Genomic DNA, 53,171 nt, shown 5'->3' with positions numbered 1-53,171 from the left:
CCGCTGCCGCGCCCATTCGACCGCAGCCAGTGGAAGCTCGACAGCGCCGACTGGCCGCCGGCCGAGCGCGACGGCTACCGCCCGCCGACCGAGGTCGCGCTGCTGCTGCCGCTGTCCGGGCCGCAGGCGGCGGTGGCCGCGGCGGTGCGCGACGGCTATCTGGCCGGCTACTACGACGAGACCCGGCGCCGGCCGCAGCTGCGCTTCTACGACACCGCGAAGGCCGGCGGCGCCGGCGCGGCGCTGGCGCGTGCGGTCGCCGACGGCGCCGATCTCGTGGTCGGCCCGCTCGCCCGCGAGGAGGTGGATGCGGTGTTCGGCGGCCGCGAGCCGCCGCTGCCGGTGCTGGCGCTCAACCGCGGCGAGCACCTGCCGCCGGCCGGCGATGCCAGCTTCTCGCTGTCGCCCGAGGACGAAGGCGTGGCCGCCGCCGAATTCCTGCTCGAGCGCGGCGCGCGCCGGGTGCTGGTGGTCGCCGGTAGCGAGGACGTGCAGCAGCGCGCCGCGCGCGCGCTGCAGGAGCGGCTGCAGGCGCGCGGGGCGCAGGTACTGGGGCCGCTGGCCTACCGGCCGGGACTGGCGTTGGCGCCGCAGACCCCGGCGCCGGACGCGGTGTTCCTGGCCCTGAAGGCGGCACAGGCGCGCGAGCTGGCGCCGCGGCTGGCGCGGGCCGGGCTGGCCGGCATCCCGCGGGTCGCCACGTCGCAGGTCGCGCTGGGCACCGGCAAGCCGGCCGAGGACGCCGCGCTGGACGGCCTCGTGTTCCCGACCGAGACCTGGAGCGTGCGCCGCCTGCCCGGGCGTCCGACCCCGGAGGACGCCGCGGCGCGGGTGGCCAGCGCGCGCGGCCCGGCGGCGCGCCTGTTCGCCTTCGGCTACGACGCCTGGCTCTTGACCGCCTACCTCGAGCACCTGGCGCTGGACCCGAATGCACGGGTGCAGGGCCTGACCGGGCGGCTCGGCCTCGACGGCTTCGGCTACGTGGTGCGGCAGCCGAGCTGGAGCCGCTTCCAGGGCGGCCGCGCGCTGCCGCTGGACGAACGCACGCCATGACCGCGCGGGCGCGCGGCGCCGCGGTCGAAGCCGCCGCCCTCGCCTGGCTGCAGCAGCAGGGCCTGCGCCTGCTCGCACGCAATGCCCACAGCCGCGGCGGCGAGCTGGATCTGGTGATGGAGGACGCCGGCAGCCTGGTGTTCGTGGAGGTGCGCTACCGCGCCGGGCGCGGCTTCGGTGGCGGCGCGGCGTCGGTGGATGCCGGCAAGCGCCGGCGCCTGGTGCAGGCGGCCGCGGCCTGGCTCGGCGCGCACCCGGCGCTGGCCATGCGCCCATGCCGGTTCGACGTGGTGTTGGCCAGCGGCAACCCGCACGCCCCGCGGTTCGACTGGCAGCGCGCCGCGTTCGACGCCGACGAGGGGTGACCCGCCCCCCGCTCGCCGCCGCATCCGGCGCGCGCCTGCCACTCGGCGATCCGGAAACCCTTGCGCGCAGCGAAGCGCGTTTCGACCCGGATCGCACCTTCCATCCGAGCCAGCCACCCCGCCGCACTGCGCGCGACGGCGCCCGCACGCGCCCACTCCCCGCCGCCTATGACGAGCCGCGAACAACGGCCTGCATCCGCTGGCCGTTATTTTGCAGACACGCAAGGTCATCAACCGCTAGCGGGCGGCCTGCAACACGAGCCGCATGCGCAGCATTCCATGGCGCCGCAACAGGTCATGGTCAGGCCAGAACCATCGGCGCATCCAGTCGTGCAGCAATTGGAACCTTGGCGAATGCCGACGATCGGGAGCGGCGCATTTGTCGCCACCGGAACCGTCAAGGCCTGGCAAGCTCCGGTTTTGACGCTCGTCGCTTCTCGGTCGAACTCTGGCGTTGCCGTGGCGCTGACCCTGAAACCGCCGCCAGGGCCCGACAACTCCATGGAAGCAGGCTGGCCCTCGTACGCGACGAGCGACGGCTCGCCCAGGATCACCCATGCCCCCGAGATCTGCTCCATGACAACCATATCGATGCGCACCGTGCCCTTTCCTGCGGGGCCCTTCCCGCCGGGAGCAGCGGTTGCCTGGATGCGATAGGCGCCGCTGTTCTTCTTCGCATCTGCAATGACCACGACCGCCGGCGAACCGAAGGCCACCGTGAATTTGGGGGTTGCAACCCTCGCCCCACCCTTCTCGACGGCGATGTCGAGCCTGTAAACATTCGGGCTTTCGCGGTTGCCCGCATGGGCGGCAGCAATGCCGAGCAAGGCCAGCAGCCCACCTGCCACGACGGCCATCCCCCGTCCGCGGATGTTCATGACGCCCCCATTCAAGCCCGGTCGAACCTGCCGCTCAAGCGGTCTAGCGGATGCTATTTTTGGCGAGGTGTCTTTTCAACGACGTTGCTGGCGGATCATCTGCGCATTTGGTTTTCGCAAGCGCTCGCGGCCCGCCCCATGCTGGCCTTGGGCGTACAGGCCATGCGCAAGCGGTAACGGCGGGTGACGCGCCGCGAGCGGGCGCGCGCACCGTTCGCCCGCGACCGGCCGAGCAGCAACAGGGAATTCCCGAATCGCCCTATGCGAAATGCTGGTAACCCGGCGCCAGCGGGCCGAAGCCGTCCAGGCCGGTGCAACGCACTTCGCTGCCGGCGACGATCCGGCCGATCCGCGCCAGCGGCAGCCCCAGCCGCGCGCCCAGCGCCTGCACGGCCTCGCGCTGCGCGGCCGGGGCGGTGAAGCACAGCTCGTAATCGTCGCCGCCGGTGGCCTGCAGCACGCGGCGGCGGTCGCCGGCGAACGCGGCCTGCAGCGCGGGGCTGGCCGGCAGGGCGTCGGCCGCGATCTCGGCACCGACGCCGCTGGCGCGGCAGACATGCGCCAGATCCGCCAGCAGGCCGTCGCTGATGTCGATGCAGCTACTGGCCACCCCGCGCAGCGCCAGCCCCAGCGCCACCCGCGGCATGGGGCGGTCCAGCCGCGCGCGCAGCGCCGGCGCCATCGCATGTCCCGCCCGCCATTGCGCCAATGCAGCGGCGGCATCGCCCAGGGTGCCGCTGACCCACACCTCGTCGCCGACGCCCGCCCCATCCCGGCGCAGGGCCGCGCCCGCCGGCACGCAGCCATGCGCGGTGACCGTGATCGCCAGCGGGCCGCGGGTGGTGTCGCCGCCGACCAGCGTCATGCCGTAGTCCTGCGCCAGCGCCAGGAACCCGTCGCAGAACGCGTCCAGCCACGCCGCGTCGGCCTGCGGCAGGCTCAGCGCCAAGGTGCACCAGGCCGGCTGCGCGCCCATCGCGGCAAGATCGGACAGATTGACCGCCAGCGCCTTCCAGCCAAGGTCGGTAGGCGCGGTGTCGGCCGGGAAATGCACCCCGGCGTTGAGGGTGTCGGTGGTGACCGCCAGCAGCATGCCCGGCGGCGGCGCCAGCAGCGCGCAGTCATCGCCGATCCCCAGCACCACGTCGGCACGCGCCGCCACGCGCCGGCGGATGCGCGCGATCAGGTCGAATTCGCGTTCGGACATGCGGCGTGCGTCACGGCCCGCGCGGGACGGATCATTTCTTCGCTTCCACGCCGCGCAGGAGCGCGGCCGCCTGGTCCAGCACGCCGTTGACGTAAGTGTGGCCGTGCTCGGAGCCGAAGCGCTTGGTGGAATCGATGGCCTCGTTGATCACCACCCGGTACGGCACGTCCGGCCGGTGCAGCAACTCGTAGGCGGCGATCCGCAGGGCCGCGCGCTCGACCGGGTCGACCTCGGCGATACTGCGGTCCAGGTGCGGGGCCAGCGCCTGGTCGACCTGCGCCAGGTGGCGCAGCACGCCGCGCACCAGGTCCTCGAAATATTCGAGATCGGCCGCCTCGCGCGCCTGCTCGTGCGCGAACTGCGCCAGCAGCGCGCGTTCGTCCTGCGGGTTGGCCTGCCAGGCGTAGATCGCCTGCAGCGCGCGCCGGCGCGCGCGCGCGCGCAGCACCGGGTCGATGCCATCGGGTCGGCGGCGATGCGTGCTCATGCCAGCTCCTGCAGCTTGCGGCGCAGGTCGGCCATCTCGATCGCGACCAGCGCGGCCTCCTCGCCCTTGTTGCCGTGGCTGCCGCCGGCGCGGGCCGCGGCGTCCTCGAAGCGTTCCACCGCGAGCACGCCGTTGGCCACCGGTACCCCGGTGTCGAGCGCGACCCGCAGCAGCCCCTGGGCGGCGCCATCGGCGATCTGCTCGTAGTGGCGGGTGTCGCCGCGCACCACGCAGCCGAGCGCGACGATCGCCGCATAGCGGCCACGCAGGGCCAGCTCGCGCGCCGCCTGCGGCAGCTCCCACGCGCCCGGCACGCGCACCACGTCCACCTGCGCCTCCGGCACCCCGTTGGCGAGCAGGGCCGCGCGCGCGGACGCCACCAGCGCGTCCACGATGCGCGGGTTCCAGCGGCTGGCGAGGATGGCGAAGCGGGCGTGCGCGGCGGCGCGCAGGTCGCCTTCGAGATGCGGCATGGCGGTCGGATGCGGCGGAGGGCCTGCAGTTTAGCGCGCCGGCAGCGGCAGGTACTCCACCACCTCCAGGCCGTAGCCGGCCAGCCCGACCTGGCGGCGCGGGGTGCCCAGCACCCGCAGCCGGCGCAGGCCGAGGTCGGCCAGGATCTGCGACCCGGCACCGGTGCGCCGCCACTGCGCCAGCGCGCCGGCCTTCGTCGGCGGCGGCGCCGGCTGCTCGCGCAGGCGCGCCAGCAGCGCCTCGGGGTCGCTCGCCTCGCCGAGCAGCACCAGCACCCCGCGCCCTTCGCCGGCGATCATCGCCAGCACGTCGCCTACCAGCGGGCCGAAGTCGGCGCGCCGCCAGTGCAGCGCGTCCGCCAGCGGGTTCTGCGCCTGCACCCGCACCAGCACCGGGTCGGCCGCGTCCCAGGCGCCGCGCGCCAGCGCGAAGTGCAGGCCGCGGCTGAGGCGGTCGCGGTAGGTGTGCAGGGTGAACGGCCCGTGGTCGGTCGCGATCGGGCGGCTGTCGATCCGCTCCACCGTGTGCTCGGTTTCGAGGCGATGGCGGATCAGGTCCTCGATCGAGCCGATCTTCAGCCCGTGTTCGCGCGCGAACACCTCCAGCTCGGGCCGGCGCGCCATCGTCCCGTCGGGATTGAGGATCTCCACCAGCACCCCGGCCGGCTCGAAGCCCGCCAGCCGCGCGAGGTCGGAGGCCGCCTCGGTATGCCCGGCGCGGGTCAGCACCCCGCCCGGCTGCGCCATCAGCGGGAAGATGTGGCCGGGCTGGCGCAGGTCGGACGGCCGCGCGTCCGGACGCACCGCGGTGCGGATGGTGTGCGCGCGGTCGTAGGCGCTGATGCCGGTGGTGACGCCCTCGGCGGCCTCGATGCTGACCGTGAAGTTGGTGTGGTGCGGCGAGGTGTTGTCGCGCACCATGGGATGGAGGTCCAGCTGGGCGCAGCGCTCGCGGGTCAGGGCCAGGCACACCAGCCCGCGCGCGTGGGTCACCATGAAGTTGATGTCCGCGGGCCGGACCAACTCGGCGGCCATGATCAGGTCGCCCTCGTTCTCGCGGTCCTCGTCGTCGACCACCACCACCATGCGTCCGGCGCGCAGCTCGTCCAGCAGTTCCGGGATGCCCGCGAAGCTCATGCCCAGCCCTCCGTCTGCCGCAGGCGTTCCAGATAGCGCGCCAGCAGGTCCACCTCGAGGTTGACCGCCGCGCCGACGCGCAGGGCGTGGAAGGCGGTGTGCACCACCGTGTGCGGGACCAGCGCGACCTCGAAGCCGGCCTCGTCCACGGCGTTCACGGTCAGGCTGACGCCGTCCACGCACACCGAGCCCTTGTGCGCGATGTAGCGCAAGAGCCCGCGCGGCGCGGAGAAGCGCCAGCGCACCGCGCGCGCGTCCTCCCAGCAGGACTCCGCCTCGCCCAGCCCGTCCACGTGGCCGCTGACCAGGTGCCCGCCGAGGCGGTCGGACGGCCGCAGCGCGCGCTCCAGGTTCAGCGGCGCGCCGAGCGGCAGCCGCCCCAGCGTGGTCAGCGCCAGCGTCTCGTTGGAGGCATCCACCGCGAAGCTGCGCGCATCGAATTCGACCACGGTCAGGCAGCAGCCGTTGATTGCGATGCTCTCGCCCAGCCGCACGTCCTCGAAGGGCAGCGTGCCGGCCTCGACCACCAGGCGCGCATCGCCGCCGCGCACCTCGCGCGCGCGCAGCGCGCCGACGCCCTCGATCAATCCTGTGAACATGTCCACAAGTCTCCCGCATGGCACGGGAAACGCCCGCAAGGCGCGCGCAGACGCGCGGCGGAGGCCGCGCGGGTGCGTCTTCTTCCTTCCGGACTGTGACCGTCGGCCCCGGCCTGCGACCGGGTCTGCTGACCTTCCCGCCGGCCCGGCCGGGAAGCGCTCGCGGGCTCGCGCGGGCCGCCCCTCGCCGAGGGAACGCCGCGCCTACCGCCGGTGGGGACTTCCACCCCGCCCTGAAGACGTTTCGTGAATGATGTGGTGCCGGCGAACCGGCCCGGGAAGTCTAGCACTGCGCGGCGCGGACCCGGACATGGCGCAAACCTGCCGGCACGCCGGCGGGGGATCAGCGAACGCAAACGCCTCAGCGGTCATCCGCGGCGCGATGGCAATTTGCTAAATTGCAATCAACCCGGCATGGCGAGAACCCCTACGATGCGCTCCGTGACCATCCGAAATCTGCCTGAGGAGGTGCACCGCGCGATCCGTGCACGCGCCATGCGGCACGGGCGTAGCGTCGAAGCCGAGCTGCGCGAGATCCTGGAGGCGGCAGTGCGTCCGCGCAGGCGGGTCGAACTGGGCTCCCGACTCGCCGCGGCCGGTCGCAAGGCCGGGGTCAGCGAAGCCGAGGTTACCGCCCTTAGGAGCATGCGTGGCAACAGTCCGGCCCGGGCGGCACGCTTGGAATGATCCTGCTGGACACCAACGTCGTGTCGGAACCATTGCGGCCCGCACCCGACGCCGGCGTCATCGCCTGGCTGGACGCCCAGCCGCTGGAAACGCTGTACCTGTCAAGTATCACGGTGGCCGAACTGCGCGCTGGGGTGGCGCTGCTGCCGAAAGGCAGGCGTCGCGACAGGCTGCATGTGACCGTCGAGCGCGAGGTGCTGCCGCTCTTCACCGGGCGCGTGCTGCCGTTCGACCTGTCCTGCACCCAAGCGTATGCAGACGTGCTGCTCGCCGCCCGGCGTGCCGGCAGCCCGATCGCGACGGCCGATGCGCTCATCGCTGCTGTCACAAGCACCCATGGCCTGCTGGTGGCGACCCGTGATGCCACGCCGTTCCGGACCGCCGGGCTGACCGTGATTGATCCATGGAGCACCGAGCGCGGTTAGGCAGCAAAGACTGCCCTGATTGAACAGCATGCAGGCGGCATGCATCCGCGCAATGCCTCCACTCGCCCATCGTGTGCTTCTGGGGCCAGAGCGCGCAGACCGCTCAACCGGACTGCCCCTGACCATCGGCATGCGGCTGCAGGCGCAGGCGCAGGTCGTCGCCGAGCGCGAGCGATTCGACGATCCGCAGCTGGAAGCGCTGCGCCATGCGCTCGACCGAGAGGCCGGCGAACAGCGGGCGGGCGTCCTCGCCGAGCAGAACCGGGGCGACGTAGAGCAGCAGTTCGTCGACCAGGCCGGCACCGAGGAAGGCGCCGGCGAGGGTCGGGCCGGCCTCCACCTGCACCTCGTTGACGCCGCGCGCGGCCAGCAGGCGCAGCACGGCGTCGAGGTCGAGGCGGCCGCCGCGCAACGCCACCGCGGCGAATTCCACGTTGGCGGCCGCGACGCCGGGCGGCACGACGGCATCGGGCGCGTGCAGGTACAGGGTGGGCGCCGCGCCGTCGCGCACCCGTGCGCGCGCGAGCGAGCGCAGCTGCGCATCGAGCACCACCCGCAGCGGCGGCACCACTTCCTCGTCTCCGTCCAGCCGGACGGTGAACTGCGGGTCGTCGGCCAGCACGGTGCCGGCGCCGGTCAGCAGCGCGCCGCTGCGCGCGCGCCAGCGCTGCACGTCGCGGCGCGAGGCCGCGCCGCTGATCCACTGCGATTCGCCGCTGGCCAGCGCGGTGCGGCCGTCCAGGCTCATCGCCAGCTTCAGCCGCAGCCACGGGCGGCCGCGCTCGATGCGCGACAGGAAGCCGCGGTTGAGTTCGCGCGCCTGGGCCTGCATCAGTCCGGACTCGACTGCGATCCCGGCCGCGCGCAGGCGTTCGAACCCGGCGCCGTCCACCTGCGGGAACGGATCGCGGATGGCCGCCACCACCCGCGCCACCCCAGCCGCCACCAGTGCGTCCGCGCACGGCGGGGTGCTGCCGTGGTGGGCGCAGGGTTCGAGGGTGACGTAGGCAGTGGCCCCGCGCGCGGCCGCGCCGGCCGCGCGCAGGGCGAACACCTCCGCATGCGGCCCGCCCTTGCGCTGGTGCCAGCCCTCGCCGAGCACCGCGCCGTCGCGCGCGATCACGCAGCCGACCATCGGGTTCGGGCGGGTGGTGAAGGCGCCGCGCTCGGCCAGGCGCAGGGCGCGCGCCATCAGCGCATGGTCGGCGGCGGAGAAGCTCATCGCCGGCGCGGCCGCTCGGGGCCGCGCGCGGCCGCGGCGGGGGCATCCTCCAGCAGCGGCAGCTGGGCCTCGCCCGGCAACTCGCGCTCGAGGCGGTCGAGCTCCTCGCGGAAGTCGGCAACGTCCTCGAAGCGCCGGTACACCGAGGCGAAGCGCACGTAGCCGACGTGGTCGAGCTTGCGCAGCTGCTCCATCACCAGCTCGCCGACCCGGCGCGCGGGCAGCTCGCGCTCGCCGCTCATGCGCACCGCGTGCACCACCGCGTGCACGGCGCGCTCCACGTCCTCCTCCGCCACCGGCCGCTTCTGCAGGGCGCGGTCGAAGCCGGCGCGCAACTTGCGCGCGTCGAACGGCTCGCGGCGCTGGTCGCTCTTGATGATGGCCGGCAGCTTGAGGTCGATGGTCTCGACGGTGGAGAAACGCTCGCCGCAGGCCTCGCAGGCGCGCCGGCGGCGGACGCTGGCGCCGTCATCGCTGACCCGCGAGTCGACCACGCGGGTGTCGGCGTGCTGGCAGAACGGGCAGTGCATCGCGCCGGCCGGCCGCGCTCACTCCTGGTCGCTGTTGCCGCCGCCGCCACCCTCGCTGCCGCCGCCGCGCTTGCCGGGGCGGAACACGATCGGCACCGCCAGCACGCTGGTGACCGCCTGCCCGTCGACCCGCGCCGGCTCGTAAGTGGAATTGCGCAGGACGCGCTTGGCGGCGGTGGCGAACGCCGCGTCGCTCATGCACACCGCCTCCTCGGCGAGGCCCCTGCCGTCGGCGCCGACCAGCACCGCCACCACCACGGTGGCCGGCTTGCCCTCCAGCCCGCGCGGCGGCACCAGCTTGCTGCGGGTCAGCACCTTGGGCGGGGTGTGCGAAGTGGTGGCGGCCGGGGTCGCCGGCCAGGCCTCGCCGAACACCTCGCCCATGGTCTTGCCGGCGAACGGCTGGGCGTCGCCCGGCTTGCAGGTGACCGGCAGGTCGCGCGCGCCGGGCGCGCTGTAGTCGGTGTTGCTGCTCAGGCGCGGCTCGGCGGCGTGCGCGGCCAGCGGCAGCAGCAGGGCGAGGGCGGCAGTCAAGCGGATCGCGGGCATGGCGGGGGTCCTCAGCGGTAGACGGGGAACTGGCGGCACTGCAGTTCGACATTGGCGCGCACGCCGGCGATCACCTCCTCGTTGTCGGGGGCGTCGAGGACGTCGCAGATCCAGTGCGCGAGCGCCACGCACTCGGGCTCCTTGTAGCCGCGGGTGGTGACCGCGGGGGTGCCGATGCGCAGGCCGGAGGTGACGAACGGCTTGCGCGGGTCGTTCGGCACCGAGTTCTTGTTCACGGTGATGTGGGCGCGGCCGAGCGCCTCCTCGGCCTGCTTGCCGGAGACGTCCTTGCCGATCAGATCGACCAGCATCAGGTGGTTGCAGGTGCCGCCGGAGACGATCTTGTAGCCGCGCGCCTGGATGACCTGCGCCATCGCCTGCGCGTTCTTCACCACCTGCTGCTGGTAGTCGCGGAACTCCGGCTCCAGCGCCTCCTTGAACGCCACCGCCTTGGCCGCGATCACGTGCATCAACGGACCGCCCTGGATGCCGGGGAAGACGATCGACTGCAGCTTCTTCTCCAGTTCCTCCGCCTGCTCGCCCATGCCGGCGCGGCTGGCGACGATGATCCCGCCGCGCGGGCCGCGCAGGGTCTTGTGGGTGGTGGAGGTCACCACGTGGGCGTGCGGCAGCGGGCTGGGATACACGCCGGCGGCGATCAGGCCGGCCACGTGCGCCATGTCCACGAACAGGTACGCGCCCACCTTGTCGGCGATGGCGCGGAAGCGCGCCCAGTCCACCACCTGCGAGTAGGCGGAGAAACCGGCCACCACCATCTTCGGCCGGTGCTCCAGGGCGAGGCGCTCGACTTCGTCGTAGTCGATCAGGCCGGCATCGTTGACGCCGTACTGCACCGCGTTGAACAGCTTGCCGGAGGCGTTGACCTTGGCGCCGTGGGTCAGGTGGCCACCGTGCGCCAGCGACATGCCGAGGATCGTGTCGCCCGGCGAGAGCAGCGCGAAATACACCGCCTGGTTGGCCTGCGAGCCGGAATGCGGCTGCACGTTGGCGTAGTCGGCGCCGAACAGCTGCTTGCAGCGGTCGATCGCCAATTGCTCGGCGATGTCCACGTATTCGCAGCCGCCGTAGTAGCGCTTGCCGGGATAGCCTTCCGCGTACTTGTTGGTGAGCTGGCTGCCCTGCGCCTCCATCACCCGGGGGCTGGCGTAATTCTCCGAGGCGATCAGCTCGACGTGGTCCTCCTGGCGGCGGACCTCGCCGGCGATCGCGCGCGCGAGCTCGGGGTCGAAGGTGTCGATGCGCAAGTCGCGGGAATACATCGGATCTCCGGGGGCGGGCCGCGGCGCGGGCGGCCGCCGGCGGGAGCGCGATTGTAGCGCGGCCGCCGGCGGCGGCCGGGCTCAGGCCGCGTCCGCGGCGAGGCCGTCCAGCAGCGCCGCCAGCGCCGGGCTGCGGTAGTCCTCGCGCCGCCACGCCAGCCGTAGCTGGCGCTCCAGGGCGAGGAACGGGGTCGCCAGCACGCGCAGGCGGCCGCAGGCGACTGCATCGCGCACCGCCACCTCCGGCAGCCAGGCCAGGCCCAGGCCGGCGGCGACCGCCTGCTTGACCGCCTCGGTCTGGTCCAGCTCCAGCACCGCGGCGGGCGCCGGCAGGGCCGCCAGCGCCTGCTCGCCCAGCTGGCGGGTGGCCGAGCCGCGCTCGCGCAGGATCCAGCGCTGCCCGGCGAAGTCCTGCGCGCGCAGGCGCCGGCGCCGGGCGAGCGGATGGTCGGGCGCGGCGCAGACCACCAGCCGGTCGCGCCGCCACGGATGGCTGGCGAGCGTGGGCGCGGCCACCGGTCCTTCCACGCACGCCGCGTCCAGCCGATGCTCGGCCAGCGCGGCCAGGATCGCCTCGGTGTTGCCGACCTGCAGCCGCAGCTGCACCTGCGGGTGCGCGCGCACGAAGCCGCCGAGCAGCTCGCCGATCAGGTAGTTGCCGACCGTGTTGCTGGCGCCGACCCGCAGCTCGCCGCCGACCGCGGTCTCGTCGTGCGCGGCGCGCACCAGTTCGGCCTGGCGCTCGAGCAGCTCGCGCGCCAGCGGCAGCAGGCGCTGCCCGCGCGGGTTCAGGCGCAGCCGCCCGCGCACCCGCGCGAACAGCGGCCCGCCGAGCGCACGCTCCAGTTCCGCCAGGGCCATGCTCGCCGCCGGCTGGGTCAGGTGCAGGCGTTCCGCGGCGCGGCGCAGGCTGCCGCTGTCGGCGGCGTGCACGAACACGTCCAGTTGCCGGGGCGGCAGGTAACGCATCAGGGAAGCTTATCAGCCAAATCAACCATTCGTAGTTTTCATGAAGATCATGGCGTCCCAGACTGGCGCCCTCCCCACTTCCGGCGCCTGCCATGCCCACCCCCGACCTCCCCGCCCTGCCCGCCGCGACCGGCGCCGCCCGCGCCCGCCCCGAGGCGCTGTGGCCCGGCCTGCTGCTGAGCCTGCTGCTGGCGGCTGCCGCGTTCGCCCTCGGCCGCGCGCTGCCGCTGGTCGGCGGCGCGGTGCTGGGGATCGTGCTCGGGCTGGGGGTGCGCAATGCGCTGCCGCTGCCGGCGCGCACCGCGCCGGGGATCCGCTTCAGCAGCAAGGTCCTGCTGCAGGCGGCGGTGATCCTGCTCGGATTCGGGCTGGACCTGCACCAGGTGCTGCGGACCGGGCTGTCCTCGCTGGCGGTCACCCTGGTCACCCTGAGCGTGGCCTTCCTGACCGCGTGGGCGCTGGCACGGCTGCTGAAGGTGCACCACGTGCTGGGCACCCTGATCGGGGTCGGCACCGCGATCTGCGGCGGCTCGGCGATCGCCGCGGTGGCGCCGATCCTGCGCCCGGACGAGCACGACACCGCGCTGGCGATGTCCACCATCTTCCTGTTCAACCTGGTGGCGGTGCTGCTGTTCCCGCCGCTGGGGCACCTGCTGGGCCTGAGCCAGGCCGGCTTCGGGCTGTGGGCGGGCACCGCGATCAACGACACCTCCTCGGTGGTGGCCGCCGGCTACCACTACGGGCAGGCGGCCGGCGACATCGCCACCGTGGTCAAGCTGGCGCGCGCCACCCTGATCATCCCGATCTGCCTGGCCCTGGCCGGCTGGCAGCTGTGGCGCGCGCGCGGCCGCGACGGCGACCGCCCGGACCTGCGCGGGATCGTGCCGTGGTTCATCCTCGGCTTCCTTGTCGCTTCCGCGCTGCGCAGCGCCGGGCCGGTGCCCGCCGCGCTGCTGGGGCCGCTGCACCTGGCCGCGGAGTTCCTGATCGTGCTGGCCCTGACCGCGATCGGGCTGTCCGCCGACCTGCGGCGGATGGCCGCCACCGGCGCGCGGCCGCTGCTGCTGGGGCTGGGCACCTGGTTCGCGGTGGCCGCCAGCAGCCTGCTGGTGCAGGCGCTGCTGCACCAGTCCTGAAGCAAGGATCGGATTCACCGAAAGCACGAAGGCGCCCGCAGGCGCCTTCGCCGTGCCCGCCGCCGCGATCGCGGTCAGTGGTGCAGCAGGATGTCGGCGATGATGCCGGTGGTGATCGCCACCAGCAGCAGGTCGCCGTTGCTGGCACGCACCCAGTGGTAGCCCGGTGGCGGGCGCCGCACCGGATACAGGCTGTAATCGTTCACCACGTAGACCGGGCCGGCGTAGTAGCGGTTGTACGGCACGCCCATCACCCAGCGCGGGGCCGGCGCCGGGCGGTACACCACTCGCTCGACCACTGGCGGGTAGACCGGGCGGTACACGATTTCGCGCTCGCGCACGTACTTCACCTTCTTCGGCGGCGGCCCGCGGTGCCAGCCGCGGTCGTCGCGCCATTCGCGGTAGTCGCGGCGGCCGTCGCGGTCATGGTCGTGGTCGCGCGCGGCGACCGGCGCGGCCACCAGCGCGAACGCCAGCGGCAGCAGGGCCAGGGCAAGCAGGGGGCGCTTCATCCTCGTTCTCCTTCGCAGGTGGACCCGGGGTCGATCATGCCCATCCGGTCTGAACCGGCACTGGCTGCATCCCCTCGCGGACCGGCGGCGACAGCCGGGATTCACCGCCGGGCCCGCAGCCGGGGCGGGGCGTATAATCACCGCATCCCGTCCTCCTCGTGCCGTCGCGACCCGCGACGGCACGCCCCCGCGCGTTTCCGGAGCCGACATGTCCTCGCAGTACATCTACACCATGAACCGGGTGTCCAAGGTGGTCCCGCCCAAGCGGCAGATCATCAAGGACATCTCGCTGTCGTTCTTCCCCGGGGCCAAGATCGGCCTGCTCGGCCTGAACGGCGCCGGCAAGTCCACCGTGCTCAAGATCATGGCCGGGGTGGACAAGGATTTCGAGGGCGAGGCCCGCCCGCAGCCGGGGATCAAGGTCGGCTACCTGCCGCAGGAGCCGGAGCTGAACCCCGAGCACACCGTGCGCCAGGCGGTCGAGGAGGGCGTGGGCGAAGTGCTGCAGGCGCAGGCCGAGCTGGAGCGCGTGTACGCCGCCTACGCCGAGCCGGACGCCGACTTCGACGCGCTGGCCAAGGAGCAGGAGCGGCTGGAGGCGATCCTCGCCTCGGGCGATGCGCACACCCTCGAGCAGCAGCTGGAAGTCGCGGCCGACGCCCTGCGCCTGCCGCCGTGGGACACCCGCATCGGCCAGCTCTCCGGCGGCGAGAAGCGCCGGGTCGCGCTGTGCCGGCTGCTGCTGTCCAAGCCCGACATGCTGCTGCTGGACGAGCCGACCAACCACCTCGACGCCGAGTCGGTGGAATGGCTGGAGCAGTTCCTGCACCGCTATCCCGGCACCGTGGTGGCCGTCACCCACGACCGCTACTTCCTCGACAACGCCGCCGAGTGGATCCTTGAGCTCGACCGCGGCCGCGGCATCCCGTGGAAGGGCAACTACACCGAGTGGCTGGTGCAGAAGGAAGAGCGCCTGAAGCAGGAGGAGAACCAGGAGAAGGCGCGCCAGAAGGCGATCCAGAAGGAGCTGGAGTGGGCGCGCCAGAACGCCAAGGGCGGGCGCAGCAAGGGCAAGGCGCGCCTGGCGCGGCTGGAGGAGCTGCAGTCGATCGAATACCAGAAGCGCAACGAGACCAACGAGATCTTCATCCCGCCGGGCGAGCGCCTGGGCAACAACGTGATCGAGTTCCGCCACGTCTCCAAGCGCTTCGGCGACCGCCTGCTGATCGACGACCTGTCCTTCATCGTGCCGCCGGGCGCGATCGTCGGCATCATCGGCCCCAACGGCGCCGGCAAGTCCACCCTGTTCAAGATGATCACCGGGCAGGAGACGCCCGACTCCGGCGAGATCGTGATCGGCCCGACCGTGAACCTGGCCTACGTCGACCAGAGCCGCGGCGCGCTGAACCCGAACCACACGGTGTTCCAGGAAGTCTCCGGCGGGCTGGACATCCTCAACATCAACGGCATCGAGATCCAGTCGCGCGCCTACATCGGCCGCTTCAACTTCAAGGGCCAGGACCAGCAGAAGCTGGTCGGCAGCCTGTCCGGCGGCGAGCGCGGCCGCCTGCACCTGGCCAAGACCCTGCTGCAGGGCGGCAACGTGCTGCTGCTCGACGAGCCGTCCAACGACCTCGACGTGGAGACCCTGCGCGCGCTGGAAGACGCGCTGCTGGAGTTCCCGGGCAACACCTTCGTGATCAGCCACGACCGCTGGTTCCTGGACCGGATCGCCACCCACATCCTCGCCTTCGAGGGCGACTCGCACGTGGAGTTCTTCCAGGGCAACTACCGCGAGTACGAAGAGGACAAGAAGCGCCGCCTGGGCGAGGAAGCCGCGCGCCCGCACCGGCTGCGCTTCAAGGCGCTGAAGTGAGGTCGACGAAACGCCGGGCCCTCCCGGCGTTTCCGTTCGGGCGCCCCCGCGGCGGCAGGCAGCCGGCTTGACGCCGCCCCGCCCGCTCGGCAAAGTAAGGAATCCTTACTCCGCCGGTGCCCGATGCTCGCCAAGCTCACCGCCAAGAACCAGCTCACGCTGCCCAAGGCCGCCACTGCCGCCGTGGGCGCGGCGGAGTATTTCGACGTGCAGGCCCGCGACGGCGTGATCATCCTGACCCCGGTGCGCCTGCAACGCGCCGACGCGGTGCGGGCCAAGCTGGCGGAACTCTCCCTCACCGAACAGGACATCGACGCGGCCATCGCCTGGGCGCGCCAGCGCGTGGCCGGGCCGGCGGCCGCCGCCCCGGCCAAGTCGCGCAAGGCCGCCAGGCCCAAGCCGTGAGCCGGCCGCCGCGCGTCGTGCTGGATACCAACGTGGTGCTGTCGGCCCTGCTGTTCCGCAGCGGCATCGCGCAGCAGCTGCGGGACGGGTGGCAGTGCGGCGCATACCTGCCCTTGGCCAGCACCGCGACCGTGCAGGAACTGCTGCGGGTGCTGGCCTATCCCAAGTTCCGCCTGTCGCGTTCCGACCAGCAGGAATTGCTGGCGGATTACCTGCCATGGACGCATGGCGTGTCCATCCCGACGCCTCCACCGCCCGTGCCTGCCTGCCGCGATCCGCTGGATGCCCCGTTCCTGGAACTGGCCGCAGCGGGGCGCGCGCAGATGCTCGTCACCGGCGATCGCGACCTGCTGGCGCTGGCTGGCCAGACCCGCTTCCACATCCTCGCGCCCGCCGCATTCTTGCCCCACGTGCAGGACACTCCGCCGCCATGACCTTCATCGACAAACTGCGCGCCCGCTGGCGGGATGCCGAGACCCTGCTGTGCGTCGGCCTCGACCCCGACCTGGCGCGCCTGCCGGAACCCTACCTCGCGGGCGACGCCGGCGAACCGGCCGAGGCCCTGTTCGCATTCTGCCGCGACATCGCCGATGCCACCGCCGAGTTCGCCTGCGCGTTCAAGCCGCAGATCGCCTACTTCGCCGCCCACAACGGCGGCGAGGCCGCGTTGCAGCGGCTGATCGCGCACCTCAACGCCGCCCATCCGCAGGTGCCGGTGATCCTCGACGCCAAGCGCGGCGACATCGGCAGCACCGCGGAGCAATACGCCTGCGAGGCGTTCGAACGCTACGGCGCCGACGCGGTGACCCTGAACCCGTACCTGGGCCGCGACTCCGCGCAGCCGTTCCTGCAATACCACGACCGCGGCTGCATCTTCCTCTGCCACACCTCCAACCCCGGCGCGCGCGACTTCCAGGAACTGCCGGTGGACGGCGAGCCGCTGTACCGCCGGATCGCGCGCACCATCGCCGGCGAGTGGAACGCCGACGGCAACTGCGCGCTGGTGGTGGGCGCCACCTTCCCGCGCGAGCTGGCGGAGATCCGCGCGATCGTCGGCGACATGCCGCTGCTGGTCCCCGGCGTGGGCGCGCAGGGCGGCGACGTCGCGGCCGTGGTGCGCCATGGCAAGGCCGCCGACGGCAGCGGGCTGATGATCAACGCCTCGCGCGCGATCCTGTACGCCTCCGCCGGGCCCGACCACTGCGCGGCCGCGGCGCAAGCCGCGCGCGCGCTGCGCGACACGATCAACCGCTGGCGCTGACCGGCGCGCTGGATCAGCGCGCCGCGCGCATGCGCCAGGCGGCGCGCAGCGCGGCCAGCGGGAAGCGCGCCCAGACCAGCGCGAACACCGCGGCGCGCTGCCACGGCGCGCACTGCGCCGCCTCGTAGGTGCGGAAATAGCGCCACAGGCCGCGGTGCTTGTGCCATTCCACGAACAGCGGCCGCCGCCGCGAGGACACCCCGCGCAGGTGCAGCACACACACGTCGTTGGCGCAGGCGACCGCGGCGCCGGCCTGGCGCACGCGCCGGCACAGGTCGAGGTCCTCGGCGTGCAGGCGGTAGCCCGCATCGAACCCGCCGACCCGGCGGAACAGCGCGGTCGGCAGCAAGAGCAGCGCGCCGGACACCGCGGCCACCGGCTGCAGCGGCGCATGCGCGTCGCGCGCGATGGCCAACTGCGCCCGGCGTGGGTCGCGCAGCATCGCGCAGAACTGCGGGTCGCGGCGGCGCGCGGCGGGATCGTGGCGGCCCTGCTCGTCCACCAGGTCGGCGCCGACCAGTCCGCCGCCGAGCGCCTGCGCATGCGCGCGCAGCCGCGCCAGCGCGTCCGGCTCCGGCAGGCAGTCGGGGTTGACGAACGCCAGCCACGGCGCGGTCGCATCGGCCGCGCCCTGGTTGCAGGCGGTCGCGAAGCCGGGGTTGTCGGGATTGGCGATGAAGCGCACCCGCGCATCCGCCAGCGCGTGGCGCTGCACGATCGACAAGGTGGCATCGGGCGAGGCGTTGTCCACCACCCGAATCGCGACCACCCCACGGCTGGCGCGCAGCCGCTGCAGGCACTCGTCGATGCTCTCCTCGCTGGCGTGGCTGACCACCACCGCGTGGATGCCGCCGTCCTCCGAGGCGCCCGCGCTCATGCGAACAGGTCGGGCTGCGGCCCGGCCGCCGCGTCCAGCGCCGCGGCCAGGCGCGCGCGAAGCACGCGCAACGGGTCGGCCATCAGGGTGCCTGCGATCTGCGCCTGCCAGCCCGGCCAACGCGCGGCCAGCCGCGCCGGGTCGCCGGGGGCGATTGCGGATTCGCGCGTGCGCAGCACGAATACGTCGGCCGCCAGCAGGTTGTGCCAGCCGAGCCCGGCCAGGCGCAGCGACAGATCCACCAGCGCCGCCGGCCAGCTGCGGAAGCTGGCCGCGTCCACCCCGCCGGCCGCACGCAGCGCGCCGCCGCGCAGCAGGACCGCGTGCGCGACCGCCGCGGGCAGCGGCGGGTACTCGTCCTGCAACCCGGCGCAGGCGCGCGCCAGCGCCTCCGGCGCGAGCGCCAGCGGGGTGATCTCCCCCAGTCGCGGCCAGGCCGCGACCTCGCCGGCGTTGCACCAGGGGGTGAGGGTGGCCGCGCGCGGCTGCGCCTGCAGCCCGGCCGCGAGCCGCTCCAGCCAGCCCGGGGTCGGGCGCGCGTCCGCCGCCAGGACCAGCACGTCGGCCTCGCCGCAGGCCGCCAGCGCCTCGGCCAGATGCGCGGCCTCGCCGATCGCCGTGGCGCGCCGGGTATGCGCGGCCTGCAGCCGGGTGCGCGCCAGCCAGCGCGCGATCAGCGCCTGCCCGCGCGGGCCGGCCTGGGCATCGTCGGCCAGCCACACCCGGGTGCCGGCGGGAGTGTGCGCCTCCAGCGCGGCCAGGGTGGCGTCCAGCGCGTCCTCGTCCGGCCCCACCGGCACCAGCACGATGGGCAGGCGGGCGGACGCGGCGGCGCCGGCGCTGCTCACTTCTTGGGCGCGTAGATCGGGTCCAGCGCGCGGAACCGGCGGCCGTACTCGTCGGTGAGGTCGCGCGCCTCCTGCGGGTTGCGCACCACGGTCGGGGTGATCAGCACCACCAGCTCGTCGCGGGTCTTGCTGTCGCCCTGCAGGCCGAACAGCCCGCCCAGCACCGGGATCCGCGACAGCCCCGGCACCCCGGTCGCGCTGCGGTTGTTGCCGTCGCTGATCAGGCCGGCCAGCACCACCGTCTCCCCGCTCGGCGCGACCGCGGTGGTGGTGACCTTGCTGGTGTCGATGCGCACGTTGCCGTTGGCGTCGGCGATCCCGGTCGGCTTGCTCACCTCCTGCACGATGTCCAGGAACACCATGCCGTCGCGGGTGATGCGCGGGCGCACCTTGAGGATGATGCCGGTGTCGAGGTACTGCACCGAGGTGTAGGTGCCGTTGCCGGAGCCGGTGCTCGGATTGAAGCTGACCGAGGCGATCGGGATGCGCTGGCCGACGTTGAGGGTGGCCTCCTTGTTGTTCTGCGCCATCACCGACGGCGCCGACAGGGTGCGCACGTCGGTCACGCTGTCCAGCGCCTGCACGATCGCAGCCGCGTTCTTGCCGAGGAAGGTCCAGCTGAGCAGGTTGCCGGCGCCGTTCGGCAGCGGGCTGATGCCGCCGCCGTAGCTGCCGAAGCTGTTGCGCCCGGTCGGGTACGGCAGGCCGGCGGTCGCCAGCGCATTGTCGAAGAACCAGCTCACGCCGTACTGCAGCGCGCCCTTGAGCGCCACGCTGAGCACCTGCGCCTCGATGTGCACCTGCAGCGGCATCACGTCCAGGCGCTCGATCACCTCGCGGATCGCCTTCCATTGCGCCGGGCTGGCGCGCACCAGCAGCGAATTGGTGTCCTCGACCGCGGACACCCCGACCTCGGCGCCGTCCACCTTCAGGGTGACCCGGGTGTTGCCGCTGCGCGCCGGCGGCAGGGTGCCCTGGCCGAGGCCGGTGTTGACCGGCGCGTTCGACACCCCGGAGCGGTCGGCGATGCCGCCGTCGCGAATCTGGGTCACGTCCACCCCGGGCATCAGCGAGACGTCCTGCTCGGCGCCGCCGGCCGCACGCCCGCCGAACACCTCGGCGAGGCGGTCGGCGAGGTCGCGCGCGCGGATGTACTTGAGCTCGTAGGCGTACAGGCGGCCGTCGCCGCCGCCGCCCTCGATGCGGTCGATCCACTGCTGGACGTCGTCCAGGTACTTGGGCTGGCTGGCGATCACCATCACCGCGTTGGTGGACTCCAGCGGCATGAAGCGCAGCATGCCGGCGACCGGCGACTTGCCCTGCTCGCCGAACACGCGCTCCAGCGCCTGCACCACGTCGGCCGCGCGCCCGGCGCGCAGCGGATAGACCCCGACCGACATGCTCGCCATCCAGTCCACGTCGAACACCTGGATCGTGCGCAGGTAGTTCTCCAGTTCGGTGCGGCTGCCGGCGACCGTGATCAGGTTGCGCGCCGGATCGACCGCGACGATCGCGTTCGGGCGCGCGTAGGGCTTGAGGATCTTCTCCATCTCGGTGGCGGCGACGTAGCGCAGCGGCACCACCCGGGTCTCGAAGCCGCGCGCCTGCGCGGGCGAGCCGGTGCGCGGCACCACCCCGCTGGTCAGCGCCTGGTCGGCCGGCACGATGTTGTAGCGGCCGTCGCTGTAGACCATGCGCGCGCCGTTCTGGGCGAGCACGGTCTCCAGCAGCGCCAGGGCGCCGGCCGGGCCGACCGGCTTGGCGGTGGACACGGTCACCGTGCCCTGCACCCCGGGCGCGATGCTGTAGTTCTGCCCGAGCATGTCGCCGAGGATGGCCTTCACCACCGCCTGCAGCGACTCGCCCTCGAAATTGAAGCTGGCCTGGCCGGAGCTGGGGATGGTGGGCGGCGGCGCGGCAGCGGCGGCCTGGTTGAACGGCGGGGTGGCGGCGCGCCGGATCACCGGGCGCGGACCCTCGCCGCCGAGGGGTTCCTGACGCACATCGCCAGCCTCCGCAGTACCCGGCTGCAGGGCCTGCGCGGCCGGCAGGCGGTCGGCGCGGTGCAGCTGCGGCTCCGGCGCGCTGGCGCAGGCGGCCAGTAGGCCGAACAGGGCGGCGGCGAGCAGGGGACGGACGTTCATGCGGGACGGCTCCGGGTCATGGCGGCGGCGGGCTCGACGAAGACGAGGCGCCGGCGGCGTTCTGCTGCTGCGCGCGGATCTGCGCGCGGCGGGCTTCGATGCGCTTGCGGATCGCTTCGATCCGCTCCTGTTCGGTCTGCGGCGGCGGTGCGGCATCCGCGGCGGGGGCCGCAGGGACCGCAGGAGCCGGTGCGGCGGCGGCATCGGCCGGTCCTTTGGGCATCCCGGCCGCGCCGAAGGTGCGCAGCTCCAGTGTGGTCTGCCCGCCGGGTCCGGCGAAGGTGGCGCGGCGCGGCTCCAGCGCGACCAGCCGCCAGCCGGCGGCGCCGTCCGGCGCCTTGCCCTCGCGCACCCGCTGCGACGCCCCGCCGCCGCTGGGCTGCAGGATCGCAAGGCGCACCTGCGGGCTGAGCAGCACCCCGGTCAGCACGAAGTCCAGCGATTGCGCGGCGGCGGCGCCGTCGGCGGTCTCCGGGGCGGTGGCCAGGAAGCTGCGCGGGCGCCGGTCCTCGGTGAACAGCGGGCGCGCGGCCGCTTCCGCATACTGCGCCAGCGGGCCGATGCGGTCGGGCCCGGGCGCCTGCGGCTGCGGCAGGGGCTGCGCCGCCGGCAGCGGCAGTTGCGGCAGGTGCCGGCCCATGCCAGCCAGCGCCGCCAGCCACGCCAGCAGCGCCCAGCCGGCCAGCACCGCCAGCAGCCAGGTCAGCGGCCCCTGCTGCAGGAACCGGTCGGGCCAGCCGCGCTCAGCCGCCATCGCCGCCCTCCGCGGCCGCCGGCCGCAGGTAGCCGTAGAGGTTGAAGCTCACGTCCAGCCCGCCTTCCTGCGGTAGCTGGTTGCCGGGGATGGCGAAGTAGCGCTGCGCGGTGATGCTCAGCGCATCCACGAACAGGTACGGCCGCCCGGACTCCAGCGCGTGCAGCACCGCCACCGTCTCCGCGTTGCCACAGCGCAGGCGCACGTTGATGCCGACCTGGCGGTAGCGGTCCGGCGGCGGCTCGCCGGTGATCGGCGCGCGGTTGGTGATGGCGCAGCCGCGGCTGCCGGGGCTGACCTGCTCGATCACCTGCTGCAGGCGCTGGATCAGCGCCGCGGTGGCCAGTTCGGTGGTGGCCTCCGGCAGGAATCCGGCATCGGCGCCGCTGGCCTGCAGCTGCGCCAGTCGCTGGCGCACCTGCGGCTGCTGCGCCAGCAGCGCGCGCATGCGCACATCGCGCTGCTGCAGCTGGGCGATGCGCGCATCCAATGCGCGCAGCGGCTCGGTGAACGCCGGATGCACGAACACCAGGTAGCCCAGGCCGAGCACTAGGGCCAACAGCCCGAGCGCGCTCCAGCGCTGGCGGTCAGCGGGCGCCATCGGGACCTCCCGGGGCCGCGCCGGTTGCCGCGGCCGGCGCGGCGGCATCGCCGAGCTGGGCGACCAGGGTGAAGCGGTCGCTGCGGGTGCGCGGGTCCTGCTGCAGGGTGCCGCTCAGCGCCGGCGCCCGCCACAGGCGCGCGCCTTCCAGCCGGCCGACCAGCGCCGGGGCCTGGTTGGACAGGCCGATCAGGGTCAGCTGGTCGTTGTCGATGGTCAGCTTCTCGAGGAAGGTGCCGTCCGGCAGCCGGCGTGCCAGTTCCTCCAGCACCTCGACCGCCGGCGGGCGCGCGTTGCGGCGCGCCTGCAGCCAGGCGCTGCCCTCCACCGCATCCAGCAGGCGCTGGCGTTCGGCGGCGGCGGCGCGGGCGGCGCCGCTGCGCGCGGCCAGCGCCGCCTGCAGGGCATCGGCGGCGGCGCGCCGGTTGGCCAGCACCTGGTGCCCGGCGAGCCCCAGCAACAGGGCTGCGGCAGCCGCCAACGCCAGCTGCAGCGGCCAGCGCGGGCGCCCGAGCCGGCGCCGCTGCGCCGGCGGCAGCAGGTTGACCCCGAGCGGACGGCCGCCGCCGTCCAGGTCGACCCCGGCCAGCCACCCGGCCAGCGGCCCGAGGACAGCCAGCGCGGCGTCGAAGCGGGCCTTCGGCACCACCACCAGTTCCACCTCCAGCTGGCCATCGGCGCGGCTGCGCAGCAGGCGGCCGGCGTACACCACCTCGGCGGCGGCAAACGGCGTCTGCCGCTCGATCTCGAAGCCGAGCACGTCGTGCAGGCGCTCGCGCGCGGCCGCCGGCAGCAGCAGCGGCCGGCGCAGGCCGGCCGCGGCGGGCAGGCGCAGCCAGCGCGGCAGGCGCGCGCCGGTTTCGCGCAACACACCGGCCAGCGGGTCGCTGCCGAGGCTGGCCGCCGGCAGCGGCAGCGGCAGGCGCGCCAGTTCCTGCTCACCCTGCGCGTCCTGCCGGCACAGGCGCAGGCCGTCGGCCTCCGCCTGCAGCCACAGGCGCTCGCCGGAGGCGGCCAGCGCGCGCCGCCAGCCGGCCGGCAGCCAGGCGCGCAGCCCGTCCGCCCACCAGCCGAAGGCGTCGCGCGCGCGGCCGAGCAGCGCGCCGGCGCGATCCAGCGTCGGCCAGGCCGCACTCATGGCGACAGCGCCTCGTCCTGCCAGCGCAGGGGCGTGTACGTCGAGCCCGGCAATGCGTTTCCCCCCACGCGGACGACCACCGAAAGATGCGCACTGCGACCATCGGTCAGTCGTGCACGGCTGTCGATACTATACGTGCCGCTGCCGCCGACGGGCAGCGGGCCACCCGCGGCCGCCTCCACCGGCGGCAGCCCGAGCGCGGCGCGCACCACCGGGTCGGCGAAGCGTGCGTCCGGGCGCGCATTCCCGGAATGCACGGTCAGGTGCGGCGCGGCGCGCGCATACAGCTCCGGGCGCATGCCCAGCACTTGCTCGACTTCCGCCACCGTCTCGAACGGCGCATCCTTGGCGCCGCCCTCCAGCCCGGCTGCGGCATAGTCGGCATCCTCGGCGCCACCGCCGGGCTGGGTGAGATTGTCTGGGTCGCGCCAGTCCACGATCGCCCCGGCCAGCCGGGTGGCGGCATCGCGCGGCTCGCCGAGCTGCTCGAACAGCCGTGCCAGCAGGTCCAGCGGGGCGGCATTGAGGTCGATCTTGGCGCTTTCGTCGCGCACCGCGACCACGACCTCGGCATCGCCGAGGGTGAAGGCATGCGGGCTGCCGTCCGGCGTCCAGCGCCGCTGCGGGTCCGGGTCGCTCATGCGCGCCACCGCCAGCTCGATCCCGGCGCGCGCCGCCTGCGCCGCGCGCACCCCGCGCGCCAGGCCGTTGCCGGAGGTGGATTCCACCCGCGCGCTCAACGCGAACGCCGCGACCACCCCGGCCAGCAGCAGCACCAGCCACAGCACCAGCAGCAGCGCCACGCCGCGCATGCGGACCGGCCGGTTCCGCCGCAGCGCGCTCATCCGCCCATCCTCGTGCCGAAGCTGCCGGCCAGCGGCAGCGCCACGACCAGGTCCGGCCACGGCCCCTGCGCGTCGGCGATCCGCACCCGCACCTGCAGCGGCAGCGCATGCGCCTCGGTCCAGGCCGGCAGCCACGGCCCCGGCTGGCCGTCCATGCCGAGCGTGCGATAGGCGAACTCGACCCGGGTGAGGTCGCGCGCCAAGGGCTCCGGCGGGCGCGGCTGCCGGGGCTCCAGGATGCGCCCGCCCTGCACCCGGCGGAAGTCCACGGTCAGGGTGCGGCCGTCGGTCGCCAGCAGGTGCAGGTAGGGACCGCCGCGCCCGAGGTAGTCCGGCAGGTCGGCCACGAACTGCATCTGGCGGGCGTCGCCGACGAACCGGCGCGAGGCCCCGGTGGCCGGGTCCAGCTGGTACACCATGCCGCGCGCGCCGCCGATGCGCCGGCGCAGGAAGGTGGAGACCGCGCGGATGCGCTCGTTGCGCTCGGCGCTGGCCTCGCTGCGCGCGACCGCGCTGGTGGCCGCGCGCAGGCTGGCATAGCCGACCGCCAGCCCGGCCGCCAGCAGCGCGGTGGCCAGCAGCACCTCGAGCAGGGTGAACCCGGCGGCACGCCTGTGGTTCATGGCGCCCCCCCCGGACGCGGCTGCACCAGGCGCAGGGTATCGACCTGCAGCTGCTGCTCGGGCCCGCGCTCGCCCCAGTCCACGGTCAGGCGCAACCGCAGCAGGCGCGCCGCGTTCGGGTCGCGCGGCGCGCCGCCGCCCCCTGGATCGGCCCACGGCGCGACCTCCAGCCGCCAGTGGTAGCGGCCGTCCTCCAGCGTGCCCTGCTGCACGCCCGGCTGCGGCAGCAGCGCGACGTCGTCCAGCAGGCTCTGCGCGTGCAGGGCCGCGCGCCCGGCGTCGCCGGCCTGGCGCACCTGGCGGGTGCCACCGGACAGGGTGCCGAGCAGCAGGGTCAGGCCGAGCGCGAGCAGCGCGAACGCGGCCAGGATTTCGATCAGGGTGAAGCCCGCCACCCGCCGCGGCGCGTTCATGGCGCCTCCCGCGGCCAGCGCTGCAGGCGCACCTCGCCAGTCAGCCAGGCGATGTCCACGTCCCAGCCCGTGTCACCGTCGCGCAGGCGGATGCGGCCGCCGGTGGCGGCACCGTCCGGGAAGAACCGCACGCTCCCCTGCCCCGGCTGCGGCCGGGTGGCGCGCGCGCCGATGAACTCCACTTCGCCGGCCGCCGGCAGGCGCCCATGGCGCCCGGCGGGCCCCTGCCAGGTGCGCGCGTGCGGATCCAGCACCAGTTCCTGCGGCTGCCCGCTGCTGACCGCCAGTGCGCGGGTGAAGCGCAGCTGCGCGGCCAGCTCGCGCGCGCCGTCGCGCAGCTGCAGATTGCGCAGGCCGCCGCCGTAGGCGGCCAGCGCCAGCAGACTGGCGGTGGCGATCAGCGCCAGCACCAGCAGCATCTCCAGCAGGGAGAACCCGCGTGCGCGCATCGGCGGAGGCCGCGGGTTATTCGTTGCGGATGTCGGCGTTCACGCTGTCGCCGCCCGGCTGGCCATCCGCGCCGAGACTGGTGAGCTCGAACGGCCGCCCCTGCCCGGGCACGGTATAGACGTAGGGATGGCCCCAGGGGTCGTTCAGTTCGGCCGGCTTGGCATACGGCCCGAGCCAGCCGCTGGCGCCGGCCGGCTTGCTGACCAGGTCGTCGAGCCGTGCCGGCAAGCGCCCGGTGTCCTGGCGGTATTGGTCGATCTTCTCGGCCAGGGTCTGCACCTGGGCGCGCGCCAGGTTGACCTTGGCGCGGTCGCCGCCGCCGAGGATGCGGCTGGCGGCGAAGGCGACGATGCCGCCGATCAGCACCACCACCAGGATGATCTCGATCAGCGAGAACCCGCCTTGGGCGGCAGCGGGCGAGGAAGGGCCGGAACGGGAGAAGCGCATGGGCGGTACCGTGGAGGGAATGGACTGCGGCGGGGACGATGGCGGGCGGAGGGATTGTCGCCGACGGCGGCGCGCCGCGGGCGCGGCTAGCCGACCACGCTGGTGAGGTCGTAGATCGGGGCCAGCACCGACAGGATCACCAGCCCGACCACCAGCGCCAGCACCAGCGTCACCGCCGGCACCAGGGTCGCCAGCAGGCGGTCCAGCGCCAGCTGGCTCTGCTGCTCGAAGGTGTCGGCCGCCTTCAGCAGCATGGCGTCGAGGGTGCCGGACTCCTCGCCGACCTGCACCATCTGCAGCGCCAGCCGCGGGAAGCGCTTGCCGCGCGCCAGCGCCACCGACAGCCCGATGCCGTTTCTGACCTCCTCGGCGGCGGCGTCCACGTCCGCGGCCAGCACCCGGTTGGCGAGCACGTTGCGCGCGATCCCGAGCGCCGCCAGCAGCGGCACCCCGTTGCGCAGCAGGGTGCCGAGCGTGCGCGCCAGGCGCGCGGTCTCGAGCCGGGCCAACAGCGGGCCGGCCAGGCGCTGGCGCAGCAGCCAGCCGTCCAGCCGCCACTGGAACGCGGGGTCGCGCCGGCGCCGTTCCAGCCACAGCAGGCCCAGCACCGGCACCGCCAGCAGCAGCAGCCACCAGCGCCGCACGAACTCGCCGGTGGCCAGCACCAGCTGCGAGAACCACGGCAGGTCGGCGTCCAGGCTCTGGTACATCGCCGCGAACTGCGGCACCACGTAGCCGAGCAGGAACAGCAGCGACAGCCCGACCAGCGCCAGCAGGATCGCCGGGTAGATCAGCGCATTGACCACCCGCGTGCGCAGCGCGCGGCTGCGCTCGAGGTAGTCCGCCAGCCGCTGCAGGGTGTCGTGCAGGCTGCCGCCGGCCTCGCCGGCGCGCACCATGTTCACGTACAGCCGCCCGAACACACCGTGCTGGCGTTCCAGCGCGGCCGACAGCGAGGCGCCGCCGCGCACCGCGTCGCGCACGTCCTCCACCACCCGGCGGCTGGCCGCGTCGTCCGGCAGCTCGAGCAGGATGCCGAGCGCGCGGTCGAGCGGCTGCCCGGCCGCCAGCAGGGTCGCCAGCTGCTGGGTGAACTGCACCAGCCGCTCGCCGGCCAGCGGGCGCGGGCGCAGCCAGCCGCGCCAGTCCAACCCGGCGCCGCCGGCGTCGGCCGGGCGCGTCTCCACCGGCAGGTGGCCCTGCTCCTGCAGGCGCGCGGCGACCTCGGCCGCACTGGCCGCCTCCATCTGCCCGTCCAGCAGTTCGCCGCGCGCGTTGAGCGCCTTGTAGCGGTACTGCGCCATTGCCTCAGGCGTCCTCGGTCACCCGCAGCACTTCCTCGATGGTGGTCTCGCCGCGCAGGGCCTTGGCGATCCCGACCTCGTACATGGTCGCCATCCCGGCCTGGCGCGCGAGCCGCTCCAGCTCGTCCATGCCGGCATGCCGCATCACCGCGCGCCGCAGCTCGTCGTCCATCAGCAGCAGCTCCATGATGGTGGTGCGCCCGAGGTAGCCGGTCGGGGTCAGCTCCGACGGCCGCGGCCGGTACAGCACGATCTCGCCCTGCGGCTGGAACCGGCGCAGGCCGAACTTCTCGATCTCCTCGGGGCTGGCCGGGTAGGGCTCGGCGTGGGTCGGTTCCAGCCGGCGCACCAGGCGCTGGGCGAGGATGCCGTTCACGGTGGAGGTGAGCAGGTAGTCCTCCACCCCCATGTCCAAGAGGCGGGTGATGCCGCCGGCGGCGTTGTTGGTGTGCAGCGTGCTCAGCACCAGGTGGCCGGTGAGCGCGGACTGGATCGCGATGCGCGCGGTCTCCAGGTCGCGCATCTCGCCGATCATGATGATGTCCGGGTCCTGGCGCACGATCGCGCGCAGGGCATTGGCGAAGTCCAGCCCGATCTGCGGCTTGACCTGGATCTGGTTGATGCCCTCCAGCTGGTACTCGACCGGATCCTCGACGGTGATGATCTTCACGTCCGGGCGGTTGAGCCGGCTGAGCGCGGTGTACAGGGTGGTGGTTTTGCCGGAGCCGGTCGGGCCGGTCACCAGCAGGATCCCGTGCGGCATCTCCAGCACCCGGCGCAGGCGCGGCATGAACGCCGGGCCGAAGCCGAGCCGCTCGAAGTCCAGCACCACCGTCTCGCGGTCGAGCAGGCGCATCACCACCGATTCGCCATGCGCCGTCGGCACTGTGCTCACGCGCAGGTCCAGCTCGCGCCCCTGCACCCGCATCTGGATGCGGCCGTCCTGCGGCAGCCGGCGCTCGGCGATGTTGAGCCGGGCCATGATCTTGACCCGGCTGATCACCGCCGCGGTCAGGTTCGCCGGCGGGCTCTCGGCCTCGGCCAGCACGCCGTCGATGCGGTAGCGCACCTTCAGCCGGTTCTCGAACGGCTCGATGTGGATGTCGGAGGCGCGCAACTCGACCGCGCGCTGGATCAGCAGATTGACCAGGCGGATCACCGGCGCCTCGGAGGCGAGGTCGCGCAGGTGCTCGACGTCGTCCAGGCTGGCCTCGCCCTCGGCGGTCTCCACGATGCTGTCCATCGCGCTGCGGCCCTGGCCGTACCAGCGCTCGATCAGCTCGGCGATCTCCCCGCGCAGGCCGACCGCCGCGCGCACCGGGCGCCCGGTCGCCAGCTGCACCGCCTGCAGCGGGTACGGGTCCTGCGGGTCGGCCAGCAGCACCTCGATCCCGTCCGCATCGGCCGCCACTGGCACCAGCTGGAACTGGCGCAGGAAGCGCACGCCGAGCGCCACGTCCTCCGGCGGCAGCTCCGGCAGCTCGCGCGTGCTGCGCAGCGGCAGCCCGAATTCGGCCGCGCAGGCCTCGGCGTGGTCGCGCTCGGACACCAGCCCCAGCCGCCCGAGCAGCACCAGCAGATCGCCGCCGTCCTGCTCCTGCAACCGGCGCGCGCGCGCCAGGTCCGCCTCCTTGAGCTTGCCGCGCTGCAACAGGCGGGCCGCGACCCGGGCGTCGGCGGCGGCAGCGGCGGGATCGGGCAGGACGGCGCTCATCGGCATCACGGCGGCGGAACGTGGCGGCAGGGTAGCAGGGCCGGCCGCGGGGCGGCAGGGGCAGCCGCAACGGCGCTGGCCGCCGCCATCTGCCGCGATCAACCGGAATCGGCTGCCGCCAGTGGAACGGGCTCAGGGATGCTCGGCCTCCAGATGCGGGCGGCCGCGCAGGCGCTCGCGCCGCATCAGGTACAGCCCGCTCGTGACGATGATGGCGGCGCCGAGCCAGGTCAGCGCATCCGGCAGCACCCGCCAGACCAGGGCGTCCAGCAGCACGCCCCACAGCAGCGCGGTGTATTCCAGCGGCGCCACCTGCGAGGCCTCGCCGCGGCGGAAGGCCTCGGTCACGGTGTACTGCCCGAGCGCGCCGGCGACGCCGATCCCGGCGATCAGCCAGGCGTGCGCGGGTTGCACCGGCACCCACTGCGGCCACGCCAGCAGGCCGGCGCCGGCGGCCATCCCGACCAGCAGCCATAGGGTGGTGGCCTGGGTGCTGTCGGTGCGCGCCAGCACCCGCACCGTGATCGCGGAAACGGCGTAGCCGAACGCCGCGACCAGCACCGCCAGCCCGGCCAGGGTGAACAGCCCCTCGCCGGTCGGGCGCAGCACCACCAACACCCCGGCCAGGCCGACCGCGATCGCGGTCCAGCGCCGCGGGCCGACCCGCTCGCCCAGGATCGGCACCGACAGCGCGGCGATCAGCAGCGGGGCGACGAAGAACAGGGTATAGGCCGTGGCCATCGGCAGCCGGCGCAGGGCATAGACGAAGCTGGCGATCATCGCCACCCCGAGCAGCATGCGCAGCAGGTGCAGCGGCCAGCGCACCCGCAGCAGTGCGCGCGGGCCGGCGCTCGCCAGCGCCCAGGCCAGCACCAGCGGCAGCGAGGCCAGCCCGCGCAGGCTGGCGACCTGGAATGGCGGGTAGTGCGCGGACAGCGCCTTCAGGCCGGCATCCATCATCGCGAACAGGGCCACCGCCGTCAGCATCATCCAGGCGGCGCGGTCGGGCTGGCGGTGGGGCGCGGTCATCCCCCCAGCATGCGCTAGCCTTGCCCGCACCGCCAGCGCGCCTTGCCCGGAACCGCCATGCACGCCGCCCCCGCCTGCACTCCCTTCGACCCCGAAGCCATCGAAGCCGGCGTGCGCCGCTGGCTGGAACGCGCGGTGATCGGGCTGAACCTGTGCCCGTTCGCCAAGGCGGTGTACGTGAAGCAGCAGGTGCGGATCGTGGTCAGCGATGCCAGCACCGAGCGCGCCCTGCTGGAGCAGCTGGGCGAGGAACTGGCGCTGCTGCGCGACACCCCGGCCGCGGCCACCGACACCACCTTGCTGGTGCATCCGCGGGTGCTGGGCGACTTCCTCGACTACAACGACTTCCTCGACGATGCCGAGGCGCTGGTGGAGGCGATGGACCTGGACGGCGTGCTGCAGGTGGCCAGCTTCCATCCCGACTACCGCTTCGCCGATACCGATGCCGACGACCCCGGCAACCTGACCAATCGCGCGCCCTACCCCCTCCTGCACCTGCTGCGCGAGGACAGCGTGGAACGCGCGGTGGCGGCCTACCCGCAGCCGGACGCGATCATCGAGCGCAACATCGCAACCATGCGGGCGCTCGGCGTCGAGGGCTTTCGCGCGCTGCTGGGGTGATGCGCACGTGCACGCAGGCGGCCGGCCGGGGCGGCTGCCCGGCTTCTGCGAACCTCCTGTTCGAGGCGCCGCCGCGGGCCATCCATGGCCCGCTGTCCACAGCCCAGGCCGGCCACCTGCGTGCACCCGATGGCCGCTACTCTGCCCGCGCCGCGAACAACCGCGCGCGCGCGTCCTCGTCCAGCCGTCGCCACTGCCCGGGCGGCAGCCCGTCGAGCTCCAGCCCGCCGATGCGCTCGCGGTGCAGCGCCACCACGTGGTTGCCGACGGCGGCGAACATCCGCCGCACCTGGTGGTAGCGCCCCTCGTGCAGGGTCAGCCGCGCGCGACGCGGCTCCAGCACGTCGAGCCGGGCCGGCAGCAGCGGCGTCGTCTCGCCCTCCAGCATCAGGGTGCCGGCCGCGAACAGCGCCGCCTCGTCCCCGCGCAGATCCTCCGCCAGCGTGGCCACGTACACCTTGGGCAGCTTCGTCTTCGGCGAGATGATCCGGTGCAGCAGCTGACCGTCGTCGGTCAACAGCAGCAGGCCGGAGGTATCGCGGTCCAGCCGTCCGACCGTGGAGAGCACCGGGTCGCGCAGGCGGAAACGCGGCGGCAGCAGGTCGTAGACGAGGCGACCGGCATCCTTGGTCGAGCAGGTATAGCCGGTGGGCTTGTGCAGCATCAGCAGGAGGCCCGGCGGCGGGTCCAGCGGCTCGCCGTCCACGCGCACGTCGTCGTGGTCGAGCGGGTCGTCCGCATACAGCACCTCGCCGGCGGCGTTGGTGATGCGGCCCGCGCGGAACATCCCCTGCACCTGCTTGCGGCTGCCGTAGCCGAGGTTCGCGATGTGCTTGACCAGCTTCATGCCTTCACCGCGCGCACGATCTTGAAGCCGCCCTGCTGGGCGACGGCATCGATCTGGCCGAAGCCGGCCCCCAGCGCCTCCTCGTAGGGCAGGTGGCGATTGGCGACCAGCCACAGCACGCCCCCCGGGCGCAGCGCCTGCGCGGCCGCGGCGATGAAGGCGCGCCCGATGTCCGGGCGCTCGCCCCGCCCCAGCGCGTGGAACGGCGGATTGCAGACGATGGCATCGAACGGCCCCGCCACCCCGGCCGCCACGTCGTGCCAGTGCAGGCGCAGCGCCACGCCGCGCGCCCGTGACGGCGCGGCGAGATTGGCCTCGGCCAGCGCCAGCGCCCGCGCATCCGCCTCGAACAGCTCCAGCGCCGTCACCTGCGGGCAGCGCGCCAGCACCTGCAGCGACAGATAGCCCCAGCCCGCGCCGAGATCCGCCACCCGGCCGCGCAGGTCCGCCGGCAGTGCCGCCGCCAGCAGCGCGGACGCGGCATCCACCCGGTCCCAGGCGAACACGCCGGGGCGGGTGCGGAAGCGGCCGTCGGGCACCTCGGCGCAGGGCTGGGTGCGCGGGGCGTCGGCCTGCGCCCACTGCGCCAGCAGCACAGGATCGGCCGGCGCGTCGCCGGTCGTCCAGAACACCCGGCAGTGGTGCTTGCTAAGGGTGCTGACCGCGCCGGCCAGCTGCCTCAACTCGGCCTCGCGGGGCTTGGCCCCCTCGTCGTTGGCCACCGCGGCCACCACGCTGCCACCGTGCGCGACCGCGGCGCAGGCGCGGGCCAGCAGCGCGCGCGCCTCCTCGCGCTGGCGCGGCGGCAGCACCAGCACCAGCGGGAACTGCCGCGCCGGCAAGGCGTCCTCGTCCAGCAACCCGACGCCGAGCCGCTGCAAGCGCGCGGCCTCGGGCCGGAACGGCTGGGTCGCCTGCAACCCGCGCAGCCCCTGCGCATGCAGCGCCGCGCCCTCGCGCGCGCGCAGGAACAGCACCTGCTGCGGCCATGGCAACAAGCCGGAGGCGAAGGGATGCAGCAGGGCATCGAGGGCGGGATCGCGGTGCGCGGCGGGCATCGGCGCAGTGTAGCGAGCCGCCGCGCTATCCTTGCCCGCGACGCAACGCCCGTTCCCGCCATGTCCGACACCCCGCCCGACCGCCTGTCCAACGATCCCCGCAGCCCGTTCCACGACGCCGCCGCCCTGGAGCGCGGCATCGGCATCCGCTTCAACGGAATCGAACGCACCAATGTCGAGGAATACTGCATCAGCGAAGGCTGGGTGCGGGTGCCGGTCGGGCGCGCGCTGGACCGCCGCGGCCAGCCGATGACGATGAAGGTCAAGGGCACCGTCGAGGCCTGGTTCCAGTCGCCGCCGGCAACCGCGGCTGACTGATCGCCGCCGGTCGCGGCCGCTCGGCGCCGGCATGCGGCACACTCCGGGCGTGCCACCCCACCGGAGCTTGCCATGCGCCGTCCCGCCTCCCTGACCGCCCTGCTCGCCGGCATGCTCGCGCTGGCCGCCTGCGCCAGCGTGCCGCGCGGCCCGGACATGCTCTCCCCCGGCTACCCGCGCGCGCTGCCGAACGACGGCCGGGTCGAGATCCAGTGGGCCAATCCGGCGGACTTCACCGAGATCCGCGACAGTCCCAACCGCTACGCCGCCGCCCGCGGGCCGTGGTTCCTCGACCTCATGCGCTACATGCGCCAGCGCGCGGAAGCGATCCTGCCGCCGGGCGAGACGCTCGACCTCACCGTCCTCGACATCGACCGCGCCGGCGGCTACGAGCCCTGGCACGGGCCGGCGGCGCAGGACATCCGCTACATGCGCGACATCTACCCGCCGCGCATGACCGTGCGCTTCGTGCTGCGCGCGGCCGACGGCAAGGTGCTGGCCGAAGGCGAGCGCAGGCTGGTCGAGCCCGGGTACCTGCTCGGCGCCAGCCCCATCAGCGACAGCGACCCGCTGCGCTACGAGAAGCGGATGGTGGACGACTGGCTGCGGCGCGAGTTCGGCGCGCGGCGCTGAGCCGGCTCAGCGCCGCGGCACCGAGACCAGGGTCACGTCCTCGTACTGCTTGACCACGCGGCCGCCATGCCCCTCCACCAGCGCGAGCACGGCCGGGGCCTGCGCCCCGCCGGGGCAGCCGACCAGGTCGGCGGCATCGTCGAGCAGGTCGGCGGTGTCCGCGCTCTCCCCGATCCGCCGGCACGGGTCGCCGGCGTTGGGGTAGCCGTCGCCGACCACGACCAGGCTGGACGGCCACGCCGTGGCGGCCGAGGATGCGGGCGCGCTGGGCGCCGCGGGCGCGGCCGGCGCCGTCGGGGCGGGCGCGCTGGGTGCCGCGGCGGCCGGCGCGGCATCCGGAGTCTTGGGCTGGCAGGCCGCCAGCGCCAGCGGCGCCAGCAGCAGGAGGACGGTGGGGCGCATCGACGTGCTCCGGTGGGCGGCGGCAGGCCGCGCCGTCATCCTGTGACGGCCGCCGCCGGGCGTCAATCACCGCCGGCGCGCGCGCATCCGGCATGAACTACCTGGCGCATGCCTGGCTGGCCCGGCATTCGGACGCCGCGATCCTCGGCGCGCTGCTGGGGGATTTCGTGCGCGGGCCGCCGCCGGCGGACGCCTGGCCGGCCGAGGTGCGTGCCGAGATCCTGCTGCACCGGCATGTCGATACCTGGACCGACCGGCATCCGCGGATCGTGACCCTGCGTGCCGGCTTCGGCCCCTATCGCCGCTTCGCCGGGATCGTGCTGGACGTGTATTTCGACCACTGCCTCGCCCGCGATCCCGCGTATTGGCAGGACGAGCCGCTAGCGGCGTTCTGCCGGCGGGTGTATGGCGTGCTCGCCACCCACCGCGCGCAGTTGCCGCCGCGGTTGGCGGCGCTGGCACCGCGGATGGCCGCGGAGGACTGGCTCGGCGGCTATCGCCGCCGTGCGCAGGTGGACGCGGCGATCATCGGGCTGGCTGGGCGGCTGTCGCGGCATGGGGAGCGGCTGCGCGCCTGCCTGCCGCTGCTGCGCACGCAGCAGGCCATGATCGACCGCGGATTCGACGCCTTCTTCCCGGCGCTGTGCGCGGAGGTCGGACGGGTGCGGGCCGGCAAGGGGTCCGGCCCGCACCCGCACGACGAGGAACCGTGACCCCCTCACCACCCGGAGGCGGCCGTCGCAGGGAGGGCGCGGCGGCCGGTCGACCGGCTCCTTTCCTCTTCAACGGCAGCGGAAGTAGGAACCGGACGCGACCGCGTAGCGGCGGTTGCTGCCATAGCCGCTGCTGCTGCCGTAGCCGACCCCGAAGTCGCGTTCGCGGTGGATGCGGCCGGGGGCCGGCTGGCCGGCGTCGGCGCTGCGCGGGAAGCGGCGGCGCTCGGCATAGACCAGGGTCTGGCGCGGATCGGCGGCGGAATCGAGCAGGAACATGGCGAACTCCTGTGCTGGTGAAGTGGTGTGTTGGTAATGTAATACACCATGCCTGCGCCGCCATGGGCCGGAAGTCACGCTCCCGCCGACGCCCGTTCTCGCTAAGCTGGCGTTCAGCCCCGACCGGAGCCCGTCGATGCGCCTGCTCGTCCTGCTGACCGCGATCGCCATGCCGGTGGTGGCCTGGCTCTCGCAGACCGGCGCCTTCGGCCCGGACAACGCCACCGTCTCCGCGCGCTACCCGACCCTGCTGATCGCCGCCGGCTACGCCTTCTCGATCTGGGGCCTGATCTTCCTGCTCGATCTCGGCTATGCGGTGTGGCAGGCCACCGGCGCGCGCCGCCGTGACGACACCGTGGCGCGGATCGCGCCGTGGGCGGCCTTAGGCTTCCTGCTGACCTGCGTGTGGATGCCGCTGTTCGCGCAGGGCTGGTTCTGGCTGTGCGTGCTGGTGATCTTCGCCGCCGCCGCCTGCCTGATCCGCTGCGCGGTGATCCTGTCCGACGATGGCACGCCGCAGGCCGGGCAGTGGCAATGGGCCTGGCTGCCGCTGTCGCTGCACGCCGGCTGGCTGTCGCTGGCGGCCTTCCTCAACCTGGCGCAGGCGATCGTCGCCTACCGGCTGGCCGACACCGCGCGCCAACTGCCGTGGAGCCTGCTGCTGTACGCGCTCGCGGCGGCGCTGCTGCTGGCGGTGAACCGGCGCATGCGCGGCAACGTGGACTACGTGATCGCCGCGGTGTGGGCACTGGTCGCGGTGTACGTGCAGCAGTCCGACAGCGCGATGGCGGGCGCGGCGGTGGCCGCCTGGCTGGCGCTGGCGATCGCCGCGGTGCTGGTGCTGCAGACCGTCTGGCTGCGCCGGCGCTTCCCCGGCGGGTGGCTGCCCAATCCGGCGCGCGCGCCGGAGTGAGCGGCCCGTCCTGCCGCGAACCGGGCGACGCCGCCGCGCGCGGCGGCCACGCGCGCGCCCGGCTCAGGCGTGCAGCGGGTTGGGCTTGTCCGGGTCGAGCTTGTACAGCTTGATCGCGCGCGCCACGTCCTTGGCGGTGAGCTTGCCCTCGGCCGCGAGCGCGGCGACCGCGGCGTGCGCCACGTGGAAGCGGTCCACCTCGAAGTGGCGGCGCAGGTTGGCGCGGGTGTCGCTGCGCCCGTAGCCGTCGGTGCCGAGCACGTGGTAGCGCATCGGCACGAACTCGCGGATCTGGTTGGCGAACGCGCGCACGTAGTCGGTGGCGGCGATCGCCGGGCCCTGGCGGCCCTGCAGCTGCTGGGTGACCCACGGCGTGCGCGGCGTCTTGGCCTCCGGGTGGAAGCGGTTCCAGCGCTCGGCGTCGTGGCCGTCGCGCGCCAGCTCGGTGAAGCTGGGGCAGGACCAGAGGTCGGCCTTGATCCCGAAGTCGGCATCCAGCAGGTCGGCGGCGGCGATCACCTCGCGCAGGATGGCGCCGCTGCCGAGCAGCTGCACGCGCAGCTCGCGCTTCTTCGGGCGGCCGCCGTCGCGCAGCAGGTACATGCCCCGGATGATGCCCTCCGCGCTGCCCTCCGGCATGTCCGGGTGCGGGTAGTTCTCGTTCATCAGGGTGAGGTACCAGTACTCGTCGTGCTGCTCGGCCAGCATCCGCTGCATGCCGTGCTGGACGATGGTCACCACCTCGTAGGCGAAGGTCGGGTCGTAGCTGCGGCAGTTGGGGATCACGCTGGCGTGCACGTGGCTGTGGCCGTCCTCGTGCTGCAATCCCTCGCCGTTGAGGGTGGTGCGCCCGGAGGTGCCGCCGAGCAGGAAGCCGCGCGCGCGCATGTCCCCGGCCTGCCAGGCGGCGTCGCCGACGCGCTGGAAGCCGAACATCGAGTAGTAGATGTAGAACGGCAGCATCGGCAGGTCGTTGGTGCTGTAGCTGGTGGCCAGCGCCATCCAGCTGGCGAACGCGCCGGCCTCGGTGATGCCCTCCTCCAGCACCTGCCCGGCCGCGTCCTCGCGGTAGAACATCAGCTGGTCGGCGTCCACCGGCTTGTACTTCTGGCCCTGCGGGGCGTAGATGCCGAGCTGGCGGAACAGGCCCTCCATGCCGAAGGTGCGCGCCTCGTCGGCCACGATCGGCACGCAGCGCGGCCCGACCTGCTTGTCGCGCAGGAGGATGTTGAGCATCTGCACGAACGCCATGGTGGTGCTGATCTCGCGCTCGCCGGTGGACTTCAGCAGGCGCTCGAAGGTCGCCAGCGGCGGCACCTCGAGCGGCTGGCTGGCCTTGCGCCGGCGCTGCGGCAGGTAGCCGCCGAGCGCGGCGCGGCGCGCGCGCAGGTATTCCAGCTCGGGCGACTTTTCGTCCGGGCGGTAGAACGGGATCGCCCCGTCCTTGAGCTGGTCGTCGTCGATCGGCAGCCGGAAGCGGTCGCGGAAGGCGCGCACTGCGTCGTTGTCCAGCTTCTTGGTCTGGTGGGTCGGGTTGAGCGACTCGCCCGCCCCGCCCATGCCGTAGCCCTTCACGGTCTTGGCCAGGATCACGGTCGGCTGGCCGCTGGTCTTCACCGCGGCGTCGTAGGCGGCATAGACCTTGTGCGGGTCGTGGCCGCCGCGGTTGAGGCGCCAGATGTCCTCGTCGGACAGGTTGGCGACCAGCGCGCGGGTCTCCGGGTACTTGCCGAAGAAATGCTCGCGGGTGTAGGCGCCGCCGAAGGCCTTGCAATTCTGGTACTCGCCGTCGACGGTCTCCATCATCAGCTTGCGCAGCATGCCGCTGCTGTCCTTGGCCAGCAGCGGGTCCCAGTAGCTGCCCCAGACCAGCTTGATCACGTTCCAGCCGGCGCCGCGGAACTGGCCCTCCAGCTCCTGGATGATCTTGCCGTTGCCGCGCACCGGGCCATCCAGCCGCTGCAGGTTGCAGTTGACCACGAAGATCAGGTTGTCCAGCCCTTCGCGCCCGGCCACGCCGATCGCGCCCAGCGATTCGGGCTCGTCGGTCTCGCCGTCGCCGAGGAAGCACCACACCTTGCGGTCGGTCTTCGGCATCAGCCCGCGCGCCTCCAGATACTTCCAGCTGCGCGCCTGGTAGATCGCGGCGATCGGCCCCAGGCCCATGCTCACCGTCGGTGCCTGCCAGAAGTCGGGCATCAGCCACGGATGCGGGTAGCTGGACACCCCGCGGCCGTCGACCTCCATCCGGAAATGGTCGATCTGGGACTCGCTCAGGCGGCCCTCGAGGAATGCGCGGGCGTAGATACCGGGCGCGCTGTGGCCCTGGATGAACACCAGATCGCCCGGGTGGCCCGCGTGCGGAGCACGCCAGAAATGGTTGAAGCCGACGTCGTACAGGGTCGCCGAGCTGGCGAAGCTGGCGATGTGGCCGCCCAGTTCGCCCGGCTTGCGGTTGGCGCGCACCACCATCGCCATCGCGTTCCAGCGGATCATCGAGCGCAGCTTCCACTCCATCCCGGCATCGCCCGGGAAGGCCGGCTCGAGGTGCGGCGGGATGGTGTTGATGTATTCGGTGGTCGGCGCGAACGGCAGGTGCGCCCCGGCGCGCCGGGTCAGCTCGACCATGCCCTCCAGCAGCTGGTGCGCGCGCTCGGGGCCGGCGTGGTCGATCACCGCCTTGAGCGCCTCGATCCACTCGCGGGTCTCCTGCGGGTCGGGATCGTCGTGCAGCATGTCGTTGAGCCAGTGCATGGCGCGCTCCGGAACGGGTGGGCGCCGGCAGTCTAGCAGGGCCGGACCCCGCCGCCGCGGGAGCGATGGCGGGGTCCGGCGTATTTACCCGGGTGTTTTCAGGAGGCGCGCCGTTCGGCCCGGATCTGGGCGTCCACCGCGGCGATCGCGGTCATGTTCACGATCCGCCGCGCGGTCGCCGCCGGGGTCAGGATGTGCGCCGGCTGGTCCAGGCCCATCAGGATCGGGCCGATCGCCACCCCGTCGGTGGCGACCCGGATGAGGTTGTAGGCGATGTTGGCCGCGTCCAGGTTCGGCATCACCAGCAGGTTGGCGCGCCCGCGCAGGGTGGTGTTGGGGAAGATGCGCTGGCGCAGCGCCTCGTCCCAGGCGGTGTCGGCCATCATCTCGCCGTCGATCTCCAGCTTCGGCACCCGCCGCCGGATGATCTCCAATGCGCGCCGCATCTTGGCCGCACTGGCGTCGTTGTGGCTGCCGTAGTTGGAATGCGACAGCAGCGCCACCCTCGGCTCGATCCCGAACAGCTTGAGGCGGTAGCTGGCCTGCAGGGTGGCCTCCGCGATCTGCTCGGCGGACGGATCCACCTGCACGTGGGTGTCGACGAAGAACCACGCGCCCTGGTCGTTGATCACGCCGGTCATGGCGGCGGTGCCGGTCACCCCCGGCTCGAAGTCGAACACGCTGCGCAGGTAGCCGAGCTTCTTGTGGTAGCGGCCGACGATGCCGGTGATCAGCGCGTCGGCCTCGCCGCGCTCCACCATCAGCGCGGCGATCAGGGTCGGGCGCGAGCGCACCAGGGTCTTGGCCGCGTCCGGGGTCACCCCGCGGCGCTCGGTCAGCGCGTGGTACTGGCGCCAGTAGGAGTCGAAGCGCGGGTCGTCGTTGATGTTGGTCAGCTCGAAGTCCACTCCGGCGCGCATGCGCAGGCCGAGCTTGCGGATGCGGCTCTCGATCACCTCCGGGCGCCCGATCAGGATCGGATAGGCCAGGCCCTCGTCGATCACCGTCTGCACCGCCTGCAGCACCACGAACTCCTCGCCCTCGGCGTAGGCGATCCGCTTGCGCTCGGCGCGCGCGCGCTCGTACACCGGCTTCATCATCAGGCTGGTGCGGTGGATGAACTGGCCGAGCCTCTCGCGGTAGGCGGCCATGTCCGCGAGCGGGCGGGTCGCCACCCCGGAGTCCATCGCCGCCTGCGCGACCGCCGGCGCCAGCATGGTCAACAGGCGCGGGTCGAACGGCCGCGGGATCAGGTAGTCGCGGCCGAAGGTCGGCACCTCGCCGCCGTAGGCGGCGCCGAGGTCGGAGGCCTCGCGCCGCGCCAGCGCGGCGATCGCGCGCACGCAGGCCAGCTTCATCGGCTCGTTGATGGTAGTGGCCCCCACGTCGAGCGCGCCGCGGAAGATGTAGGGGAAGCACAGCGCGTTGTTGACCTGGTTCGGGTAGTCGCTGCGGCCGGTGGCGATGATCGCGTCCGGGCGCACCGCGCGTGCGTCCTCCGGCAGGATCTCCGGGTACGGGTTGGCCAGGGCGAGGATGATCGGATTGTCCGCCATCGTCGCCACCATCTCCGGCTTGAGGATGCCCCCGGCCGACAGGCCGAGGAAGATGTCGGCGCCCGCGACGATCTCGGCCAGGGTGCGCTTGTCGGTGGCGCGCGCGTAGCGCGCCTTGTCCGGGTCGAGGTTGGGCCGACCGACGTGGATCACGCCGTCGCGGTCGTAGGCGAGGATGTGCTCCGGGCGCAGCCCGAGCGCGACCAGCATGTCCAGGCAGGCGATGCCGGCGGCGCCGGCGCCGGCGGTCGCCAGGCGCACGTCCTCGATACGCTTGCCGGCCACCTCCAGCGCGTTGAGCACCGCCGCGCCGACGATGATCGCGGTGCCGTGCTGGTCGTCGTGGAACACCGGGATCTGCATGCGCTCGCGCAGCTTGCGCTCGACGATGAAGCACTCCGGCGCCTTGATGTCCTCGAGGTTGATGCCGCCGAAGGTCGGCTCCAGCGCGGCGATGATGTCCACCAGCTTGTCCGGGTCCTTCTCCGCGATCTCGATGTCGAACACGTCGATCCCGGCGAACTTCTGGAACAGCACGCCCTTTCCTTCCATCACCGGCTTGCCGGCCAGCGGGCCGATGTCGCCCAGGCCCAGCACCGCGGTGCCGTTGGACACCACCGCGACCAGGTTGCCGCGCGCGGTGTAGTCGCGCGCCTTGCCGGGGTCGGCGGCGATCTCCTCGCAGGCGAACGCGACCCCGGGCGAATACGCCAGCGCCAGGTCGCGCTGGGTCACCATCGGCTTGGTCGCGGTGACCCGGATCTTGCCCGCCGGCGCGGCGCGGTGGTAGTCCAGCGCGGCCTGCTTGAGCTCGTCGTGGTTGGGGCTGTCGGACATCGGCGGCGTCCCGCTTCGAGGGATCGGTCATGATAGCGCCGGGCGGACGGACACCGGCGCGGGAGGGACGATGCAGCGGCGGCGCGCGCGAGCAACGCAGGCACGGGGCGGGCCGCGGCAGGCCCGCGGATCGGCCGCGCGCCGGTGCGCGGCGCACGCCGCGCTGGCATCGCCCGCCGCCGGCATGGTCCGCGCATGACCCGGCCGGCCTTGCCCGCGGGCGGCGCACGCCTGGCGCTGGGGGTGGTCGTGCTGGCCCTGCTGGTGCAGTGGCCGCTGATCGCCAACCCCGGCTATTTCAGCCACGACGAGCTGCAGTGGGCGGCGTTCGCCGCGGCCGGCACGTCGCCCGGCTGGGGCGCGTTCGACACCTTCCAGTACCGCCCGCTCACCTTCGCGCTGTGGATGGCGCTCTCGCGCGCGCTGTTCGAGCTGCCGGTGCTGTTCCATGCCGCAGTGGTCGCGCTCGGCAGCCTGAATGCGGCGCTGCTGGCGCTGGCCGCGCGCGGCTTCGGCCTGCCGCCGCGGGCCTCCGCGCTCGCGGCGCTCGGCTTCGTGCTCAGCCCGTTCGCGGCGTATGCGCACGGCTGGGTCGGCTGCCTCGCCGACCTGCTGTGGGTCGCGGCCGCGCTGGCGCTGGCGCTGGCGGTGCAGCACCTGCGCCGGCCTTGGCAGGCGGCGCTGGCGGCGGCGCTGGCGACCGCGGTCGGGCTGCTGGCCAAGGAAGCGGCGCTGGCGATCCCGGCCCTGCTGGCGGTGGCCTGGATCTTCGACCGCGCGCGCCGCCCGCGCTGGCTGGCCGCGGGCCTGGCGTCCGCCGCGGTCGCCGCGCTGTACTTGGCGCTGCGGCTGCCGGCCCTGCTGCACGCCCCGCGCAGCGGCGGCCAGTACACCCTCGGGCTGGCGCAGCTGCCGTTGCGCTGGCTGGAGTACCCGCTGTTCGCGCCGCTGGTGCCGGCGCTGGAGGTCTTCACCCTGTGGCAGCGGCCGTGGGCGGTGGCGCTGGCCGCGCTGCTGTGGCTGGCGCTGCTGTGGGCGCTGTGGCGCAGCGCGCCGCGCCTGCTCGCACTGTGGCTGCTCGGCAGCGGCGCGGCGCTGCTGCCGGTGCTGCCGCTGGGCGCGGCGTGGAACCACTACGCCTATGGCGCGGCCGCACTGGCCGCCGCGGTGCTGGCGGCGGGCTGGCGGCGCGCGCGCGGCGCGGCGCGCGCGGTGATCGCCGCCTATGCGCTGCTCAGCGTGCTGCATGGGCTGATGGTGATGCTGGCCCTGCAGCGGGTCGGGCGGCTGCAGGCGGTGTTCTCGCCGGCCCTCGCGGCGGCGGTGGCGGCCCGGCCGGACGACGGCGTGCTGCGCCTGCGCCCGGCCCCGGGGGCGAAGGATTGGGTGTTCCGGCGCCTGACCCACGACATCCCGCAGTACGCCGGGGTCGCGATCGGGGCGCGGGTGGAACTGGTGCCGGCCGGCGCGCCGGCGGACTACGAGATCGGCCGCGACGGCCGCCTGCACCCGCTGCCGCGCTGACGCCGCACGCTCACAGCTCGACCACGGTCTCCGGATCGACGATCTGCTCCAGCCGGATCTGGTTGGCGAACAGCGAGAACGCCAGCATCCCGGCCAGGCCGTTGGCGCGCGCCACCCATTCCGGCAGCCAGCGCGGCGGCTGCAGCACCCCGGCGTCGAACAGCGGCTCGAACCGGCGTACGTCGGCCAGGGTCATCTTGCCGGCGAACAAGAGCCGCCCCAGGCGCAGGCGGTCGTGCTTGAGCGCCCAGCGGAAGAAAGTGTGCACCCCGATCAGCCCGCGCAGGTACACGGTGTCCTTGGTGAAGGCGCTGCCGCCGGTCACCGGCACCCCGCGGAACACCCGCTGCGCCGAGGTGAAGCTCTCCACCGGGCTCTGCCCGGCGTCCAGGAAATAGCGGAACACCTGCAAGAAGTCCGCGCCCTCCAGCGCCATCGCCACCGCCTCGATGCGCAGGCTGACCCGCTTCATGCGCTCGATGTCGATGCTGCCGGTGATGTGCTCGGCGAACACCGCCAGCCCCTCCTGGGTCGCGGTGGTGCGCGGCGAGGACAGCGCCAGGCTCGGCAGCACCGCCTGCTGCTGGCCGTTGAGCGCGGTCAGCGAGTGCACGAAGGCCTCGTGCTGCAGCAGCTGGTGGCGGTCGTAGTCGGAGAACGCGGCGCCGGCGCGCAGGCGGATCCGGGTCGGCCCGGCGGCGGCCTTGGCGATCAGCTCGGGATCCAGCTCGACCTGGATCAGGCGCTCGCCGAAGTAGGCGTCCAGCGCCGCCTGCAGCTGCAGCGACAGCGCGGTGGCCGAGATCTGCACCTGCTCGGCGGGCGAGAGCAGCTCGTGGTCGAGGTCGTTGGCGATCGCGATGAAGTGGTTGGCCGCCTCGCGGGTGCTGGCGCCGCCCGGCAGCGGCTGGTCGGGCCGCCCGAACAGCGCGATCGACAACCCGGTGACCGCCGGGCGGCCGAGGTTCTCCAGCAGCTGCGCGGCCAGGTCCCAGCTGTGCGCCGAATCGATCAGGTACTGCCCGAGCGGATGCGCCGGGTCCGCGGCGGCGGCCACCGCGGCGCATTCGCGGCGGGCCTCGGCGAAGTCGTGGCGCGGATAGGCATGCCGGGGCAGGCGCACCCGGCCGCGTTCCCAGTCGGCCAGGAAACGCTGCTGCACGCGCGCCGGCCAGCTGGCCAGGCTGAGCAGGCGCAGCGGCCTGGCCGCGCGCGCCAGGCGCGCGTCCAGCGCGGCATGGTGGGCGACCGCACGCGCGTCGGCCGGCGCGGGACGGTCCAGGTCCATCTCAGGCGCGCCCCGCCGGCGGCCCGCGCCGGCGCGCGGGCGCGGCGGCCTCGGCCTGGCGCTGCCCGCGCAGGCGCGCGGCCTGCGCGACCTCCGCCTGCAGCTTGCGCCAGTTGTCGAGGCGGCGCGCGTCCAACCGCCCCTCCTCCACCGCCGCGCGCACCGCGCAGCCGGGTTCCTGCGCATGCCGGCAATCGCGGAAGCGGCACTGCGCGGCCAGCGCCTCGATGTCGGCGAAGCCCTCGGCCACGTCCTCCTCGCCGGTCGGCTTGAGTTCGCGCATGCCCGGGGTGTCGATCAGGCAGGCCCCGCCCGGCAGCGCGAGCAGGGCGCGGTGGGTGGTGGTGTGGCGGCCGCGGCCGTCGCCGGCGCGCACCGCGCCGGTCTTCATCTTCTCCTCGCCGAGCAGGGTGTTGGTGAGGGTGGACTTGCCAGCGCCGGAGCTGCCGACCAGCACCACGCTCTGCCCCGGCCCGAGCCACGGCGCCAGCGCAGCGACGCTGGCGCGGTCCTTGGCATTGACCGCCAGCACCGGCGCGCCGCACGCCGCCAGCGCCGCGCGCGCGGCCTGCGGGTCGGTCGCGGCGCGGTCGGCCTTGGTCAGCACCACCACCGGCTGCACCCCGCCGCCGCCGACCAGCAGCAGGTAGCGCTCGATCCGGCGCGGGTTGAAGTCGGCGTCCAGGCCGCTGACCACGAACGCCGTGTCGATGTTGGCGGCGATCACCTGCTGGCGGTAGTGCTCGCCGGCGGCGGCGCGCTTGATCGCGCTCTGGCGCGGCAGCAGCGCGACGATCCGCAGCCCGCGCGGCGGGGGGCCCGCGACCAGCACCCAGTCGCCGACCGCCGGACGCGCCTCCGGAGCGAGTTCGCCGGCGCGGTAGCTGCCGGCACGCTGCCACTCCGGCAGGGACTCGGCGGGCAGCGCCTGCGCCGGCGCTTCCGCCACCCGGTAGCCGCTGCGGTGCTGCTCCACGATCCGCGCCGGGCGCGCCTGCGGATGTGCGGCCAGCGCCTGCGCCCACGCCGGCGGCAGGGTGGCGGGCGTCCAGCGCCAGCCGATGGCCGCCAGCGGGTTCATGGGGTCGGGTGCAGGCACATGCGCCGATTCTAGCCAGCCGCGGCGCGCCGGCGCGGTTTCCGCTAGGCTGGCGGCCCGTCCCGCCACTCGCGCCACCCGGATGTCGCCGCCGCTCCCGCGCCACAAGATCGCCACCCGCACCCGCCTGACCGAAGTCCGCTACGAGATCCGCGGCGAACTGGCGCGCCGCGCGCGCGAACTGGAGGCCCAGGGCCGCCGGCTGATCAAGCTCAACATCGGCAATCCCGGCGCGTTCGGGTTCCGGGCGCCGGAGCACCTGCAGCACGCGATCGCCGACCACATCGCGCAGACCGATCCCTATACCCACCAGCAGGGCCTGCCCGAGGCGCGCGCGGCGATCGCCGCGTTCCACAAGGCGCGCGGCACCCCAAACGCCTGCCCGGAGCGGGTGTTCGTCGGCAACGGCGTGTCCGAGCTGATCGACATCGCCCTGCGCGCGCTGCTCAACCCCGGCGAGGAAGTGCTGGTGCCCTCGCCCGACTACCCGCTGTGGAGCGCGGCCACCATCCTCAACGACGGCCGCCCGGTCTACTACAAGCTGGACCGCGACAACGGCTTCCTGCCCGATCCGGAGCAGATCGAGTCGCTGATCTCGGCGCGCACCCGCGCGCTGGTGCTGATCAACCCGAACAACCCGACCGGCGCCAGCTACCCGCGCGCGCTGCTGCAGCGGATCGTGGAAGTCGCGCAGCGCTACCGCCTGCTGCTGCTGGTGGACGAGATCTACGACCACATCGTCTACGACGACGCCGTGTTCCAGCCGGTCGCGCCGCTCGCCGGCGACCTGCCGTGCGTGAGCTTCGGCGGGCTGTCGAAAGTGCACCGCGCCTGCGGCTGGCGGGTGGGCTGGGCAGTGCTGTCGGGCGACCCGGTGGCCTGCGGCGACTTCCACCACGCGATGGACCTGCTGGGCGCGCTGCGCCTGTGCGCGAACGTGCCCGGGCAGTTCGCGATCGCGCAGGCGCTGCACGGCGCGGACACCATCGGCGCGCTGGTCCGCCCCGGCGGCCGCTTGTACGAGACCCGGCGCGCGCTGATCGAGGCCTGTGCGGCCAGCGAGCACCTGGCGCTGGTGCCGCCGGCGGGCGCGCTGTACGGCTTCCCGCGGGTGGTCGGGCCCGCCGCGCAGGGCTTCGACGACCACGAATTCGCGCTGGAGATGCTGGAGCAGGAGGACGTGCTGATCGTGCCCGGCACCAGCTTCAACGTGCCCTACCGCGACCACTTCCGGGTCACCCTGCTGCCGGAGGCGCCGGTGCTGCGCGAGGTGTTCGCCCGGATCGAGCGGGTGCTGGCGCGCCGCGCCGAGCAGGCCCAGCGCCCCAGCGCGGTGGCCTGAACCGGGCGCGGGCGGTGCTGCGCTACCTGGCGCTCGGCGATTCCTACACCATCGGCGAGGGCATCGCGCCGGAAGGGCGCTGGCCGCGGCAGCTGGCCGAGCGCCTGCAGGCGCTCGGCGTGCCGCTGGCGGAACCGCGGATCCTGGCCCAGACCGGCTGGACCTGCGCCGAGCTGGCGGCGGCGCTGGACGCCGCCGAACCGCCCGGGCCGTGGGACCTGGTCTCGCTGCTGGTCGGGGTCAACGACCAGTACCGCGGGCATCCGCTGGCGCAGTTGGGCCGGGACTACGCGGCGCTGCTCGAGCGCGCGCTGGCGCTGGCCGGCAGGCGCCCGGCGCGGGTGCTGGCGGTGTCGATCCCGGACTGGGGGGTGACCCCGTTCGCGCGCCGCGAGCTGCGCAGCCCGGCGCGGATCGCGCGCGAGCTGGACGCCTGCAACGCGCTCGAGGCAAAGGAATGCGCCGCGCGCGGGATCGCGTTCGCCGACGTGACCGCGCTCAGCCGCGCCGCCGGCGACGCCGCCGGCATGCTGGCCGAGGACGGCCTGCACCCGTCGGCCGCGCAGTACGCGCGCTGGACCGCCGCGCTGCTGCCCTATGCCGAGCGCGCGCTGGCCGCGGCCTGACGCGACGCGGCGTACACTGGCCGCCCCTTCCCCCGCGAGTGCGTCCCGATGTCCCTCGACCCCGCCCTGCGCGCGCGCATCGACGCGCTGTTGGCCCGCGAACCGGTGGTGCTGTTCATGAAGGGCAACCCGCAGGCGCCGCAATGCGGCTTCTCCGCGCGCGCGGTGGCCGCGCTCGACGCCGCCGGCGCGCGCTATGCGCACGTGGACGTGCTGGCCGACCCGGAGATCCGCGAGGGCATCAAGCTGTACGGGGACTGGCCGACCATCCCGCAGCTGTACATCCGTGGCGAGCTGGTCGGCGGCTCGGACATCATCGCCCAGATGGCGGCCAGCGGCGAACTGCACGCCGCGCTCGGGCTGCCGCCGCCGGACCGCACCCCGCCGGCGATCCGGATCACCCCGGCGGCGGCCGCGTTCCTGCGCCAGGCGATCGCCCAGGCCGGCGCGGACATGGCCCTGCAGGTCGAGGTCGATGCCCGCTTCAACACCCGCCTGCAGCTGGCGCCGCCCGACCCGCAGGCGATCGTGCTCGAACAGGACGGCATCCGCGTGCAGTTCGACCTCGCCAGCGCCCCACGCGCGCGCGGGCTGGTGATCGACTGGGTCGAGGACGCGCGCGGCCGCGGGCTGGTGATCGAGAACCCGAACGCGCCGCCGCGGGTGCGTGCGCTGACCCCGGCGCAGGCGGCGGAGGCGGTGCGCGCCGGCGAACTGCTGCTGGTCGACGTGCGCCCGCTGGACGAACGCCTGCTGGCGGAGGCCCCGGTGCCGTACCGCCACCTCGACGCCGGCAGCGCCGAGCTCGAGGCGCTGCCGAAGGACACCGCGATCGCCTTCCTGTGCCGCAGCGGCGGGCGCAGCGCGCAGGCGGCCGAGCACTTCCGCCAGCTCGGCTTCACCCGCGTGCACAACGTCGAAGGCGGGATCAACGCCTGGGCCCTGCTCGACCCGAACCTCCGCCCGTATTGAGGCGGCCCGATGCGGCGGCTCAGCCGCGCCGGATCGCCTCCAGCGCGGCCAGCGCCTCGGCCCGTCCGCGCGCGAGGTCCACGATCGGGGCCGGGTAGCCGCGCGGCGGCGCGCCCCCTTCCCACGGCGCATGCCGGCGCGCCGGCGGCAGCCCGGCCAGTTCCGGCACCCAGCGCGCGATGTAGGCGCCGTCCGGGTCGAACCGCTGCGCCTGCAGCACCGGGTTGAACACGCGGTGGTAGGGCGCGGCGTCCGCACCGGTGCCGGCCACCCACTGCCAGCCCAAAGTGTTGTTGGCCAGGTCGGCGTCCACCAGGGTGTCCCAGAACCAGCGCGCGCCGTGCCGCCAGTGCTGGCGCAGGTGCTTGGTCAGCAGGCTGCCGGCGATCATCCGCACCCGGTTGTGCATCCAGCCGGTGTGCCACAGCTCGCGCATGCCCGCATCCACGATCGGGATGCCGGTGCGCCCGCGCTGCCAGGCGCGCAGCAGCGCCGGGGCGTCCGCCGCCCACGGGAAGGCGTCGAAGCGCGGGTTGAAGTTCGCCTCCGGCGTGTGCGGAAAATGGTGCAGCAGGTGGTAGCCGAACTCGCGCCAGCCCAGCTCGCGCAGGTAGGCCTCGCCGCCGCCGGCGGCGGCCGCGCGCACCGCATGGGCGACCCGCCACGGCGCGATCTCGCCGAAGTGCAGGTGCGGCGACAGCCGCGAGGTGCCGGGCCGGTCCGGGAAGTCGCGCGCCTGCGCGTAGTCGGCCAGCGCCCCCTGCAGGAAGCGCGCCAGCGCCGCCTGCGCGCCGGCCTCGCCGGGGGTCCACGCCTGCCAGAAGCCGGCGTCCCAGCCGCGCGCCGGCGCCAGTGCGCGCGCCAGCGCCTGTACCGGTTGCGCCTCCGGCAGGTCGGGCGGCGGCGGCAGCGCGTCTGGCGCCGGCTGCAAGGCCGGCCAGCGCCAGGCCGCCTGCAGCGCGCGCCAGAACGGAGTGAACACCCGGTACGGCTCGCCGGCCTGGGTGCGCACGTCCCACGGCTCGGCCAGCAGCGCGCCGTTGCGGCTCTGGGCATCGATCCCGGCCCCGCGCAGGGCCTGCTTGAGGGCGGCGTCGCGCGCCTGCAGGGCCGGCTCGTAGCGGCGGTGCCAGCGCAGCACGCGGATGCCGCTGGCCGCCAGCACCCGCGGCAGCACCTCCTGCGCCGGGCCGTGCAGCACCTGCAGGCGCGAGCCGCGCGCGCGCAGGGCGGCGTCCAGCGCCAGCAATGAGCGCGCCCGCCACGCGTTGGAGGCGGCGCCCGGCGCCCAGGCGCCCTCGCCCTCGGGGTCGTGCACGTACACCGGCACCGGCGCCAGGCCCAGGCGCAAGAGTTCCTGCAGCGCCGGGTGGTCGTCCAGGCGCAGGTCGTCGCGGAACCACAGCAGGGCACGGTCCATGCGCGCGTCCGGTCAGGTCAGAAGCCGCCGCCGGCGGCCAGCCAGGCGCGCTCGGCGTCGCTGCTGCTACGCCCGAGCACGGCGTTCCGATGCGGGAAGCGCCCGAACCGCGCGATCACCTCCTGGTGCGCGCGCGCATAGCGCAGATACTCGGCATCCCCGAGCGCGGCGAACAGCGCGACCGCGCGCGCCTGCATCGCCGCGTCCTCGGCATGCTCGAACGGCAGGTAGCAGAACGCGCGCAGCTCCGGCGCGATGCGCGCGTCGTGGCCGGCCGCCAGCATCGCCTGCGCCGCCTCCAGCGCCAGCCCGTCGGTGGCAAAGGCATGCGCGCTGCCGCGGAAGATGTTGCGCGGGATCTGGTCCAGCAGCAGCACCCGCGCCAGCGCGGCCTCGGGCTCCCCGGCCCAGGCGTCCAACTCGCGCCGCGCAGCGGCGAAATGCAGCGCCTGCCAGCGCGCGCGGCACTCGGCGTCGAAGGCTTCGCCGCCGCGGAACCAGCGCGCGCGCCCGGCATCGCGCCAGAACGCCAGCAGTTCCTGTGCCGGCGCCGGCAGCGGCTCACTCATCGAAGCGCAGGTGGCGCACCGAGCGCCCGTGGCGGCGGATCAGCCGCAGCGACTCGATGCCGATGCGGATGTGGTTCTCCACGAACGCGGCCGAGACCTTGGCGTCCGAGGCCTCGGTCTTGACCCCCTCCGGGATCATCGGCTGGTCGGAGACCAGCAGCAGCGCGCCGCACGGGATGCGGTTGGCGAAGCCGGCAGCGAAGATGGTCGCGGTCTCCATGTCGATCGCCATGCAGCGCATCGCTCGCAGCTTCTCCTTGAAGGCGTCGTCGTGCTCCCAGACCCGGCGGTTGGTGGTGTAGACGGTGCCGGTCCAGTAGTCCAGTTCGAGGTCGCGGATGCTGGTGGAGATCACGCGCTGCATCGCGAATGCGGGCAGCGCCGGGACCTGCGGTGGCAGGTAGTCGTTGCTGGTGCCCTCGCCGCGGATCGCGGCGATCGGCAGGATCAGATCGCCGAGCTTGTTCTTGCGCTTGAGCCCGCCGCACTTGCCGAGGAACAGCACCGCCTTGGGCTGCACCGCCGACAGCAGGTCCATCACGGTCGCCGCGTTCGGGCTGCCCATGCCGAAGTTGATCATGGTGATGCCGTCGGCGGTCGCGCTCGGGAACGGGCGGTCGCCGCCGACCACCTGCGCCCCGGTCATCTGCGCGAACTGGGTCAGGTAGCCGCCGAAATTGGTCAGCAGCACGTGCTGCCCGAACTGGTCGAGCGGCACCCCGGTGTAGCGCGGCAGCCAGTTCTCGACGATCTCGTGCTTTTCCTTCATCGGCATCTCCTCAAGGCGAAGGCGGCGCCGGGCGCCGCGCGGCTGGGCGCGATTGTCCCACGCGGGCATGACTTCGGTCAGGGGACGCCGGCCCGCGCCGCGCGCTACGGTCGGAACAGGCCCACATGCGCCGGGGAACCGCATGAAACCCATCGCCGCCGCCGTCCTGGCGGCCCTGCTCGCCGGCTGCGCCGGCGCGCCGCAGAAGCCGGCCGCCGCCGGCAAGCCCTACGACTTCGCCGCCGACCCGTACCCGAGCACCTACCGCCCGGTGGCGTCGGCGCCGGTGCTGCTGCAGCACGCCACCGTGCTGACCGGCACCGGCCAGCGCCTGGACGATGCCGACGTGCTGCTGCGCGACGGCCGCATCGCCGCGGTCGGCCGCGGCCTGGACGCACCCGCCGATGCCCAGCGGGTGGACGCGCGCGGCAAGTGGATCACCCCCGGGATCATCGACATCCACTCGCACCTGGGCGTGTACGCCAGCCCCGCGGTCAATGCCCACAGCGACGGCAACGAGGCCACCGCCCCAGTCACCCCGAACGTGTGGGCCGAGCACTCGGTGTGGCCGCAGGACCCGGGCTTCGCCACCGCGCTGGCCGGCGGCGTGACCAGCCTGCAGATCCTGCCCGGCAGCGCCAACCTGATCGGCGGGCGCGGGGTCACCCTGAAGAACGTGCCGGCCACCACCTACCAGGCGATGAAGTTCCCGGGCGCGCCCTGGGGCCTGAAGATGGCCTGCGGCGAGAACCCCAAGCGGGTGTACGGGCAGAAAGGCGGGCCCTCGACCCGGATGGGCAACGTCGCCGGCTACCGCGCCGCGTTCGCCGAGGCCGCCGAGTACATGAAGAAGCGCAAGGCCGGCGGCAAGGAGGCCGAGGGCAAGCGCGACTACAAGAACGACACCCTGGCCGCCGCGATCGACGGCGACATCCGCGTGCACATCCACTGCTACCGCGCCGACGAGATGGCGATCATGCTCGACCTGGCGCGCGAGTTCGGGTTCAAGATTTCCGCCTTCCACCACGGGGTGGAGGCCTACAAGATCGCCGACCGCCTCGCCGCCGAGGGCGTGTGCGGCGCGCTGTGGGCGGACTGGTGGGGCTTCAAGATGGAGAGCTTCGACGGCATCCAGGAGAACATCGCGCTTGTGGACCGCGTGCCCGGCGGCTGCGCGATCGTGCACTCGGACTCGTCCGAGGGCATCCAGCGCCTGAATCAGGAGGCCGCCAAGGTGATGGCGCGCGCGCACGCGATCGGAATCGACATCCCGCCGGAGCGGGCGATCCGCTGGATCACCGCCAACCCGGCGCGGGCGATGGGGATCGACGCCCAGACCGGCACCCTGGAACCCGGCAAGATGGCCGACGTGGTGGTGTGGAACGGCAATCCCTTCAGCAGCTACGCGCTCGCCGAGCAGGTGTACGTGGACGGCGCGCGCCTGTACGACCGCCGCGATCCGGCGCGGCAGCCGACCTCGGACTTCCTGCTCGGGCAGGGCGCGGCCGCGGGAGGTGTGCGATGAGCGCGCGCCGCCTGCTGCGCGCCTGCGCCGCCGCGCTGCTGCTGGCCGCAGGCAGCGCCCCTGCGCAGGACCTGCTGATCCGCAACGCCACCGTGCACACCGCGGACGCCGCCAGCGGCACCCTGCGCGGCGCCGACGTGCTGGTCCGCGGCGGCCGCATCGCCGCGGTCGGGCGCGCCCTCGCCGCGCCCGCGGGCACGACGGTGGTCGAGGCCGGCGGGCGCCCGCTGACCCCGGCGCTGTTCGCCGGCATCAACGACATCGGGGTGGAGGAAGTCTCCGGCGAGGGCGCGACGGTGGACGCCAGCCTCGCGCTCGGCGCGAACGCGGCCGACATGCGGGTGCGCCCGGAGTTCGACGTCACCCTCGCCTACAACCCGGACTCGGTGCTGGTGCCGGTGGCACGGGTCGAGGGCCTGGGCTGGAGCCTGCTGGCGGCCGGCAGCAAGCCCGGCGGCTCATTCGTCGGCGGCCAGGGCGGGGTGGTGCGGCTGGACGGCAGCCTGGACGCGGTCGGCCCGCGCGCGCTGTTCGTGACCCTGGGCGGCGAGGGCGCCAGCCTCAGCGGCAGCTCGCGCGCGGCGCAGTGGATGCTGCTCGACCAGCTGCGCGACGAGGCGCGCGGGCGGATCGGGCCGGACTCGCCGTTCGCGCTGCTGACGCCCGCCGGGCGCAGCACGCTCGCGCGCTACCTCGGCGGCCAGGGCCGGGTGCTGGTGCGGGTGCAGCGCGCCGCCGACATCCTGCGCACCCTGCGCTGGGCGCAGGCCAATGGCGTGCAGCTGGCGCTGGTCGGCGCCAGCGAGGGCTGGAAGGTCGCCCCGCAGATCGCCGCGGCGAAGGTGCCGGTGTTCGTGGACGTGCTGGC

57 protein-coding genes and 1 riboswitch (2 of these 58 cut by a window edge) are annotated in these 53,171 nt (G+C 73.8%); of the genes, 20 read left to right on the top strand and 37 right to left on the bottom strand.

The features are described from left to right. A protein-coding gene (locus ML340_RS05365; protein ID WP_240097470.1) for a penicillin-binding protein activator crosses the window boundary here: on the top strand, positions 1–1,053 show its 3' portion. Its footprint begins 294 nt before the window's first position; the window shows 1,053 of its 1,347 coding nt (coding positions 295–1,347); its start codon lies beyond the left edge, outside the window; the stop codon is at positions 1,051–1,053. After that, the gene (locus ML340_RS05360) at positions 1,050–1,418 is read left to right on the top strand and encodes a YraN family protein (protein ID WP_240097468.1); all 369 of its coding nucleotides are present in this window, start codon (positions 1,050–1,052) and stop codon (positions 1,416–1,418) included. The genes ML340_RS05365 and ML340_RS05360 overlap by 4 nt, the downstream gene beginning before the upstream one ends. Positions 1,419–1,648: 230 nt before the next feature. Here ML340_RS05360 and ML340_RS05355 read toward each other — a convergent pair whose 3' ends face one another. The 6 genes from ML340_RS05355 to ML340_RS05330 form a co-directional block, all read right to left on the bottom strand. Continuing rightward, on the bottom strand, positions 1,649–2,296 hold the full coding sequence (locus ML340_RS05355; protein WP_240097466.1) for a hypothetical protein: 648 nt from the start codon (positions 2,294–2,296) through the stop codon (positions 1,649–1,651). 259 nt (positions 2,297–2,555) lie between these two features. Further along, complete coding sequence (thiL, locus tag ML340_RS05350) at positions 2,556–3,503, bottom strand: thiamine-phosphate kinase (RefSeq protein ID WP_240097464.1); 948 nt, start codon at positions 3,501–3,503, stop codon at positions 2,556–2,558. 31 nt (positions 3,504–3,534) lie between these two features. Beyond that, positions 3,535–3,990 (bottom strand): transcription antitermination factor NusB, encoded by a 456-nt coding sequence (gene nusB / locus ML340_RS05345; protein WP_240097462.1) that lies wholly within the window; start codon positions 3,988–3,990, stop codon positions 3,535–3,537. Beyond that, on the bottom strand, positions 3,987–4,463 hold the full coding sequence (gene ribH, locus ML340_RS05340) for a 6,7-dimethyl-8-ribityllumazine synthase (protein ID WP_240097460.1): 477 nt from the start codon (positions 4,461–4,463) through the stop codon (positions 3,987–3,989). Before ribH ends, nusB begins: the two co-directional genes overlap by 4 nt. Before the next feature lie 30 nt (positions 4,464–4,493). Continuing rightward, the gene (gene ribB, locus ML340_RS05335; RefSeq protein WP_240097458.1) at positions 4,494–5,600 is read right to left on the bottom strand and encodes a 3,4-dihydroxy-2-butanone-4-phosphate synthase; all 1,107 of its coding nucleotides are present in this window, start codon (positions 5,598–5,600) and stop codon (positions 4,494–4,496) included. After that, positions 5,597–6,199: a riboflavin synthase gene (locus tag ML340_RS05330; protein ID WP_240097456.1), complete on the bottom strand. Its 603-nt coding sequence runs from the start codon at positions 6,197–6,199 to the stop codon at positions 5,597–5,599. Before ML340_RS05330 ends, ribB begins: the two co-directional genes overlap by 4 nt. A gap of 72 nt (positions 6,200–6,271) precedes the next feature. Continuing rightward, positions 6,272–6,444: riboswitch (FMN riboswitch) on the bottom strand. A 187-nt stretch (positions 6,445–6,631) separates the two neighbouring features. Between ML340_RS05330 and ML340_RS05325 the strand changes: the two genes are divergently transcribed. Next, complete coding sequence (locus ML340_RS05325; RefSeq protein WP_240097454.1) at positions 6,632–6,886, top strand: FitA-like ribbon-helix-helix domain-containing protein; 255 nt, start codon at positions 6,632–6,634, stop codon at positions 6,884–6,886. Then, on the top strand, positions 6,883–7,311 hold the full coding sequence (locus ML340_RS05320; RefSeq protein WP_240097453.1) for a type II toxin-antitoxin system VapC family toxin: 429 nt from the start codon (positions 6,883–6,885) through the stop codon (positions 7,309–7,311). Before ML340_RS05325 ends, ML340_RS05320 begins: the two co-directional genes overlap by 4 nt. A gap of 103 nt (positions 7,312–7,414) precedes the next feature. Here ML340_RS05320 and ribD read toward each other — a convergent pair whose 3' ends face one another. The 5 genes from ribD to ML340_RS05295 all read right to left on the bottom strand — a co-directional run bounded on the left by ribD (position 7,415) and on the right by ML340_RS05295 (position 11,861). Further along, the gene (gene ribD / locus ML340_RS05315; protein ID WP_240097451.1) at positions 7,415–8,533 is read right to left on the bottom strand and encodes a bifunctional diaminohydroxyphosphoribosylaminopyrimidine deaminase/5-amino-6-(5-phosphoribosylamino)uracil reductase RibD; all 1,119 of its coding nucleotides are present in this window, start codon (positions 8,531–8,533) and stop codon (positions 7,415–7,417) included. Further along, positions 8,530–9,063, bottom strand: a complete 534-nt coding sequence (gene nrdR, locus ML340_RS05310) for a transcriptional regulator NrdR (RefSeq protein WP_240097449.1) — start codon at positions 9,061–9,063, stop codon at positions 8,530–8,532. The genes ribD and nrdR overlap by 4 nt, the downstream gene beginning before the upstream one ends. 18 nt (positions 9,064–9,081) lie before the next feature. Beyond that, positions 9,082–9,612, bottom strand: a complete 531-nt coding sequence (locus ML340_RS05305) for an energy transducer TonB (protein ID WP_240097447.1) — start codon at positions 9,610–9,612, stop codon at positions 9,082–9,084. Positions 9,613–9,623: 11 nt separating this feature from the next. Beyond that, positions 9,624–10,892, bottom strand: a complete 1,269-nt coding sequence (glyA, locus tag ML340_RS05300; RefSeq protein ID WP_240097445.1) for a serine hydroxymethyltransferase — start codon at positions 10,890–10,892, stop codon at positions 9,624–9,626. A gap of 81 nt (positions 10,893–10,973) precedes the next feature. Beyond that, positions 10,974–11,861 carry a LysR family transcriptional regulator gene (locus ML340_RS05295; RefSeq protein ID WP_240097443.1) on the bottom strand — a complete coding sequence of 296 codons (888 nt, stop codon included), beginning with the start codon at positions 11,859–11,861 and terminating at the stop codon, positions 10,974–10,976. 92 nt (positions 11,862–11,953) lie between these two features. On the opposite strand from ML340_RS05295, the gene ML340_RS05290 reads away from it, so the two are divergent. After that, positions 11,954–12,997 (top strand): YeiH family protein, encoded by a 1,044-nt coding sequence (locus tag ML340_RS05290; RefSeq protein WP_240097441.1) that lies wholly within the window; start codon positions 11,954–11,956, stop codon positions 12,995–12,997. 74 nt (positions 12,998–13,071) lie between these two features. On the opposite strand, the gene ML340_RS05285 is transcribed toward ML340_RS05290, so the two are convergent. Next, complete coding sequence (locus ML340_RS05285; RefSeq protein WP_240097439.1) at positions 13,072–13,509, bottom strand: RcnB family protein; 438 nt, start codon at positions 13,507–13,509, stop codon at positions 13,072–13,074. Positions 13,510–13,717: 208 nt separating this feature from the next. On the opposite strand from ML340_RS05285, the gene ettA reads away from it, so the two are divergent. The 4 genes from ettA to pyrF all read left to right on the top strand — a co-directional run bounded on the left by ettA (position 13,718) and on the right by pyrF (position 17,051). Continuing rightward, positions 13,718–15,385 (top strand): energy-dependent translational throttle protein EttA, encoded by a 1,668-nt coding sequence (gene ettA / locus ML340_RS05280; protein ID WP_240097437.1) that lies wholly within the window; start codon positions 13,718–13,720, stop codon positions 15,383–15,385. Positions 15,386–15,508: 123 nt separating this feature from the next. Continuing rightward, positions 15,509–15,790 carry an AbrB/MazE/SpoVT family DNA-binding domain-containing protein gene (locus ML340_RS05275; protein WP_240097435.1) on the top strand — a complete coding sequence of 94 codons (282 nt, stop codon included), beginning with the start codon at positions 15,509–15,511 and terminating at the stop codon, positions 15,788–15,790. Beyond that, a complete protein-coding gene (locus ML340_RS05270) occupies positions 15,787–16,224 on the top strand; it encodes a putative toxin-antitoxin system toxin component, PIN family (protein ID WP_240097433.1) in 438 nt (145 codons plus the stop codon). Before ML340_RS05275 ends, ML340_RS05270 begins: the two co-directional genes overlap by 4 nt. After that, positions 16,221–17,051, top strand: coding sequence for an orotidine-5'-phosphate decarboxylase (gene pyrF / locus ML340_RS05265; RefSeq protein WP_240097431.1), 831 nt, complete (start codon positions 16,221–16,223; stop codon positions 17,049–17,051). The genes ML340_RS05270 and pyrF overlap by 4 nt, the downstream gene beginning before the upstream one ends. A 13-nt stretch (positions 17,052–17,064) precedes the next feature. On the opposite strand, the gene ML340_RS05260 is transcribed toward pyrF, so the two are convergent. The 14 genes from ML340_RS05260 to ML340_RS05195 all read right to left on the bottom strand — a co-directional run bounded on the left by ML340_RS05260 (position 17,065) and on the right by ML340_RS05195 (position 30,238). Beyond that, positions 17,065–17,928 (bottom strand): glycosyltransferase family 2 protein, encoded by an 864-nt coding sequence (locus ML340_RS05260; RefSeq protein ID WP_240097429.1) that lies wholly within the window; start codon positions 17,926–17,928, stop codon positions 17,065–17,067. Continuing rightward, positions 17,925–18,776 (bottom strand): glycosyltransferase family 2 protein, encoded by an 852-nt coding sequence (locus ML340_RS05255; protein WP_240097427.1) that lies wholly within the window; start codon positions 18,774–18,776, stop codon positions 17,925–17,927. The genes ML340_RS05260 and ML340_RS05255 overlap by 4 nt, the downstream gene beginning before the upstream one ends. Next, complete coding sequence (gene gspD, locus ML340_RS05250; protein ID WP_240097425.1) at positions 18,773–20,920, bottom strand: type II secretion system secretin GspD; 2,148 nt, start codon at positions 20,918–20,920, stop codon at positions 18,773–18,775. Before gspD ends, ML340_RS05255 begins: the two co-directional genes overlap by 4 nt. 16 nt (positions 20,921–20,936) lie before the next feature. Beyond that, a complete protein-coding gene (locus tag ML340_RS05245; RefSeq protein ID WP_240097423.1) occupies positions 20,937–21,674 on the bottom strand; it encodes a hypothetical protein in 738 nt (245 codons plus the stop codon). Then, on the bottom strand, positions 21,664–22,275 hold the full coding sequence (gene gspM / locus ML340_RS05240; RefSeq protein ID WP_240097421.1) for a type II secretion system protein GspM: 612 nt from the start codon (positions 22,273–22,275) through the stop codon (positions 21,664–21,666). Before gspM ends, ML340_RS05245 begins: the two co-directional genes overlap by 11 nt. Beyond that, positions 22,262–23,413 carry a PilN domain-containing protein gene (locus tag ML340_RS05235; RefSeq protein ID WP_240097419.1) on the bottom strand — a complete coding sequence of 384 codons (1,152 nt, stop codon included), beginning with the start codon at positions 23,411–23,413 and terminating at the stop codon, positions 22,262–22,264. Before ML340_RS05235 ends, gspM begins: the two co-directional genes overlap by 14 nt. Next, positions 23,410–24,258, bottom strand: coding sequence for a type II secretion system minor pseudopilin (locus ML340_RS05230; RefSeq protein ID WP_240097417.1), 849 nt, complete (start codon positions 24,256–24,258; stop codon positions 23,410–23,412). Before ML340_RS05230 ends, ML340_RS05235 begins: the two co-directional genes overlap by 4 nt. Then, positions 24,255–24,881, bottom strand: coding sequence for a prepilin-type N-terminal cleavage/methylation domain-containing protein (locus tag ML340_RS05225; RefSeq protein ID WP_240097415.1), 627 nt, complete (start codon positions 24,879–24,881; stop codon positions 24,255–24,257). Before ML340_RS05225 ends, ML340_RS05230 begins: the two co-directional genes overlap by 4 nt. Then, positions 24,878–25,294 (bottom strand): type II secretion system protein XpsI, encoded by a 417-nt coding sequence (gene xpsI, locus ML340_RS05220; RefSeq protein WP_240097413.1) that lies wholly within the window; start codon positions 25,292–25,294, stop codon positions 24,878–24,880. The genes ML340_RS05225 and xpsI overlap by 4 nt, the downstream gene beginning before the upstream one ends. Continuing rightward, on the bottom strand, positions 25,291–25,743 hold the full coding sequence (gene xpsH / locus ML340_RS05215; protein WP_240097411.1) for a type II secretion system protein XpsH: 453 nt from the start codon (positions 25,741–25,743) through the stop codon (positions 25,291–25,293). The genes xpsI and xpsH overlap by 4 nt, the downstream gene beginning before the upstream one ends. Before the next feature lie 16 nt (positions 25,744–25,759). Then, entirely contained in the window at positions 25,760–26,191 is a 432-nt protein-coding gene (gspG, locus tag ML340_RS05210) for a type II secretion system major pseudopilin GspG (protein WP_240097409.1), read from the bottom strand. Between the two features lie 86 nt (positions 26,192–26,277). Continuing rightward, positions 26,278–27,495: a type II secretion system protein XpsF gene (xpsF, locus tag ML340_RS05205; RefSeq protein WP_240097407.1), complete on the bottom strand. Its 1,218-nt coding sequence runs from the start codon at positions 27,493–27,495 to the stop codon at positions 26,278–26,280. 4 nt (positions 27,496–27,499) lie between these two features. Further along, entirely contained in the window at positions 27,500–29,209 is a 1,710-nt protein-coding gene (gspE, locus tag ML340_RS05200; RefSeq protein WP_240097405.1) for a type II secretion system ATPase GspE, read from the bottom strand. Between the two features lie 132 nt (positions 29,210–29,341). After that, positions 29,342–30,238, bottom strand: coding sequence for a DMT family transporter (locus tag ML340_RS05195; protein WP_425608282.1), 897 nt, complete (start codon positions 30,236–30,238; stop codon positions 29,342–29,344). Between the two features lie 57 nt (positions 30,239–30,295). On the opposite strand from ML340_RS05195, the gene ML340_RS05190 reads away from it, so the two are divergent. Next, positions 30,296–30,859, top strand: a complete 564-nt coding sequence (locus tag ML340_RS05190; RefSeq protein WP_240097403.1) for a DUF1415 domain-containing protein — start codon at positions 30,296–30,298, stop codon at positions 30,857–30,859. Positions 30,860–30,995: 136 nt separating this feature from the next. On the opposite strand, the gene ML340_RS05185 is transcribed toward ML340_RS05190, so the two are convergent. Then, a complete protein-coding gene (locus ML340_RS05185) occupies positions 30,996–31,706 on the bottom strand; it encodes a pseudouridine synthase (RefSeq protein WP_240097401.1) in 711 nt (236 codons plus the stop codon). Then, positions 31,703–32,764, bottom strand: a complete 1,062-nt coding sequence (locus ML340_RS05180; RefSeq protein WP_240097399.1) for a class I SAM-dependent methyltransferase — start codon at positions 32,762–32,764, stop codon at positions 31,703–31,705. Before ML340_RS05180 ends, ML340_RS05185 begins: the two co-directional genes overlap by 4 nt. Before the next feature lie 60 nt (positions 32,765–32,824). Here ML340_RS05180 and ML340_RS05175 point away from each other — a divergent pair, with 60 nt between their 5' ends. Further along, positions 32,825–33,082 (top strand): DUF3297 family protein, encoded by a 258-nt coding sequence (locus ML340_RS05175; RefSeq protein WP_240097397.1) that lies wholly within the window; start codon positions 32,825–32,827, stop codon positions 33,080–33,082. Between the two features lie 72 nt (positions 33,083–33,154). Next, positions 33,155–33,715, top strand: coding sequence for a DUF3016 domain-containing protein (locus tag ML340_RS05170; RefSeq protein ID WP_240097395.1), 561 nt, complete (start codon positions 33,155–33,157; stop codon positions 33,713–33,715). A gap of 6 nt (positions 33,716–33,721) precedes the next feature. Here the strand turns inward: ML340_RS05170 and ML340_RS05165 are convergent, their stop codons facing one another. Beyond that, entirely contained in the window at positions 33,722–34,117 is a 396-nt protein-coding gene (locus ML340_RS05165) for a hypothetical protein (protein ID WP_240097393.1), read from the bottom strand. Positions 34,118–34,209: 92 nt separating this feature from the next. Here ML340_RS05165 and ML340_RS05160 point away from each other — a divergent pair, with 92 nt between their 5' ends. Then, on the top strand, positions 34,210–34,830 hold the full coding sequence (locus tag ML340_RS05160) for an acyl carrier protein phosphodiesterase (protein WP_240097391.1): 621 nt from the start codon (positions 34,210–34,212) through the stop codon (positions 34,828–34,830). Positions 34,831–34,899: 69 nt separating this feature from the next. On the opposite strand, the gene ML340_RS05155 is transcribed toward ML340_RS05160, so the two are convergent. Further along, a complete protein-coding gene (locus tag ML340_RS05155) occupies positions 34,900–35,109 on the bottom strand; it encodes a hypothetical protein (protein WP_240097389.1) in 210 nt (69 codons plus the stop codon). Positions 35,110–35,245: 136 nt separating this feature from the next. Between ML340_RS05155 and ML340_RS05150 the strand changes: the two genes are divergently transcribed. Beyond that, positions 35,246–36,022 (top strand): hypothetical protein, encoded by a 777-nt coding sequence (locus tag ML340_RS05150; RefSeq protein ID WP_240097387.1) that lies wholly within the window; start codon positions 35,246–35,248, stop codon positions 36,020–36,022. 63 nt (positions 36,023–36,085) lie between these two features. Here the strand turns inward: ML340_RS05150 and aceE are convergent, their stop codons facing one another. Further along, positions 36,086–38,776, bottom strand: coding sequence for a pyruvate dehydrogenase (acetyl-transferring), homodimeric type (gene aceE / locus ML340_RS05145; RefSeq protein ID WP_240097385.1), 2,691 nt, complete (start codon positions 38,774–38,776; stop codon positions 36,086–36,088). Between the two features lie 98 nt (positions 38,777–38,874). Further along, positions 38,875–41,169, bottom strand: a complete 2,295-nt coding sequence (locus tag ML340_RS05140) for an NADP-dependent malic enzyme (protein WP_240097383.1) — start codon at positions 41,167–41,169, stop codon at positions 38,875–38,877. A gap of 195 nt (positions 41,170–41,364) precedes the next feature. Between ML340_RS05140 and ML340_RS05135 the strand changes: the two genes are divergently transcribed. After that, entirely contained in the window at positions 41,365–42,693 is a 1,329-nt protein-coding gene (locus ML340_RS05135; protein ID WP_240097381.1) for a hypothetical protein, read from the top strand. A 10-nt stretch (positions 42,694–42,703) separates the two neighbouring features. Here ML340_RS05135 and ML340_RS05130 read toward each other — a convergent pair whose 3' ends face one another. Both ML340_RS05130 and rsgA read right to left on the bottom strand, forming a co-directional pair. After that, positions 42,704–43,981, bottom strand: coding sequence for a flavohemoglobin expression-modulating QEGLA motif protein (locus ML340_RS05130; protein WP_240097379.1), 1,278 nt, complete (start codon positions 43,979–43,981; stop codon positions 42,704–42,706). Between the two features lies 1 nt (position 43,982). Further along, complete coding sequence (rsgA, locus tag ML340_RS05125; protein ID WP_275672629.1) at positions 43,983–45,062, bottom strand: ribosome small subunit-dependent GTPase A; 1,080 nt, start codon at positions 45,060–45,062, stop codon at positions 43,983–43,985. Positions 45,063–45,162: 100 nt separating this feature from the next. Here rsgA and ML340_RS05120 point away from each other — a divergent pair, with 100 nt between their 5' ends. The 3 genes from ML340_RS05120 to grxD are packed head-to-tail and all read left to right on the top strand — an operon-like array spanning position 45,163 to position 48,020. Next, positions 45,163–46,422: an aminotransferase class I/II-fold pyridoxal phosphate-dependent enzyme gene (locus ML340_RS05120; protein ID WP_240097375.1), complete on the top strand. Its 1,260-nt coding sequence runs from the start codon at positions 45,163–45,165 to the stop codon at positions 46,420–46,422. Next, a complete protein-coding gene (locus tag ML340_RS05115) occupies positions 46,419–47,048 on the top strand; it encodes an SGNH/GDSL hydrolase family protein (RefSeq protein ID WP_425608289.1) in 630 nt (209 codons plus the stop codon). The genes ML340_RS05120 and ML340_RS05115 overlap by 4 nt, the downstream gene beginning before the upstream one ends. 48 nt (positions 47,049–47,096) lie before the next feature. Further along, the gene (gene grxD / locus ML340_RS05110; RefSeq protein WP_240097371.1) at positions 47,097–48,020 is read left to right on the top strand and encodes a Grx4 family monothiol glutaredoxin; all 924 of its coding nucleotides are present in this window, start codon (positions 47,097–47,099) and stop codon (positions 48,018–48,020) included. Positions 48,021–48,039: 19 nt separating this feature from the next. Here grxD and ML340_RS05105 read toward each other — a convergent pair whose 3' ends face one another. From ML340_RS05105 to ML340_RS05095, 3 genes are read right to left on the bottom strand one after another with little or no spacing between them, the layout of a single operon-like run. Further along, positions 48,040–49,440, bottom strand: a complete 1,401-nt coding sequence (locus ML340_RS05105; protein ID WP_240097369.1) for a cryptochrome/photolyase family protein — start codon at positions 49,438–49,440, stop codon at positions 48,040–48,042. A gap of 17 nt (positions 49,441–49,457) precedes the next feature. Then, on the bottom strand, positions 49,458–50,009 hold the full coding sequence (locus tag ML340_RS05100) for a DUF924 family protein (protein WP_240097367.1): 552 nt from the start codon (positions 50,007–50,009) through the stop codon (positions 49,458–49,460). Next, a complete protein-coding gene (locus ML340_RS05095) occupies positions 50,002–50,778 on the bottom strand; it encodes an AMP nucleosidase (protein ID WP_240097365.1) in 777 nt (258 codons plus the stop codon). Before ML340_RS05095 ends, ML340_RS05100 begins: the two co-directional genes overlap by 8 nt. A gap of 142 nt (positions 50,779–50,920) precedes the next feature. Between ML340_RS05095 and ML340_RS05090 the strand changes: the two genes are divergently transcribed. Both ML340_RS05090 and ML340_RS05085 read left to right on the top strand, forming a co-directional pair. Further along, positions 50,921–52,303, top strand: a complete 1,383-nt coding sequence (locus ML340_RS05090; protein ID WP_240097363.1) for an amidohydrolase — start codon at positions 50,921–50,923, stop codon at positions 52,301–52,303. After that, on the top strand, positions 52,300–53,171 hold the 5' portion of the coding sequence (locus ML340_RS05085) for an amidohydrolase family protein (protein ID WP_240097361.1). Its footprint extends 427 nt past the window's final position; 872 of the gene's 1,299 nt are visible here — the first part of the coding sequence; it begins with the start codon at positions 52,300–52,302; its stop codon lies beyond the right edge, outside the window. Before ML340_RS05090 ends, ML340_RS05085 begins: the two co-directional genes overlap by 4 nt.

The organism is Thermomonas flagellata, assembly GCF_022419185.1.
Classification (GTDB): Bacteria; Pseudomonadota; Gammaproteobacteria; order Xanthomonadales; family Xanthomonadaceae; genus Thermomonas; species Thermomonas flagellata.
This window is presented reverse-complemented; position numbering and strand designations above follow the sequence as displayed.

Coding starts and splice junctions, on each gene's coding strand:
- ML340_RS05360 (WP_240097468.1), top strand. CDS start 1,050: ATGACCGCGCGGGCGCGCGGCGCCGCGGTCGAAGCCGCCGCCCTCGCC.
- ML340_RS05355 (WP_240097466.1), bottom strand. CDS start 2,296: ATGAACATCCGCGGACGGGGGATGGCCGTCGTGGCAGGTGGGCTGCTG.
- thiL (WP_240097464.1), bottom strand. CDS start 3,503: ATGTCCGAACGCGAATTCGACCTGATCGCGCGCATCCGCCGGCGCGTG.
- nusB (WP_240097462.1), bottom strand. CDS start 3,990: ATGAGCACGCATCGCCGCCGACCCGATGGCATCGACCCGGTGCTGCGC.
- ribH (WP_240097460.1), bottom strand. CDS start 4,463: ATGCCGCATCTCGAAGGCGACCTGCGCGCCGCCGCGCACGCCCGCTTC.
- ribB (WP_240097458.1), bottom strand. CDS start 5,600: ATGAGCTTCGCGGGCATCCCGGAACTGCTGGACGAGCTGCGCGCCGGA.
- ML340_RS05330 (WP_240097456.1), bottom strand. CDS start 6,199: ATGTTCACAGGATTGATCGAGGGCGTCGGCGCGCTGCGCGCGCGCGAG.
- ML340_RS05325 (WP_240097454.1), top strand. CDS start 6,632: ATGCGCTCCGTGACCATCCGAAATCTGCCTGAGGAGGTGCACCGCGCG.
- ML340_RS05320 (WP_240097453.1), top strand. CDS start 6,883: ATGATCCTGCTGGACACCAACGTCGTGTCGGAACCATTGCGGCCCGCA.
- ribD (WP_240097451.1), bottom strand. CDS start 8,533: ATGAGCTTCTCCGCCGCCGACCATGCGCTGATGGCGCGCGCCCTGCGC.
- nrdR (WP_240097449.1), bottom strand. CDS start 9,063: ATGCACTGCCCGTTCTGCCAGCACGCCGACACCCGCGTGGTCGACTCG.
- ML340_RS05305 (WP_240097447.1), bottom strand. CDS start 9,612: ATGCCCGCGATCCGCTTGACTGCCGCCCTCGCCCTGCTGCTGCCGCTG.
- glyA (WP_240097445.1), bottom strand. CDS start 10,892: ATGTATTCCCGCGACTTGCGCATCGACACCTTCGACCCCGAGCTCGCG.
- ML340_RS05295 (WP_240097443.1), bottom strand. CDS start 11,861: ATGCGTTACCTGCCGCCCCGGCAACTGGACGTGTTCGTGCACGCCGCC.
- ML340_RS05290 (WP_240097441.1), top strand. CDS start 11,954: ATGCCCACCCCCGACCTCCCCGCCCTGCCCGCCGCGACCGGCGCCGCC.
- ML340_RS05285 (WP_240097439.1), bottom strand. CDS start 13,509: ATGAAGCGCCCCCTGCTTGCCCTGGCCCTGCTGCCGCTGGCGTTCGCG.
- ettA (WP_240097437.1), top strand. CDS start 13,718: ATGTCCTCGCAGTACATCTACACCATGAACCGGGTGTCCAAGGTGGTC.
- ML340_RS05275 (WP_240097435.1), top strand. CDS start 15,509: ATGCTCGCCAAGCTCACCGCCAAGAACCAGCTCACGCTGCCCAAGGCC.
- pyrF (WP_240097431.1), top strand. CDS start 16,221: ATGACCTTCATCGACAAACTGCGCGCCCGCTGGCGGGATGCCGAGACC.
- ML340_RS05260 (WP_240097429.1), bottom strand. CDS start 17,928: ATGAGCGCGGGCGCCTCGGAGGACGGCGGCATCCACGCGGTGGTGGTC.
- gspD (WP_240097425.1), bottom strand. CDS start 20,920: ATGAACGTCCGTCCCCTGCTCGCCGCCGCCCTGTTCGGCCTACTGGCC.
- ML340_RS05245 (WP_240097423.1), bottom strand. CDS start 21,674: ATGGCGGCTGAGCGCGGCTGGCCCGACCGGTTCCTGCAGCAGGGGCCG.
- gspM (WP_240097421.1), bottom strand. CDS start 22,275: ATGGCGCCCGCTGACCGCCAGCGCTGGAGCGCGCTCGGGCTGTTGGCC.
- ML340_RS05235 (WP_240097419.1), bottom strand. CDS start 23,413: ATGAGTGCGGCCTGGCCGACGCTGGATCGCGCCGGCGCGCTGCTCGGC.
- ML340_RS05230 (WP_240097417.1), bottom strand. CDS start 24,258: ATGAGCGCGCTGCGGCGGAACCGGCCGGTCCGCATGCGCGGCGTGGCG.
- ML340_RS05225 (WP_240097415.1), bottom strand. CDS start 24,881: ATGAACCACAGGCGTGCCGCCGGGTTCACCCTGCTCGAGGTGCTGCTG.
- xpsI (WP_240097413.1), bottom strand. CDS start 25,294: ATGAACGCGCCGCGGCGGGTGGCGGGCTTCACCCTGATCGAAATCCTG.
- xpsH (WP_240097411.1), bottom strand. CDS start 25,743: ATGCGCGCACGCGGGTTCTCCCTGCTGGAGATGCTGCTGGTGCTGGCG.
- gspG (WP_240097409.1), bottom strand. CDS start 26,191: ATGCGCTTCTCCCGTTCCGGCCCTTCCTCGCCCGCTGCCGCCCAAGGC.
- xpsF (WP_240097407.1), bottom strand. CDS start 27,495: ATGGCGCAGTACCGCTACAAGGCGCTCAACGCGCGCGGCGAACTGCTG.
- gspE (WP_240097405.1), bottom strand. CDS start 29,209: ATGAGCGCCGTCCTGCCCGATCCCGCCGCTGCCGCCGCCGACGCCCGG.
- ML340_RS05195 (WP_425608282.1), bottom strand. CDS start 30,238: ATGACCGCGCCCCACCGCCAGCCCGACCGCGCCGCCTGGATGATGCTG.
- ML340_RS05190 (WP_240097403.1), top strand. CDS start 30,296: ATGCACGCCGCCCCCGCCTGCACTCCCTTCGACCCCGAAGCCATCGAA.
- ML340_RS05185 (WP_240097401.1), bottom strand. CDS start 31,706: ATGAAGCTGGTCAAGCACATCGCGAACCTCGGCTACGGCAGCCGCAAG.
- ML340_RS05180 (WP_240097399.1), bottom strand. CDS start 32,764: ATGCCCGCCGCGCACCGCGATCCCGCCCTCGATGCCCTGCTGCATCCC.
- ML340_RS05175 (WP_240097397.1), top strand. CDS start 32,825: ATGTCCGACACCCCGCCCGACCGCCTGTCCAACGATCCCCGCAGCCCG.
- ML340_RS05170 (WP_240097395.1), top strand. CDS start 33,155: ATGCGCCGTCCCGCCTCCCTGACCGCCCTGCTCGCCGGCATGCTCGCG.
- ML340_RS05165 (WP_240097393.1), bottom strand. CDS start 34,117: ATGCGCCCCACCGTCCTCCTGCTGCTGGCGCCGCTGGCGCTGGCGGCC.
- ML340_RS05160 (WP_240097391.1), top strand. CDS start 34,210: ATGAACTACCTGGCGCATGCCTGGCTGGCCCGGCATTCGGACGCCGCG.
- ML340_RS05155 (WP_240097389.1), bottom strand. CDS start 35,109: ATGTTCCTGCTCGATTCCGCCGCCGATCCGCGCCAGACCCTGGTCTAT.
- ML340_RS05150 (WP_240097387.1), top strand. CDS start 35,246: ATGCGCCTGCTCGTCCTGCTGACCGCGATCGCCATGCCGGTGGTGGCC.
- aceE (WP_240097385.1), bottom strand. CDS start 38,776: ATGCACTGGCTCAACGACATGCTGCACGACGATCCCGACCCGCAGGAG.
- ML340_RS05140 (WP_240097383.1), bottom strand. CDS start 41,169: ATGTCCGACAGCCCCAACCACGACGAGCTCAAGCAGGCCGCGCTGGAC.
- ML340_RS05135 (WP_240097381.1), top strand. CDS start 41,365: ATGACCCGGCCGGCCTTGCCCGCGGGCGGCGCACGCCTGGCGCTGGGG.
- ML340_RS05130 (WP_240097379.1), bottom strand. CDS start 43,981: ATGGACCTGGACCGTCCCGCGCCGGCCGACGCGCGTGCGGTCGCCCAC.
- rsgA (WP_275672629.1), bottom strand. CDS start 45,062: ATGAACCCGCTGGCGGCCATCGGCTGGCGCTGGACGCCCGCCACCCTG.
- ML340_RS05120 (WP_240097375.1), top strand. CDS start 45,163: ATGTCGCCGCCGCTCCCGCGCCACAAGATCGCCACCCGCACCCGCCTG.
- grxD (WP_240097371.1), top strand. CDS start 47,097: ATGTCCCTCGACCCCGCCCTGCGCGCGCGCATCGACGCGCTGTTGGCC.
- ML340_RS05105 (WP_240097369.1), bottom strand. CDS start 49,440: ATGGACCGTGCCCTGCTGTGGTTCCGCGACGACCTGCGCCTGGACGAC.
- ML340_RS05100 (WP_240097367.1), bottom strand. CDS start 50,009: ATGAGTGAGCCGCTGCCGGCGCCGGCACAGGAACTGCTGGCGTTCTGG.
- ML340_RS05095 (WP_240097365.1), bottom strand. CDS start 50,778: ATGAAGGAAAAGCACGAGATCGTCGAGAACTGGCTGCCGCGCTACACC.
- ML340_RS05090 (WP_240097363.1), top strand. CDS start 50,921: ATGAAACCCATCGCCGCCGCCGTCCTGGCGGCCCTGCTCGCCGGCTGC.